Below are 56053 nucleotides of genomic sequence, written 5' to 3'. Positions count from 1 at the left end.
CCGCTCGCGTACAACCGCGACCTCCAGGAGGACAAGGAGCCGGTCTTCGACTCCATCGACCAGCTGGAGGTCCTGCTCCCGGCCTTCACCGGCATGATGGCGACGCTCACCGTGCACCGCGAGCGCATGGAGGAACTGGCCCCGGCCGGCTTCTCCCTCGCCACCGACATCGCCGAGTGGCTGGTCAAGCAGGGCGTGCCCTTCCGGGTGGCGCACGAGGTCGCCGGCGAGTGCGTGAAGGCCGCCGAGGCCGAGAACAAGGAGCTGGACGAGCTGACGGACGAACAGTTCGCCAAGATCTCGGCCCACCTGACGCCCGAGGTGCGGACGGTCCTGAACGTGCCGGGCGCCCTGGCCTCCCGCAACGGCCGCGGCGGCACGGCCCCGAGCGCGGTGGCGATCCAGCTGACAGAGGTGAAGGCGAACGTGAAGGCACAGCACGACTGGGCCACCGCCAAGCGCTGACATCCAAGCGGCGCCACGAGCCGAGCTCTCGGGCGAAGGTCATCACGGGATACGTTGGTCGGAAGCCGTACCGGACCCGACCGAACGGAGCCCGCGATGCCCTTCGCCCGACTGGCCACAGCGACAACCCCCACCTGCCACATCGGACTGGGCCTCGCCGCGGTCGGCCGCCCCGGCTACATCAACCTCGGCCGGGACGAAGACCTCGGAGAGAACCGCACCGTAGAAGCCCTCCGCACCCGCACCCACGAACTCCTCGACGCCGCCTACGCCCAAGGCGTCCGCTACTTCGACGCGGCCCGCTCCTACGGCCGCAGCGAGGAGTTCCTCGCCGACTGGCTGAAGGCGAGGCCCGACGTCGACGACATCGTCGTAGGCAGCAAATGGGGCTACACCTACACCGCCGACTGGACCACCGACGCGGAGAAACACGAGGTCAAGGACCACAGCGTCCAGACGTACGAGCGTCAGCGCGCCGAGACGGCCGAGCTGCTCGGCGACCGGCTCGACCTCTACCAGATCCACTCGGTGACCCCGGACAGCCCCGCGCTCACCGACAAGAAACTCCACGCGAAGCTCGCGGAGGCCGCGGCCCGGGGCGTCACCGTCGGCTTCTCCACCAGCGGCCCCGCCCAGGCCGACGCCATCCGCGCCGCCCTCGCCGTGACGGTCGACGGCGAACCCCTCTTCCGTACCGTCCAGTCGACGTACAACGCCCTGGAGACGTCGGCCGCCCCCGCCCTCGCCGAGGCCCATGACGCCGGTCTGACGGTGATCGTGAAGGAGGGCATGGCCAACGGCCGCCTCGCCGACCCGTACGCCCCGGAGCCCCTGAAGGCCGTGGCCGCCGAGGTCTCCCTGGGCTGCGACGCGGTGGCCCTGGCGCTCGTCCTCCGCCAACCGTGGGCCGGGGTCGTCCTCTCCGGCGCCGCGACCGCCACCCAGCTCGCCTCCAATCTGCACGCGGCGGTCGTGGACCTGGACGAGGAGCAGTTGACCCGGCTGGCCGCACTGGCCGAGGACCCGCAGGTCTACTGGGAGCACCGCGCCGCCCTGCCCTGGCACTGATCACGCTCCGTCCGAGCCCCATCCGTGAGTCACGCATGCCCGCTGTGAGACATAAATGTCTCACGTGGGCTATCCTTGTCTCATGGCCGTCGACCGTGACCACGTACTCCGCAGCGCCGCCGCCCTGCTGACCCGCAAGTCCACCGCGACGATGGACGAGGTCGCCAAGGCCGCCGGGATCAGCCGCGCCACCCTGCACCGGCACTTCGCCGGCCGTGACGCACTCGTGCGCGCCCTGGAGGCGCTCGGCATCGAGGAGTGCGAGACCGCCCTGGACACGGCCCGCCTGGACGAGGGGCCCGCGAGTGACGCCGTACGCCGGCTGGTGCGGGTGATCGAACCGTCCGCCGGACTCCTCGCCTTCCTCTACACCGAGAACCAGCTGTTCGAGGGCGAGGAGCAGAACCAGGGCTGGACCCGGATCGACGACCGCATCGCGGCCCTGTTCCGCCGCGGCCAGGCCGACGGCGAGTTCCGCATCGACCTCACCCCCGCCTGGCTCACCGAGGCGCTCTACGGCCTCCTGGCCTCCGGCGCCTGGGCCGTCTCGGAGGGCAGGGTCGCCCGCAACGACTTCACGCACATGATCGTCGAGCTGCTGCTCGGCGGCGCGCTGAGACAAGACACCGCACGGAGAGAGGAACCATGACCAGCACCCTGCAGCCGGCGACCACGACCGAGGCGGTGAAGCGCCCGGACCGTTGGCTCGCGCTCTCCGTCCTCGTGCTCGCCGTGCTGCTGGTGGCCGTCGACGCGACCGTCCTCGGTCTCGCGACCCCCTACATCAGCGAGGACCTCGAGCCCTCCGGCACCCAGCTCCTGTGGATCGGTGACGTCTACTCCTTCGTCATCGCCGGTCTGCTGGTCTCCATGGGCAGCCTCGGCGACCGCATCGGCCGCAAGCGGATCCTGCTCGGCGGAGCCACCGCGTTCGGGCTGATATCGGTGCTCAATGCCTACGCGACGACACCGGAGATGATGATCGCGGCCCGTGCCCTGCTGGGCGTGGCCGGCGCGACCCTCATGCCCGCCACCCTCGCCCTGATCCGCAACCTCTTCCACGACCCGCGCGAACGCAGCCTGGCGGTGGGCATCTGGGGCGCGACCGCCTCGGCGGGCACCGCGGTCGGCCCCGTCGTGGGCGGCTTCCTCCTCGAACACTTCTGGTGGGGCTCGGTCTTCCTCATCAACCTGCCCGTGATGGTGGTGCTCGTCCTGGTCGGCGTGAAGACGCTGCCGGAGTCGAGGAACCCCGAGCCCGGCCCCTGGGACCTGCCCAGCGTGCTCCTGTCCCTGGTCGGCATGATCGCCGTCGTGTACGCGGTGAAGGAGACCGCCGGCCACGGCCTCACCTGGGAGCCGCTCACCGCCGGCCTGCTCGGCGCGGCCGCGCTGTACGGCTTCGTACGCCGTCAGCTCACGCTCCCGGCCCCGCTGCTGGACATGCGGCTGTTCCGCCGACGCGGCTTCAGCGGTGCCGTCCTGGCCGATCTGCTGACCGTCCTCGGCATGTCCGGCCTGGTGTTCTTCCTCTCCCAGTACCTGCAGTTGGTGCAGGGCAGGGGACCGCTGGAGGCGGGCCTGGCCGAACTGCCCGCGGCGGTGGGCGCGGTGGCGGCCGGCCTGGTCGCGGGCCGCGCGGCCCGCCGCTACTCGGTGCGCGCCGTGGTCTCCGGCGGCCTGGCGGCGATCGGTCTGGCCCTGGCAGCGCTGACCGCGCTCACCGAGACCACCGGCTACCCGGTCCTCGGAGCCGCCCTGCTGGCGGTCGGCGTGGGCGCCGGCTTCTCCTTCACGGTGACCGCCGACGTCATCCTCTCCTCGGTCCCCAGGGAACAGGCGGGAGCGGCATCCGCGGTCTCCGAGACGGCGTACGAACTCGGCGCGGCCCTCGGCATCGCCGTGCTCGGCTCGATCGTGACGGGCGTGTACCGCGACTTCCCGTCCCCGACGGGGACCCCGGAGACCGCCCACGAGTCCCTGGGCGGCGCGGTGGAGGCGGCGACTCACCTGCCGGCAGCACAGGCCGAGCAGATGCTGACCTCGGCGCGAGAAGCCTTCGTCGACGGCCTGAGCGTGGCATCGGGGGTGGGCGCGGCGGTCCTGCTCACGACAGCTGCGGCAGCTTGGTACCTACTGAAGGGCCAACGCCTTTAAGGGGCGCGGGGCCCTGTCGATATGCGGCTCCGCCGCGTGGGCGCGACCAGCCCCCACATACCCGCACCCGAGAGACGGCCGACCGCCGGAGGCTTACGCCGCCTTGGCCTTCGTCGCATACATGTCCACATACTCCTGCCCCGACAACCGCATGACCTCCGCCATCACGGAGTCCGTCACGGCCCGCAGCACATACCGGTCCCGGTCCATCCCGTCGTACCGGGAGAACTCCATCGCCTCCCCGAACCGGACGGTGACCCGCCCGGGCCGGGGCATCCCCGCCCCGCCCGGCTGCAACTTGTCCGTGCCGATCATCGCGAAGGGGACAACGGGCGCCCCGGTCATCAGAGTCAGCCGTGCGATCCCGGTCCGCCCCCGGTAGAGCCGGCCGTCGGGGGAACGGGTCCCCTCGGGGTAGATCCCGAAGACCTTCCCCTCCTCCAGGACCCGCCGCCCGGTCATCAGCGCGGCCACGCCCCCGCGTCCGCCGTCCCGGTCCACCGGGATCATGCCGACGCCGGTGAAGAACCAGGCCATCAGCCGGCCCTTGAGGCTCTTGCCGGTGACGTACTCGTCCTTGCCGATGAAGAAGACCTGCCGGTCGCACACGAGCGGCAGGATCATCGAGTCGATGAACGTGAGGTGATTGCCGGCCAGGATCACGGGGCCGTCGCCCGGGATGTGCTCCGCGCCCTCGACCCGGGGGCGGAACATCAGGCGCATGACCGGTCCGAGCACTGCCTTGATGAGCGCGAAGCGGGACAACGAGCCCTCCGATGCCAAGGGAAAACGGTATGAGTCTGTGCAGGTGAGGACGATACTCGCGGCCCCCCGGGTGACGCACATCGGGTTCACCGAGGCCTTACGCACTGTTGACGCACGTTTACCTGGATGGCCGCATCGTTGCCCGCCCGTCATCTGCGCGGAACGATGGAAGCGACGCCGTGAAACCGGGGGAGCCATGGACATCGCCGCAGCTTTCGCCGTACTGACGCTCGTGCTCGCCGCCGCCGTCACGGTCCTGGTCCGCCGGGACCGCCGCCGCTTCCCCGCGGGCCCGGACTCGGCCCGCATCGAGGCGGACGCGACCCGAGGTCTGCGCGAGGGCCGCCGCAAGGCGCACCTGTCGGACCGGTTCGCCGTCGGTGGAGTGCTGGGCGCCCTGCGCGACCGCGACGACAACAGCCGGTACTGACCGCCTGCCCCCGCCCGCCAAGGCCATCCGACACCCCGTCATATCGCCGTACGACTGACGTATCACCGCGTACCGCACCTGTACGACACCCGTACGGCACACGCCATCGGCCGTCACCCGCGTGTTAGGACCAAGGTCTCCCGACGGTCATGTCCACGCCCCTACGATCGGCGCGCACGAACGAGCCGACGGGCAGGAGGGCCCCATGGGATCGCAGGACGCGCGGGAGTCGAACGAGCAGGTGAGTGTGGGCGGGACCGGACGCCGGGCACTCCTCGGCGCGGCGGTGCTCGGTGCCACCGGGGGAGTCCTCGGTCTGTCGGGCACCGCGAGAGCCGCCGACGCACGGCACGGCGGAGGCGGTCTGAAGAGCCTCCCCGTCCCGACGATCATCGGTCACCGCGGCGCCAGCGGCTACCGCCCCGAGCACACCTTCGGCTCCTACCAGCTCGCCCTCGACCTGGGCGCCGACATCGTCGAGGCCGGCGACCTCGTCCCGACCAAGGACGGCCACATCGTCTGCCGTCACGAGCCGGAGATCGGCGGCACGACGGACGTCGCCGACCATCCCGAGTTCGCCGGCCGCAGGACGACGAAGGTGCTGGACGGCGTCTCCACCACCGGCTGGTTCACCGAGGACTTCACGCTGGCCGAGCTCAAGACGCTCCGCGCGATCGAGCGCATCCCGGCCAACCGCCCGCACAACACCCTCTACAACGGCCGCTGGGAGATCCCCACCTTCGAGGAAGTCCTCAAGTGGCAGGACGAGCAGACCCGCAAGCGCGGCAAGCAGGTCTGGATCTACCCGGAGACCAAGCACCCCACCTACTTCCGCAAGCTGGGCCTCGGCCTGGAGGAGCGGGTCGCCAAGCTGCTGCACAAGTACGGCAAGGACAGGAAGAACTCGCCGGTCATCCTGCAGTCCTTCGAGCCGAGCAGCATCCAGCGCCTGAACAAGCTGGTCGACAACCCCCTGGTGGTGCTGCTGTCCGGTGCGACGACCCGCCCCTGGGACTTCGTCGAGGCGGGCGACCCGCGCACGGTCGCCGACCTGATCACCCGGGCCGGCCTCAGGGAGATCGCCGGCTACGCCCAGGGCATCGGTCCCACGCTCGACCTGGTCATCCCGAAGGACGCCAACGGCAACCTCACCACCCCGACCACCCTGGTGAAGGACGCCCACGCGGTCGGCCTGATCCTGCACCCCTACACCATGCGCAACGAGAACCCCTTCCTGCCCGCGAACTTCCGCAAGGGCACCGACGCGGACGCGTACGGCGATGTCTTCGGCGCCTTCCGCACCTACTTCGCGACCGGCATCGACGGCGTCTTCACCGACAACGCGGACACCGGCGTGCTGGCCCGCGCGGACTTCGTCAAGGGCTGATTCCCCGTTGGAGTGACAGTCGGCCGCCGGGGCAACCAACCGTCCCGGCGGCCGCATCGTGTGGCACATGACGCACGACCTGCTCACCCACCTGCGCCCCCTCCTTGCCGCGGAGTCCTCCGCCGAGGCACACGCCACCGGCACCGAGCCCGGTGACCTGGAACAGGCGGTCTGGCTCCGCCTCCTGGAGCACCTCGCCACCGACGGCCCGCCCCGCGACCCCCAGGGCTGGCTGCGCCGGGCCGTCCGCGCGGAGGCCCGCCGCAGTCGCCGCATCACCCGCCTCGAGCGACCGTACGAGACCGAGCCGGCCGACGACCGCGACCACGGGCCCGAGCAGCTCGCCCTCGCCGCCGCCCGCCGCCGCGCCCTGCGCGCGGCCGTGGGCCGCCTCCCCGGCCGCTGCTCCCGTCTCCTTCAGGCGTTCCTGTCGCCCGAGGACCTCACCTACCGCGAGATCGCGGGGGAGTTGGGTATCTCACAGGGAAGTCTCGGCCCGGAACGCTCCAGATGTCTGGGATGTCTCAGGCGTTTGCTCGCACCGGAGGTTGCGGCCCGCCAACTGCGGGGATAGGAGTGAAGGACCACAGGCGATCAGGTGAGCGGGAGGCGTGCGCACATGGGCATGAGCGTGACCATCTCGGTGGCGACCGAGCAGGATGCCGAGCAGATCTTCAGGCTGCAGTACCTGTGCTTCCAGAGCGAAGCCGCGCTGTACGGCAACTACCGCATCGCCCCGCTCGTCCAGACCCTCGACTCGGTCAAGGAGGAGCTCGCCTCCGACTGCGTCTTCGTGGCCCGGCTGGGCGACGAGGTGGTCGGCTCGGTCCGCGGCCACATCACCGACGACGGCGCCGCCTCGATCGGCAAGCTCTGCGTCCACCCCCGCCTCCAGGGGCACGGCATCGGCGCCCGCCTCCTGCGCGCCGCCGAGTCCGCCCTCGCCGAGGAGCGCGGCGCAAAGAAGTTCCGCCTCCACACCGGGCACCGCAGCGAGGGCAACCTCCGCCTCTACCGCCGGGTCGGCTACCAGACGGTGGGCACGTCCCAGGGCACGGACGGCGTACCGATGATCGTCCTGGAGAAGGCGGCGGGCGAGTACGCGGCTACGGCTTAGCCGTACGGGACTTCCGCAGCCAGTACAGGGCCGACAGCGGCAGCAGCACGGGGATGAACACGTACCCCATGCCGTAGTCGGACCAGACCGTCGCGTCCGGGAAGGCCGACGGCTCGATCAGGGTCCACGTGCCGACGACCAGTACACCCGCGAGCTCGGCGGCACAGCACACCTGCGCCGCCCTGCGGGCCGTCTCGCCGCCCCGGACCAGCGAGTACGTGATGAACCCGTACACGAGTCCCGCCACCGCCGACAGCGAGTACGCGAGCGGCGCCCGGTCGAACTCCGTCGCGATCTGGTACGCCGAGCGCGACACGGCTCCGACGACCATCACGCCGTAGAACCACACCAGCACCATGCCGGGCCCGCTGATCAGCCGGGCCGGCTTCTCCTGAACCGCCGTCATCTCAGCCTCCCCAGATGTCGTAGAGCCGTACTTCGAGGACGGCGAGCACGACCGCGCCGGCGGCGACCGTCACCGAACCCCAGCGGGTCCGCTCGGCCAGCGACATGAACCCGGCCGCGGGGACGCACGCGAACGCCCCCAGCAGATAGGCCACGAAGATCGTCGTGCCCTGCTCCGGCTTCTCGCCCCGCGCCAGCTGCACGATCCCGATCACCAGCTGGATCACGGCCAGCACCGAGACCACGGCCATCCCGATGAAGTGCCAGTCCTTCGTCGGCTGGTCACGGTAGGCCGCCCAGCCGCACCAGGCGGCGAGCAGCAACGCGGCGACGCCGGTCACCAGCGTCAGGGCATCAAGCATGCAGTGACCCTATTACGCCGTAATCGGCACTCCGCGGCGGGCCCCGTGCTGTCCACGCTCGTCCAGCATGTGGACAAGCGTTTCTTTGTCAGCACCATAGGTCTGGTTTACTGATGCACATGACCACGACGAGCAGCCGCACCCTTGCGACCGAGGCGATCCTGACGCCCGGCGTGCGCTGTATGTGTCGTATGTGTCGAATGTGCGCCTGCTAGCGGGCCCCCGCACCACCCTCCGAGCCTCCGCTCCGCGCATCTGTTCTCTCCTCGGCACCGCAGCGAGAGACGTGCCGCGTCCCTGAACGAACGCACCCGTGCGCCCGGGCACACCCACGCCCGCGCACTCGACAGTGACGGAAATCCCAGTGATCACGACAACAGGCCTCACCAAGGTCTACCGCTCGCGCGGTCGTGAGGTCACCGCCCTCGACGGCGTCGACCTGCACGTCCGCGAAGGCGAGGTGTACGGCGTCATCGGCCAGTCCGGCGCCGGCAAGTCCTCGCTGATCCGCTGCGTCAACCTCCTGGAACGCCCCACCTCCGGCACGGTCAGCGTCGCCGGGGAGGACCTCACCGCCCTCGCCGGCCGCGGACCCCGGGCCGGCCGGGAGCTGCGGCAGGCGCGCAGCCGGATCGGCATGGTCTTCCAGCACTTCAACCTGCTGTCCTCGCGGACCGTGCAGGACAACGTCGAACTGCCGCTGGAGATCCTCGGCGTCTCAGGGAAGGAACGTTCCCGCAAGGCCCTGGAACTGCTCGACCTGGTCGGGCTCGCCGACAAGGCGAAGTCCTTCCCGGCCCAGCTCTCCGGCGGTCAGAAGCAGCGCGTCGGCATCGCCCGCGCCCTCGCCGGCGACCCCAAGGTGCTGCTCTCCGACGAGGCGACCAGCGCCCTCGACCCGGAGACCACCCGCTCCATCCTCCAGCTGCTGCGCGACCTGAACCGGCAGTTGGGGCTGACCGTCCTGCTCATCACCCACGAAATGGACGTGGTGAAGTCGATCTGCGACTCCGCCGCGCTCATGGAGCGGGGCCGGATCGTGGAGTCCGGCACGGTCAGCGAGCTGCTCGCCACCCCCGGCTCCGAACTGGCCGCGGCCCTCTTCCCGGTCGACGGCGAGGCCACCGGCGACGACCGCACCGTCCTCGACGTCACGTTCCACGGCGAGGCCGCCACCCAGCCGGTCATCTCCCGGCTGTCGCGCACTTACAACATCGACATCTCGATCCTCGGCGCCGCCATCGACACCGTCGGCGGCCTCCAGGTCGGCCGGATGCGCATCGAACTGCCCGGCCGCTACGAGGAGAACGTGGTGCCCATCGGTTTCCTGCGCGAACAGGGCCTGCAGATCGACGTACTGCTCGCGGAGGGCGCCAAGTGACCTGGTCGGAAATGCAGCCCCTGCTGTCGCAGGCCTGTTGGGACACCCTCTACATGGTCGGCTGGTCCACCCTCATCGCGGTCGCCGGCGGCCTGCCGCTCGGCGTCCTGCTGGTCCTCACCGACCGGGGCGGCCTGCTCCAGAACATCGTCGCCAACAAAATCATCGGGCAGGTCGTGAACATCGCCCGCTCGATGCCGTTCATCATCCTGATGGTCGCGCTCATGGGCTTCACCCGCTCGATCACCGGCACCACCATCGGCCGCGAGGCCGCCATCGTGCCGCTCGCCGTCGGGGCCATCCCGTTCTTCGCGCGCCTCGTCGAGACGGCTGTCCGCGAAGTGGACGGCGGGCTCGTCGAGGCCGTGCAGGCGATGGGCGGCAACACCTGGACCGTCGTACGCAAGGTCCTCGTCCCCGAGTCGCTGCCCTCGCTGATCTCCTCCACGACCACCACGATCGTCGCGCTCATCGGCTACTCCGCCATGGCCGGCACGGTCGGTGCCGGCGGCCTCGGCGACATCGCCGTCCGCTACGGCTACCAGCGCTTCGAGACCGACCTGATGTGGATCACCGTCGCGGTCCTCGCCGTCGTGATCTCGCTCATCCAGTTCGCCGGCGACTACGCGGCCCGCGCCCTGCACCGCCGGGGCGGCCGCTCCGGCCCCGCGCCGAAGCTGCGCCTGCTGAAGGCCAAGGAGCCGGCGGCCGCCGAGGTGAGCAAGGTCGCCTGAGAGCCCTTCCGGCCCCACCCGCGCACCCCTGAACTCCCCGCGCACCCCTGAACTCCCCGCACACCCACCGCGGGGTCGCACCACCCATAGGAAAGGCACTTTTCGTGCGTAACACCGCCAAGATCACCACCGCCGTCCTCGCCGCCGGAGCCCTCACCCTCGGACTCACCGCCTGCGGCTCGGACAAGGACTCCGGCAGCACCGACGCGAACGCCACGCTGACCGTCGCCGCCACGCCCACTCCGCAGGGCGAGATCCTCGCCTACATCAAGGACAACCTCGCGGAGAAGGCCGGCCTCGACCTGGAGGTCAAGGAGTTCACGGACTACGTGACCCCCAACACGGCAGTCCAGCAGGGCGAGGTCGACGCCAACTACTTCCAGCACCAGCCGTACCTGGACGACTTCAACAAGAAGAACGGCACCGACATCGTCGCCGTGCCGGGCGCCACCGTGCACCTGGAGCCGCTCGGCCTGTACTCCCAGGGCGTCAAGAAGCTCGACGACCTGAAGAAGGGCGCCACCATCGCCCTGCCGAACGACACCACCAACGAGGCCCGCGCCCTGAAGCTCCTGGAGGCCAACGGGCTGATCGAGCTGAAGTCGGGTGTCGGCTTCGCGGCGACCCCCAAGGACGTGACGTCCAACCCCGAGAACCTCGAGTTCAAGGAGCTGGAGGCGGCCCAGCTGCCGCGCTCCCTCGCCGACGTCGACGCCGCGGTGATCAACGGCAACTACGCGCTGGAGGCCGACCTCAGCCCCGCGAAGAACGCCCTCGTCGCCGAGTCCGCGAAGGACAACCCGTACGCGAACTTCCTCGCCGTGAAGAAGGGCAACGAGGACGACCCCCGGGTCCAGAAGCTCGCGAAGCTGCTCACCTCGGCCGAGGTGAAGAAGTTCATCGAGGACAAGTACGACGGCGCCGTGGTCGCCGCGTTCTGAGCCGCCCGACGCTGGTGGCGTCCGCGCCCACGGGGTCCTCTCCTGGTCAGGGGAGGACCCCGTGGTGCGGTTCAGTGCTTTCATGCTGCATGCTGGGCAGTTCAGCGGGTCCTGACGGTTCGGTAGGTCGGATCCCGAGGTTTCGAAGGTTACGGAGCGGCGCATGACGAGCACCTTCCCCACCATCTCCATCAGCACGGAGCGGTTGGTGCTGCGTCCCCTCGACGAGGACGACGTGCCGGCCCTGGCCGAGATGATGAACGACGAGCAGATAGCGGCCTGGACGTCCGTGCCCCAGCCGTTCAGCGAGGCCGGCGCGCGTCACTGGATCAGCGAGTACGCGCCCTCCGAACGCACCGCCGGACGCGGCCTCGACCTCGCCGTCACCGAGTTCCTCACCCAGCGGCTCGTCGGCGTCATCCAGCTCGGCAAGACCAACTGGCACGTCCGTTCCACCGAACTGTCGTACATCGTCGCCTCCTGGGCCCGCGGCGAGGGCTATGCCTCCGAGGCCGCCCTGGCCACCGCCCAATGGCTGTTCACCGACCAGAAGTTCGAGCGCATCGAGCTGCGCACGGCCGCCGACAACACCGCCTCCCAGCAGGTCGCGCAGAAGATCGGCTGTATCAGCGAGGGCGTCCTGCGCAACGCCTGCATAGCCCGTGCCCGTGCCGAGGACGGCACCTGGGCCGAGGTGCGCACCGACTTCATCGTGTGGAGCCTGCTGCCCGAGGACCTGGAGGGCGCCGGCGAGCAGCTCGCCGAGAGCGGCGGCTTCACGTCGTACACCGACTGGAACTGAGCCCCACGGCGACGGGAACCGACCGGAAGCCGCCGTCGCCCGGCCCCGCCGACCAGGTACCCTCACGGAGCCCGCTACCTGCGTGAACCCCGGGAGACTGACGACCATGGCCGACCGCGTCACGGTGATCGGCTGGGACGGCTCGCCGCTGACCGCCGCGGCCCGCTCGGCGCTGGGTGCCGCCACGCTGGTGGCCGGGGCCGCCCACCACCTGACGCTGCCCGAGGTACCGCCGGGCGCGGAACGCATCCGCCTGGGCAGCGTCTCCCTCGCCGCCCGCCGTATCGCGGGCCACCGGGGCACGGCGGTCGTCCTCGCCGACGGCGACCCGGGCTTCTTCGGCGTCGTACGGACCCTGCGCGCACCCGAGTTCGGCCTGGAGGTCGAGGTCGTCCCGGCCGTCTCCTCCGTCGCCGCCGCCTTCGCCCGCGCCGGGATGCCCTGGGACGACGCCCAGGTCGTCGTCGCCCACCGGCGCACCCTGCGCCGCGCGGTCAACGTCTGCCGTGCTCACACCAAGGTCGCCGTCCTCACCTCGCCGGGTGCCGGGCCCGCCGAGCTGGGCCTGCTCCTGGAGGGTGTGCACCGCACCTTCGTCGTCTGCGAGGAACTCGGCACCGACCGCGAACGGGTCAGCGTCCTGACCTCGGACAAGGCCGTCGACCACACCTGGCGCGACCCCAACGTCGTCATCGTCATCGGCGGGGCGAGCGCCGGGGGCGACGGCGGCTGGATCACCGGGAGCGACCCGGCCGCCGGCCCGCGCGGCTGGACGCTGCCCGCCGAGGCGTACCGCGGCGGACCCGGGCTCGGCGAGGGGGAGGCCGAGTTCCTGCGCGCGGCCCAACTCGCCCGGCTCGGACCGCGCGTGGGCGACCTCGTCTGGGACATCGGCTGCGGCAGCGGGGCGTTCGCGACCGAGGCCGCGCGGGCGGGCGCCGCCGTCCTCGCCGTCGACCGCGACCTGGAGGCGTGCGCCCGCACGGACGCCGCCGCCCGCCGCCACGGCGTCCAGCTCCAGATCGTCCGCGGCACCGCCCCGCACGTCCTGGAGAACCTGCCCGAACCGGACGTCGTCCGGGTCGGTGGCGGGGGAGCGCCCGTCGTCTCCGCCGTCGCCGACCGCCGCCCGCAGCGCATCGTCACCCACGCCGCGACCCGCGACGCCGCCGAACGCGTCGGCCGCGACCTGACCGAGCACGGCTACCGCGTCGAGTGCGCCCTCCTGCAGTCCGTCCAACTCGACACGCGGGTCTGGACGGAGACCGAACGGAGTGTCGCGTTCCTGCTCAGCGGGGTTCTGCCGGACCGCCGGACGTGACCCGGTTCGCCCTCCCCGTGATCCTGTTGTCGTACCGCTCGCGGTAGGCTGGCCGATCGTCGTACCGCTTCCGTTCGCCCGGCACTTCGTCGGTCAATGTCCGGAAAACACATCCCTTTTGGGGTGGGACGTGGTACGGCAGAACCGGAGGGCGCGCAACGTGGCGCAGTCCACAGCGGCGCGACGGAGATCAACCTGTCGCGACGCGACGACGGCCGGGACAATGCCACTGAATGGCTTTGTCGCTTTTTCGGGCGGGTCGTTCGTGCCGCTGGGCACGGACGCTCGTTCTTCACTACGGGGCGGTCGGTGCGCCGCTCCGGGTGAGCTGGTCGTAGGAGCACTAAACCGATGGGCGAGGGGTACGCATGACCGACACCGGCCAGGTCCCGGGCGAGGGGCTGCCGGAGAGCGCAGGCATGGTGGAGCAGCCGGGCGCCCCCGCGCACGGTGCGTACACCTTCCTCTCCGAGACCACCGCCGAGGACGAAGACCTGCTGCTGCCTGGCGCCCAGGGCGCATGGGGCAACGAGGTGGCGCCGCCCGCGCCCGAGCCGGTCGTCGAGACGCTGCACGAGCCCGGCCCGCACGAGATCTCCGGCCGCGACAGCGGCTCGGTCGACCTCAGCGCCGTACGTCTGCCCGGCCCCGCGACGCCGCCCCAGCCGGCCCCGCGCCGCCCCCTCCACCTCGGCCCGCCGATCCCCGACACCTCCTCCAGCCCGGTCCGCTCCCTCGCCGACCGCGGCCCCGCCGGCGCTCCGGTACGCCACCCCGGCGCGCCCGCCTCCGGCCCCGAGTACCTCGACGTCCCGCCGCTGCGGGAGACGCCCCTGCAGGGCGCGACCCCCTGGGGCGCTCCGGCCGGGGCCCAGGCCACTGCTCCCGCCGCCGCTCCGGCCGCCGTTCCGGCCCAGGGGCCGGTCGCCTCCGGGGTGACGGCTGCGGAAACGGTTGTTCCGGTTCCGGCGGCGGTTCCCGCCACTCCGGAGCCCGAGCCGGTGAGCGCCGCCGAGGCCGTCGTGGCCCGCGTGGCGACCGAGGCGATCGCCGCGACCGCCCAGCACGGGGCGGAGAGCGCCGAGGCGGCGTACGGCGGTGGCGGTGTCGGTGGTGATGCCGTGGTGCCTACGACCCCGGCGGCGCAGGTTCCCGGAATCGTGACCGGGGAGCCCGCCCACGTCCCCGGACCGGCGGCGACCGTCGAGCCGGCCCGGTTCGCTCCCTCTTTCTCCGGGATCGTCGACACCGGCCAGCTGCTCGGAGCGGCGCTGATCGCCGAGGGTGAGCAGGATGTCGCCGACGAGGTGGGGGACGAGTCCGCTGCTTCTGTCGGTGCGGTTGGTGCGGTTGGTGCGGTTGGTGCAGTTGGGCCTGTTGAGCCTGTGGCCGTACCGGATGTGGACGTGGTGGCTGCTGACGTGCCGGATGTCGACGTGGCGGCGGCTGATGTGGCAGCGGTCGATGTGGCGGCTGTCGAAGTCGCGGCTGTTGAAGCGGCGCCCGCGCCGGAGGCTCCGCAGGCCTCCGCCGCTGCGGACGGCGTGCAGTCCGGCGAGCCGACGGCCGTGGCAGAGGTGGTTCCCGAGGCGGACTCCGTGGCCGTGGTCCAGGCCGCGGAGGAGGGCGCTGCCGAGGCGGAGCCCGCTGACATCGCGCAGGCCGCTGAGGTGAATCCGGCCGAGGTGGCACAGGAGGCTGTGGCGATCCCGGTCGAGGCGGCGCAGGCGTCGGAGGAGAGCGCCGTCGAGGCGGCCCCGGTTCCCGACGTGAAGGTCGGCGAGGCGGTTCAGGGCGCCGAGGCGTCGGCTGCGGCGCAGGTAGCCGAGGTGCCCGCGGCCGAGGTGGCGCAGGTCGCCGAGGTGCCCGCGCCGGAGGCGGTCCAGGTTTCCGAGGTGCCTGCAACCGACGTGCACGCGCTCGGGACTCCCGCGGCTGAAGCTGCTCAGGCGGCCGAGGTGAGCCCTGCCGAGGTGGCACCGATCTCCGAGCCGGCTCAGGTCTCCCAGACGCCGGCGCCCGAGACCGTGGCCGAGTCCGCGGTTCCGGACGCAACTCCGGTCCAGGAGACGGCCCAGGACGCGGCGGAGGTCATCGACCCCGCCCCCACGGTCGTACCCGACACCACCGCCGAGACCTCCGAGCCCGCGGACACCGTGACCGCTGAGGCACCGGAACAGGCTGCGCCCGCGCAGGAAGTGTTCACAACCGCGCTCGAAGCGGCCGTCGCCGCACAGGAGAGCCACGCTGCCGAGCCTCCGGTTCCCGCTGCCGAGCCTCCTGTTGTCGCCGCTGATGCCCCGCAGGTCGTAGAGGCGTCTGTCACACCGGCTGAGGCCGACGCGGTCGAGACCGCCTCGGCTGAGGCCGACGCCGTCCAGCCCGCCGTGGTCGAAGCCGTCCCGTCCGCCGAGGCCGTCGCCGTCCCCGCCGAGGCCGAAGCCGAGCAGATCGCCGACGAGGCAACGGTCGTGCCCGCCGAACCGATCGCCGCGCAGTCGCAGTCGCAGTCGCAGCCGCAGCCGCAGCCGCAGCCCACCCCCCAGGCCCTACCCACACCGGAGCAGTCTGCCGAGCAGGCCACGGACGCCCAGCCGGAGCCGGAGGCCCAGCCCGCGACCGAGCACCGGGCCCCCGCCGCCGCCCACCAGGCGGACCCGGCGTCTCAGACCCCGGACAACCCCGTCTCCACCCCCACCCCGCTGGCTGCGACCCCGCAGACGCAGACGCAGACGCAGACGGAGGAGGAAGAGGAGACGTCGGCCGAGGCTCCGGCCGAAGTCCCCGCCGAGCCTCCGACGGACCTCGCCCCCACCCCCCAGCCGGCCACGCTCCTCACCGACCCGCAGCCGGCCCCCTCCGCTCCCCGGCCGGACCAGCCCGTGGGCGAGTTCGTGCCGGTCGAAGGCACTGTGCCGACCACCCCGCACCTCGCCCCGACCGCGCCGCAGGCCGTGGTGGTCCCCACGGAGGCCCAGCAGCCCGTAGGGACGCCGACGGACCAGCCGGAGGCTCTCGCGCAGGCCGCCGTCCCCACCGTCCCCGCCCCCCGCGCGGCCGACGCCGCTCCCGCCCCGGCGACCCCGGACACGGAGCCCGACGCCGACGTCCAGGCCGACCCCGACCCCGAGGTCGCGCAGAGCCCGGAGGACCTGGAAACCAGGGCCGCCGACCAGGAAGAGAGCACGGCCCCCGTGGAAGAAGCCAGAGAGTCCACCGGCCCCGCCGCGCCCGCGTACGACGAGGCCGAGCGCGAGGCCGTCCTGAAGGTGATGCGCGAGCGCCGCGACATCCGCAACGGCTTCCGCGGCGACCCGATCCCGCACGAGGTGCTGCTGCGGGTCCTGGAGGCCGCCCACACCGCGCCCTCCGTCGGCCACTCGCAGCCCTGGGACTTCGTCGTCATCCGTTCCGCCGACACGCGCCGCGCGATGCACGAACTGGCGATGCGTCAGCGCGACGCGTACGCCAAGTCCCTCCCCAAGGGCCGGGCGAAGCAGTTCAAGGAACTGAAGATCGAGGCCATCCTCGAGACTCCGGTGAACATCGTGGTCACCGCCGACCCGACCCGCGGCGGCCGCCACACGCTGGGCCGTCACACGCAGCCGCAGATGGCGCCGTACTCCTCCGCGCTCGCGGTCGAGAACCTCTGGCTCGCCGCCCGCGCCGAGGGCCTCGGCGTCGGCTGGGTCAGCTTCTTCGACGAGCGCGAGATGGTCCGCGCGCTCGGCCTGCCCGAGCACCTCGAGGTGGTCGCCTACCTCTGCGTCGGCTACGTCGACGAGTTCCCGGACGAGCCCGAGCTGATGCAGGCCGGCTGGGCCAAGCGGCGCCCGCTGTCCTGGGTCGTCCACGAGGAGACGTACGGCCGTCGCGCGCTGCCCGGCGAGGACCCGCACGACCTGCTCGCCGAGACGGTGGCCAGCGTCCGCCCGCTGGACGCCAAGGCGCTCGGCGAGGCCTGGGAGCGCCAGAAGCGCATGACCAAGCCGGCCGGCGCGCTCGGCATGCTGGAGATCATCTCCGCGCAGCTGTCCGGCCTGTCCCGGCAGTGCCCGCCGCCGATCCCGGAGCCCGCGGCCGTCGCGATCTTCGCGGGCGACCACGGCGTGCACGCCCAGGGCGTCACCCCCTGGCCGCAGGAGGTGACGGCCCAGATGGTCGCCAACTTCCTCGGTGGGGGGGCCGTCTGCAACGCCTTCGCGTCGCAGGTGGGCGCCGAGGTCTGCGTCGTGGACGTGGGCGTGGCCGCCGACCTTCCGGCGACCCCCGGCCTGCTGCCCCGCAAGGTCCGCGCGGGTACCTCCGACATGACCACCGGCCCCGCGATGACCCGCGAGGAGGCCAAGCAGGCCATCGAGGTCGGCATCGAGACGGCCCGCGACCTGGTGGCAGCCGGTAACAAGGCCCTGCTGACGGGCGAGATGGGCATCGCGAACACGACCGCGTCCGCCGCCCTGATCTCTGTCTTCACCGGCGCGGACCCGTCCGAGGTCACCGGCCGCGGCACCGGCATCAACGACGAGACCCTGGCCCGCAAGACCGAGGTCGTGCGCCGCGCCCTGGACCTCCACCAGCCGGACCCGGCCGACCCGATCGGCGTCCTGGCCGCGATCGGCGGCTTCGAACACGCGGCGATGGTCGGCCTGCTCCTGGGGGGCGCGTCCCTGCGCACCCCCGTGATCCTGGACGGCGTCAGCGCCGGCGCCGCCGCCCTGGTCGCCCGCGCCATCGCCCCCGAGGTCCTCGCGGCCTGCATCGCGGGCCACCGCAGCGCGGAACCGGGCCACGTGGCCGCCCTCAACAAGCTCGGCCTCCGCCCCCTGGTCGACCTCGACCTCCGCCTCGGCGAAGGCACCGGCGCCCTCCTGGCCCTCCCCCTGGTCCAGAGCACAGCAAGGGCCATGCACGAGGTGGCGACGTTCGACTCGGCGGGGGTCACTGAGAAGTAGGCGTGAGGGGCACCCGGGACGCGAGTGCCGGGGTGTCGTGGTGTCCCTGGGCGCGGTGACCGGCACGCACTGGGCATCCGGCCGTGGTTGTGGGCAGTCGTTCCTCCCCCAGTGCCTTGAGAGCCTGGGGGTACCCCCAGCGGAACGGGTGGGCACAACCACCCACAGCCCGGCACCTGGCGCACAACGCCCACCCACCGGACACCCGATCCGCCAAATCCGCCCGCCGCTTAAAATCTGCACGTCAGGGCCACCGCCAAGCCCCGGAGGAGCCGCCCCTCATGGCCGAACACCCCCCCTACCCCGTAGGCCTCCGCCTCACCGGCCGCAGGGTCGTAGTCCTCGGCGGCGGCCAGGTCGCCCAACGCCGCCTCCCCGCACTGATCGCGGCAGGCGCCGACATCCACCTCGTATCCCCCGAAGCGACCCCCTCGGTCGAGGCGATGGCCGACGCGGGCGAGATCACCTGGACCCGCCGCCCCTACGCCGAAGGCGACCTCGCGGACGCCTGGTACGCCCTGATCGCCACCCGCGACCCGGCCGCGAACGAACAGGCCTCGGCCGAGGCGGAAGCACACCGCGTCTGGTGCGTCCGCTCCGACGACGCCGACCAGGCGACCGCCTGGACCCCGGCCACCGGCACCAGCGAGGGCGTCACCGTCGCCGTACTCACCACGGACGCCAAGGGCCGCGACCCCCGCCACACCGCCGCCATCCGTGACGCGGTGGTCGAGGGCCTGCGCGACGGCACGCTCGTCGCCCCCCACCACCGCACCCGCGCCCCCGGCGTCGCCCTCGTCGGCGGCGGCCCCGGCGACCCCGACCTGATCACGGTCCGCGGCCGCCGCCTCCTCGCCGAGGCCGACGTCGTCATCGCCGACCGGCTCGGCCCGCGCGACCTCCTCGCCGAACTCCCGCCGCACGTCGAGGTGATCGACGCGGCGAAGATCCCGTACGGCCGTTACATGGCCCAGGAGGCCATCAACAACGCGCTGATCGAGCACGCCAAGCAGGGCAAGTCGGTCGTCCGCCTCAAGGGTGGCGACCCGTACGTCTTCGGCCGGGGCATGGAGGAGCTGCACGCTCTCGCCGAGGCCGGCATCCCCTGCACCGTCGTCCCGGGCATCTCCAGTTCCATCTCGGTCCCGGGCGCCGCCGGCATCCCGGTCACCCACCGGGGCGTCGCCCATGAGTTCACCGTGGTCAGCGGCCATGTGGCCCCGGACGACGAGCGCTCCCTGGTCGACTGGCCGTCCCTGGCGAAGCTCACCGGCACCCTGGTGATCCTCATGGGCGTCGACAAGATCGGGAAGATCGCCGAGACGCTCGTCGCTCACGGCAAGTCGCCCGAGACTCCCGTCGCCCTGGTCCAGGAGGGCACGACGGCCGCCCAGCGCCGAGTGGACGCGACCCTCGCGACGGTCGCGGAGACCGTGCAGGCCCAGGAGGTCAAACCTCCCGCGGTCATCGTCATCGGTGAGGTCGTCACCGTGGGCCCGCAGCCGTCCGCCTGACCGGGGCTGGAGTAACCCCGGGTAACACAACCCGTTCCGAGCCGTTGGCACCGCACCCAGGACAAGGCAGTATCACCCTGTGGCCGATCTCATCACCGTTGACGACCCCGACGACCCGCGCCTGCGCGACTACACCGGCCTGACCGACGTCGAGCTGCGCCGCAAGCGCGAGCCCGCCGAGGGCCTGTTCATCGCGGAGGGCGAGAAGGTCATCCGACGGGCCAAGGACGCCGGGTACGAGATGCGCTCGATGCTGCTCTCCGCCAAGTGGGTCGACGTCATGCGCGACGTGATCGACGAGCTACCGGCCCCGGTGTACGCCGTCAGCCCGGAGCTCGCCGAACGCGTCACCGGCTATCACGTGCACCGGGGCGCGCTGGCCTCCATGCAGCGCAAGCCGCTCCCGACGGCCGCCGAACTCCTCCAGACCGCCCGCCGGGTCGTGATCATGGAGTCGGTCAACGACCACACCAACATCGGCGCGATCTTCCGTTCCGCCGCGGCACTCGGCATGGACGCCGTACTCCTCTCCCCGGACTGCGCCGACCCCCTCTACCGTCGCAGCGTCAAGGTCTCGATGGGCGCCGTCTTCTCGGTGCCGTACGCCCGACTGGACACCTGGCCCAAGGGCCTGGATTCGGTCCGCGAGGCCGGCTTCACCCTCCTCGCCCTCACCCCGGACGAGAAGGCCCGCTCCCTGGACGAGGCGGCCCCGCACAAGATGGACCGGGTCGCCCTGATGCTGGGCGCCGAGGGCGACGGCCTCTCCACCCAGGCCCTCGTCGCCGCCGACGAATGGGTCCGCATCCCCATGTCCCACGGCGTCGACTCCCTCAACGTGGGCGCGGCGGCAGCGGTCGCCTTCTACGCGGTGGCGACGGGCCGCCCTCGGAACTAGCGGGCCCCGCCCTACTCCCCGCCGGCCGGCACGTGCCCCTGCGACTGTTCCCGCTGCTGCGACTGCTGTTGCTGTACGACGCCGTCCCCGCGGCCGAGTCCACGGGCCGGCCCCTGGCAGCCTTGGACGATGGCGATGCCCACCGCCACGAGCAGCGTCACGACGACGAAGACGAACAGCCGCTGGCGCAGCAGACGCGGGTTGGCGGGGCGCCGCCCGGTCCCCGTGTTCCTCGGCGCCGGACGGCCGGCACCGCTGCGGGGCGCCGGCCTGCTGCCGCTCCCGCCGGGACGGCTGTTGCGCGAGGCGGGAGCGGGACGGCTCCCGGACCGCGACGACGAGACGCTGCCGCCACCACCCCGTGAGGCACTTCCGCCACGCGACGGAACCCCACCTCGAGAGGGACCCGCCCCTCGCGAGGACGGCACTCCACCCCGGGGCGGAGGCGTACCCGGCCCCGGCCCCGACCCTGACGTCGGCCCCGACCCCGAACCCGCTCCTGCTCCCGTTCTCGACCCGCCCGGCTGGCGCGGCGTGCGCTCCGGGTAGCTGGACTGGGCGAGCCGTCCGGTGGGCCGGTCGGCCTCCGCGGCCCTGGGCACGGGCGGCCGTGCGTCGCCCATCCCCTGGGCCTCACGGGCCGCGATCTCCTTCAGCCGCAGCGAGAGATCGAGGGTGCTGGGCCGTTCGTCGGGGTCCTTCGCCAGGCAGGCCCGGATCAGCGGGGCCAGGGCGTCGGGTACGCCGTGCAGCTGGGGCTCCTCGTGCACCACGCGGTACAGCATCACCTCGGAACTGCCGTGCCCGAAGGGCGAGTCGGCGGTGGAGGCGTAGGCGAGCGTGGCACCGAGCGAGAACACGTCCGTGGCCGGTGTGACCGCGGCCCCCCGCACCTGCTCGGGCGCGAGGAAGCCGGGGGAGCCGACGGCCGTCCCCACATGCGTGAGCGTGGAGGCCCCGGTCGCCCAGGCGATGCCGAAGTCGATGATCCGCGGGCCCTTGGGGGACAGCAGGATGTTGGACGGCTTCAGGTCCCGGTGGACGACCCCGGCCTCGTGGACGGCGACGAGCCCCTCCGACAGCGCGGCCCCGATCGCCGCGAGCTCGGCCGCCCCGACCGGCCCGTCCTCGTTGACCTTGTCATGGAGGGAGGGCCCGGGCACGTACTGTGTGGCGAACCAGGGACGGTCGGCGTCGAGATCCGCCGCGACCAGCCGCGCCGTGCATCCGCCCCGGATCCGCCGGGCGGCGGACACCTCACGGGCGAACCGTGACCGGAACTCCTGGTCCTCCGCCAGATCGGGCCGGATCACCTTCAGCGCGACCCGCTGCCCCTTCTTGTCGGAGCCCAGATAGACGACGCCCATTCCGCCCGCGCCGAGCCGTCGGTGAAGCCTGAACGAGCCGACGACGCGCGGGTCCTCGCGCCTCAGGCGCATCATCGCCATGTTCATCCCCGCTGCCCGGTCCGTGTGACGTGGCACAGCTTACGTTTCCACGGCCGTTCGCGCGCAGAGGCCGCGCCCTCTGGTCCCGATCGATTGTCAGTGCCGGGTGGGAGACTTGAAGAGTGGTCAGAGGGCCTGAGAACAGGCGCACTTTGACGACGCTGTGACCTCAACCACCTGTCACAGAAGGGGGATTGAATCGGTGAAGGGCGACCGAGTGGAGATAGTCGTGGACGCCGGTGACACGACACGGACCTATGAGGTGGTGGCCGGCAGGGCCGGCCGCAGGGTGGAGACGGCGGTCCGGCGAGGGGTGGTGGAAGTGAGCGAAGTCACTCGCAGCGGCACCGTCGTACGCACCGCCCGCTTCATGGCGAACAGGGTCCTCGCCCTGGTCGAGCACCCCGTCCCCCGAGAGGACGGCTCGGAAAAACCGTCCCGCACCGGACACCCCGTCCGGGAAGACCCCGAGACCTAGGACCTCGTCTCCACCCAGGGGAGTACTCCGCAGGTCATGGCTCATCCTCCGGGAGGCCCGGCAATCGGTACGAGGGCATGACGTGCGCAGAGCGCCGCGCCCCTAGATTTGAGGTCAAGCGGCGGGTGCAGCACTCGTCCCCCGAGGTCAGACACCCGCCGCTGCCAAGGACAACCGACACGGTCAGGAGAGGGACCATGGCCCACACGGCACCGCGGACGCACCTGCGCACCCGACCCCGCCGCACGGGCCGCCGCCACCCCCTGGTGGCGACACTCATGGCCCTTCCCCTGGCGGCCCTGCTCCTCCTCGTCTTCGACGGCTGGGAGACAGTGGCCACACAAGCGTCGTCCGTGGGCGTGATGCTGGGGCGCTGAGCGGCGACCCCAGGCCCGGAAGAGCGGTCCGGGCGGGGACATCCACCCATGAAACCCCGTGGGGACGGGGGTGCGGCGGACGGCAAAAATGCCGGCGCAGCTGGGGAGCTGCGCCGGCATTGCTTTTTCCCGGTCCCCAGGCAACCCCCGCCCCGACCCCCACCCTCAGGGGGCTTGCCTCCCAGCCCCGGCCAGGGTGTATTTCAGCCCGTCCGGCGTTTGAGGACGAGGCCCGTCCAGGGCCGAAGCGGGGGTCTGGGGGCGCAGCCCCCAGGGGGTGCAGGGGCGAAGCCCCGCCGGGGTCCAGGGGGCGCAGCCCCCAGCGGGGTCGAAGGGGCGGAGCCCCTGGGGATGGGAACGGGTAAGGGCGGCGGGGGCGAGACACCCCGAGGCCCCGGCCCGCAGCGACACCGGACGCCCGATTCAACCGCGGCGGTCACCCCCGTACCCTCACGACCAGACCCCGCACCACCCCAGGGAGCCCCGTGACAGCCACCCCCTTGCTCTCCGACCTCACGGCCCGAGCCAAGGCCAAGGCCCACACACACCGGCTCTCACCCGAACCCTCGCCCTGCCCCTGCCCCACCCACACCCTCGCCGACCGCCCCGACGCCACCGTCGTACGCCACGCGGACACCGTCGCCAAGGCCCACGCCCCGACCACCACCCCCACCGACCTCACCCCCCGCCTCGCCACAGCCACTCACCTCCCCGACCTCCTCCTCTCCCCCCTCACCCCCACCCCCGCACTCCTCCACGACCGCCTCGTCACGTTCTGGCCGTACGGCACCCCCGTGGACCCCGACGACCCCGACGCCGCCCCCTGGGAAGAGGCTGCCACCCTCCTCGCCCGCCTCCACCGCACCCCCGCCCCCACCCCCGACCTGCCCCCGATGCGAGGCCCCGCCAAGGCCGCCCAGGCGGTCGCACGCCTCCGGGCAGCAGCCCCGCACCCCGCCACCTCCCCCGTCCTGCGCGCCTGGACCACCCTCCCCGCCTGGGCCCGCGCCGCAGCCCCCATGCCCGACACCACCACCCTCTGCCACGGCGACCTCCACCTCGGCCAACTCGTCCGCCACCCCGCCCCCGACGGCCCCTGGCGCCTGATCGACGTGGACGACCTCGGCGTCGGCGTCCCCGCCTGGGACCTCGCCCGCCCCGCCGCCTGGTACGCCTGCGGCCTGCTCCACCCCGACGAGTGGACCCGCTTCCTGAACGCCTACCGCACCGCCGCCGGCCCGGCCGTTCCCGCGGACGGCGACCCCTGGCCCGCCCTCGACGTCCCCGCCCGCGCCCTCACCGTCCAGACCGCGGCCCGCGCGGTGACCAAGGCGGTCGACCAGGACCGGCCGCTGGACGAAGTCGAACAGTCCCTCGTCGACGCCTGTGTGCGCATGGGTTCCCTCCCTCCGCAGTTGGCGTCAAGCTCCGCGAAGTAGGGTGCAACCGACCGCAGCCGGACAGAGTCTGTCCTGGCGGTACGCGAAACAGGACCGACCGGCGAGGAGTTGAGCCGAATCATGCAGTGCCCGAAGTGTCACGGCCAGATGCACACGTACAACCGCAACGGCGTCCAGATCGAACAGTGCACCAACTGCCGGGGGATCTTCCTCGACTACGGCGAGCTGGAGGCGCTGACCCGCCTGGAGTCCCAGTGGTCCCAGCCGGCCCCGCCCCCGCCCGCTCCGCAGGCCTACCCGGCCGCTCCCGCCGCCCCGGCCTGGGGCGCCCCGCACGGCGGTCACGGCGGCGGCCACTACGGCGGTCACGGCGGCCACCACCGCCACAAGAGCTTCGGCCACATGCTGTTCTCCAGCTGACCGCCCCCGCCACGCAGAAGCCCCCGGCCGTACGAGACGGTCGGGGGCTTCTGGGATGTGTGGACGATACTGGGATTGAACCAGTGACCTCTTCCGTGTCAGGGAAGCGCTCTCCCGCTGAGCTAATCGTCCTCGGGACCGTGATCCGAGGACCACGAACACTGCGTGCGCGATACTGGGATTGAACCAGTGACCTCTTCCGTGTCAGGGAAGCGCTCTCCCGCTGAGCTAATCGCGCGGGTGCGGATCTTGCCGTACGTGCTGGAAGATCCAGTGGACGATACTGGGATTGAACCAGTGACCTCTTCCGTGTCAGGGAAGCGCTCTCCCGCTGAGCTAATCGTCCTTGGAGGTGGAGACGGGATTTGAACCCGTGTAGACGGCTTTGCAGGCCGTTGCCTCGCCTCTCGGCCACTCCACCAGGAGTGTAGGGGATCGGGATGACCCCTCTTCCTTCGAGCGGACGACGAGGCTCGAACTCGCGACCTCAACCTTGGCAAGGTTGCGCTCTACCAACTGAGCTACGTCCGCCTGTCGTTTCGGTCCGCTCTCGCGTCCCGGCGACGTGTTGAACTCTAGCGGATTCCTGGGCCAGTACAAAAACGCGTTTGTGCAGCGTGCGCCCCTGCGGCCCCGCCCGGACCTGCGGCGGACGCGTCCCGGTCGGCTCGGTGTCGTACTGCGGACCTGCTCAGGGCCCCCGCCGGGGACGTCCCCGGCCAGCCCTGCGACAGCCGCCCTAGACTCGACACCGTGCTCGACCTGCCTCCTCTCGCCCGCTTCGGCGGCCGTGTCGCCACCGGTCTCCTCGACGTCACCAGCGACCCGACCGCCCTCGACTCCGCCGGTTTCTGGGCCGTGTGCGCGGACTTCGAGGGCCGCCTGGTCTGCGCCCGCTTCGCCGACGTACGGGACGAGCCGGTGCCCGAGCCGGTGCCGGGGGAGTGGCGGGGGCCCGCCGCCGGTGACTGGACGTCCTCGCTCGACCGCGCCGGGTACACGGCGGGGGTGCGCCGGATACGGGAGCACATCGCGGCAGGCGAGGTGTACCAGGCGAACCTCTGCCGCGTCCTGACCGCGCCCGTCGAGCCCGGTGCCGACGTCGACGCCCTGACCGCCCTGCTGGCCCGCGGCAACCCGGCACCCTATGCAGGAACGATCCGCCTGCCCGGGCACGGCGTCGAGATCGCCACCGCGTCCCCCGAGCTCTTCCTCCGCCGCGACGGACGGACCGTCGAGTCCGGCCCGATCAAGGGAACCGGCCGCACCGAGGCGGACCTCCTCGACAAGGACTACGCCGAGAACGTGATGATCGTGGACCTGGTCCGCAACGACATCGGGCGGGTCTGCGCCACCGGCAGCGTGACCGTCCCCGACCTGTGCGCGGTCGAGAAGCACCCGGGACTGGTCCACCTCGTGTCGACGGTCCGCGGTGAACTCCGCCAGGACGCGGGCTGGCCCGAGCTGCTCGACGCCGCCTTCCCGCCCGGCTCGGTCACCGGCGCCCCCAAGTCCAGCGCCCTGCGGATCATCGACGCGCTGGAGACGGCACCCCGCGGCCCGTACTGCGGCGGCATCGGCTGGGTGGACGCCGACCGGCGCACGGGCGAGCTGGCCGTAGGCATCCGCACCTTCTGGATCGACCGAGGCTCCGACGGCACGGCCCTGCTGCGCTTCGGCACCGGCGCCGGCATCACCTGGGGCTCCGACCCCGAGGCGGAGTGGCGGGAGACCGAGCTGAAGGCGGCGCGACTGCTCGCGGTAGCGTCGGGGACGTACGAGGTGAGTGAAGGGACCCTGACGTGAAGATCTGGCTCGACGGCGGGCTGCAGGACACCGAGTCCGCCCGCGTCTCCGTCTTCGACCACGGCCTGACCGTGGGCGACGGCATCTTCGAGACGGTGAAGGCGACGGACGGGAAGACGTTCGCGCTCACCCGCCACCTCGACCGGCTGACCCGCTCCGCACGCGGCCTGGGCCTGCCGGACCCCGACCACGACGAGGTCCGCCGCGCCTGCGCCGCCGTCCTCGAGGCGAACCCGATGCCGCTCGGCCGGCTGCGCATCACCTACACCGGCGGCCACGGCCCCCTCGGCTCCGACCGCGGCGACCGCGGCCCCACCCTGGTCGTCGCCCTCGGCGAGACCAGCCGCCGCCCCGACTCCACCGCCGTGATCACGGTCCCCTGGACCCGCAACGAGCGCGGCGCGCTGACCGGCCTCAAGACGACCTCGTACGCCGAGAACGTCGTCGCCCTGGCCCGCGCCCACCAGGACGGCGCCTCGGAGGCGTTGTTCCCGAACACCGTCGGACAGCTCTGCGAGGGCACCGGGTCGAACGTCTTCGTCGTCCTGGACGGCGAGATCCACACCCCGCCGCTCGCCTCCGGCTGCCTCGCGGGCATCACACGCCAACTGACCGTGGAGTGGACGGGCGCCAAGGAGACCGACCTCCCGCTCGACGTCCTGGAGAGCGCCGACGAGGTCTTCCTCACCTCCACCCTGCGCGACGTCCAGGCCGTCCACCGCGTCGACACCCGCGAACTGCCCGGCGCCCCGGGCCCGGTGACCGCCAAGGCGATGCGGGTCTTCGACGAACGCGCCGGGGACGACCTCGACCCCTAGGGGTGTCCGGCGGGCCGGGGTCGCTGCGGAAAACGAGCTGACTTCGGCCCGTACGGCGGGTAGAAACCCCCTGATGACCACCACTCTGCGGCCGACCGAGCCGCTTCAGCGTGCCGACGACGGGGCCCTGTCCCGCCACTACCAGGTGTGCGTGAACAGCCGCCCCGTCGGAGCGGTCCGGGTGTCGACCGATCCCCGCTTCGGGCCCACCGTCGCCAAGATCGAGGACCTGCACATCGAGGAGCCGGACCGCGGCCGGGGCCGGGGCGCGGTGGCCGCGCTCGCCGCCGAGGAAGTGGCCCGGGGCTGGGGGTGCCGACAGGTCGAGATCAGGGTGCCGGCCGGCGCCGCGGCCGCACTGCGGCTCGCCACGGCGCTCGGCTACGTCCACCGCAACCGCGGCATGGAGAAGCAGCTCGGCGCCGTGACGCCCGCGCTGCCCGAGGGCAGCGGCGCCCGGCCCATGACGGAGGCCGAGTACGGCCCGTGGCAGGAGCGCGGCATCACGGAGTACGCGCAGGACTGGATCGACCGGGACGTGCCCGAGGACCTGGCACGGGCCAAGTCCCTGCAGGACTACGCGCGGTCGCTGCCCCAGGGCCTGGCCACGGAGAACGCCCGGATCAGCGTCCTGGAGCACGAGGGCACCCCGGTCGGCGACCTCTGGCTCGCCTTCACCGACGACAAGGCGTTCGTCTTCAACGTCGAGACCTACGAGGAGCATCGCGGCCGGGGCCACGGCCGCTCCCTGATGCTGCTGGCCGAGGCCCAGACACTGGCCGCCGGCCGACGGGTGCTCGGCCTCAACGTCTTCGCGGGCAACACCCCCGCGGAACGGCTCTACGAGTCGCTGGGGTACGTGACCGAGGGCTACTCGATGTACAAGAACCTGCTCTGAGGCTCCCGGCTCACTTGGCCCCGGCCAGCAGCCGGTCCGCGATCTCCTCGATGCGCTCCCGCAGTCCCTCCTGGCTCTTGCCGCCGTCGAGACGCTCGCCGCCGATGACGTACGTCGGGGTGCCGGTGACGCCGATCGCCTTGCCCTCGGCCTGGTCGGCGTCCACGATCAGGATGTGCCGGCCGTCGATCAGCGCCGTGTCGAACTCCTCCGCGTCAAGACCGAGTTCACCGGCGATCTCGACCAGGAAGGGTTCTCCCTCACGGCTCAGCTCCTCGACCCGGCCCAGCACGGCCTCGACGTACGGCCAGCCCTTGCCCTGCTCCAGGGCCTCCTCGGCGGCCTGCGCGGCGGCGAAGGCGTGCTTGTGCTTCTCCAGCGGGAAGTGCCGCAGCCGCAGCTCCAGCCGGTCGCCGTAGCGCTCGCGCAGCGCGCGCAGGTCGTCGAGGGCGCTGCGGCAGTCCGGGCACTGCAGCTCGCACCAGACGTCCAGGACGACGGCGGGAGAGGCGGACACCGGGGTGGAGGCGGGGGCGGAGGCCGGGGAGGAGTCACTCATGACACCAGTCTCCCAGCCCCCGCCCGACCACCCCAATCCGGACCGCTGTCCTCGGCCGGGTCCGCTGCACGTGCGTGAGACCGCCGTCCCGGCCGGGTCCGCTGCACCTGCGTGAGACCGCCGTCCCGGCCGGGTCCGCTGCACCTGCGTGAGACCGCCGTCCCGGCCCTGACCGTCTGCGCCTCCCGTAGGACTCGTCGCCCGCACCGACCGGGACCTCTGGAGGAGCCGACCCGGAGATGTCCCTGATGTCCGCTCGGAGCATGGCCCGGGAGTGGTCGGGAGGTGCACGATGGAAGGGACGAAGCGCCCGCCTGCCGAGGCGCGGAGTCAGTGTGTCCCTGCCCGAGAGCGCCCTGTCTGGAGGACCGGATGATTGCCGAGACCGTCTGTTCCGCCGTCGCCGCGGCCGGCCTGGGCATCGCGGCGGTCACGGCCTACCGCAAGCGCTTCCTCAAAGCCGCCCGCATCGCCGCCTACTCGCTCGTGCCTCTCGGGCTCGTGATGACCGGCGTCGTGGAGTGGCTCGCCGACACCGCCTTCAGCCCGACCGCCTGGGCCGGCTTCGGCGTGCTCGGCCTCGCCTGGGCCCTGTTCGCGACGACACGTGCCGTGGAGCGCCGCCGGGGCGACACCCGCGGCACCCGCAAGGAGCGCAAGGCGGCAGCCCGCTCCGCCCGCACCGACGCCGTGGCCCCCGCCGCCTCGGCCCCTTCCCTGAGCCAGGCACCACCCCGTTCGGCATCCGCCCCCCGCGCGAAGGGCGACGCGGACGACTTCAGCGACATCGAGGCCATCCTGAAGAAGCACGGCATATGAAGCCGCCGCGCCTCCGGCACCGCACCCAGGCCGGCCGCGCGGTTGAAACGACACAGACGACCCGTCGGCGCGCGGAAACGATCACGGCCTGAAACCGACGTCACGGAATACGGCGAACACCCGCTCAATCCGGGCGCGGTGATCGCGCGGGACGCCAGGCCTGCGTCATCATCGCCCCGAGATGCTGGACACGAAACAAGGCGACACCGCGCCGCCTCAGGACGAGCCGCGCGGCTGCCTCTTCGCCCTCTCCCAGCCACCGCTGATGATCTTCCTTGCGGTGATCGGGTGTCTGCTGCTCATTGCGTCGCTGCATGATCTGCTGCTGCTCTGAGCCGTACCCGCGGTCCCCGGCGCCACCCGCCGGGGCCGCGTCGGCATCGGGAAACCCCGGGCACCCACGGGGTGCCCGCCGTCCTCAGCCCGCCGCTTCCTTGCGCCGCGCGCGGTACGCGGCCACATGGAGGCGGTTGCCGCAGGTGCGGCTGTCGCAGTAGCGGCGGGAGCGGTTGCGGGAGAGGTCCACAAAGGCGCGCCGGCAGTCGGGGGCCTCGCAGCGCCGCAGCCGCTCCTGCTCCCCGGCCACCACGAAGAAGGCCAGCGCCATGCCGCAGTCGGCCGCCAGATGGTCCGCGACCGAGGCGCCGGGCGCGAAGTAGTGCACATGCCAGTCGTAGCCGTCGTGATCCGTGAGCCGGGGCGTGGTGCCCGCGGCGGCGACCAGCTCGTTGATCAGCCCGGCGGCGGTCCGGGCGTCCCGGGCCGCGAAGATCCCGGCGAACCGCCCGCGGATCTTGCGCACCGCGGACAGGTCGAACTCGGAGAGCACTCCGACGTCACTGATGTTGTGCCTGTGCACGAACTCCGCGAGGGCGGCGACATCCGGCAGCGCGTCCGGAGTGGTCTCGTCCTCCGGTGCGGTGTTCACCAGATCCACCACGGCATCAAGCGCACACCGGGTGTCGTGGGTGATCAGCACGTTTCGCTCCCTGGCCTGGGGGGGTCGGGCGGGCGCCCGCCGATGCTGGCCGATGGTAGCCGCCCCGGGCCCGGAAGCCACGGGGCTCCCGGCCCGGGGGCCCCCGCGGGCGCGGGTGGAGGAGCCCCGTAGGCACGCCGACGCCGCCCCACGGCAGGCCGTGGGGCGGCGTCGGCGCGTTCCCTGTGCGATTGTCCTGGCCCGAGCCGTCTCCCCGAGTGGACGGCGCCGGGCAGCTCGGTGTGAGCCTCGCCCTAGCTTTCCGCCAGGATGTGCGAGAGCTCCTGGTCGAGATCGAAATGCCGGTGTTCCGTGCCGGGAGGCACGGCCGCGTCCGTCCGCTTCAGGAAGGACTCCAGGGCCCGCGCCGGGGCCTCGAGCAGGGCCTCGCCCTCGGGAGAGCTCAGGGCGATGCAGACGACTCCCTGACCGTGACTGCGCGACGGCCAGACGCGGACGTCGCCGGTTCCCGTCGGCCGGTGCAGGCCTTCGGCGAGGAGGTCGCGGGCGAACACCCACTCGACGGTCTCCTCGGCTCCGGTGTGGAAGGTGGCGTGCACGGCGTAGGGGTCGGCCGTGTCGTACCGCAGGCCTGCGGGGACAGGCAGGGAGGACTCGCTCGACACAACGAGGCGCAGGTGCAGCTCGCAGCTGACCGTGGTGTTCATAAGCGCCAGGGCCTTTCGCTCAGTGTGCGCTCGGGGATTCGCACGTCGGCGAAATCGACATGCCACCTACGGTGCCGTTGTAAACCCCTCTGAGTGTTTTGCGTGTCTTTACGTAACTCTTCCGGCCGAGAGCCTGTTCGCGAAGTACCACCATTCCGGTGACTGGAATCTCTCGGGTAGGGTCTGGCTGTATGAATACGGGGAGTAACGAGCCTGGCGAGGTAGCCGTGGCAGCGGACGGGACGAAGGCCGGCGGGGCGGAGGAGCCGCAGGAGCAGGGGCTCGGCTCCAGGGCCCCCGAGTTCGTCAAGGCGCGCCGGGCGCTGCACCTGAGCTGGCAGGTCGGCGTCTTCGTCATCGGCCTGGCCGTGGTGGTCGCCGGCATCATCATGCTGCCGCTGCCCGGACCCGGCTGGGTGGTGATCTTCGGCGGCATGGCGATCTGGGCGACCGAGTTCGTCTGGGCCCAGTTGGTGCTGCGCTGGACCAAGCGCAAGGTCACCGAGGCCGCCGCGCGCGCCCTCGACCCCAAGGTGCGTCGCCGCAACATCATCCTGACCTCGATCGGTCTGGTGGTCATCGGCGTTCTCATGGGTGTCTACCTGTGGAAGTTCGGCTTCGAGATGCCCTGGAACATCAAGGACCAGTGATCTCCGGCGGACTGCCGGCAGACCTCCGGCTGATCTCCGGCGGGGGCGCGGGCACCGGCCGATCGTGGTCACAGGCACCCCCTGACATGGGGTAATGTTCTTCCTGCGCCGGGGCGATTAGCTCAGTGGGAGAGCGCTTCGTTCACACCGAAGAGGTCACTGGTTCGAACCCAGTATCGCCCACCCCGGAACGGTGGCCCGTCCGCGACAGTGCGGACGGGCCACCGTCGTTTGTGTCCCCCAGCTGTCCCCAGGCCCTCGCGGGTGTCTCACGGGCGCCACGCCGCCGCCCTCGCGGCAGGCCCGTCGTGATCCTCGTCCCGCCCTGTGTGACGGTACGCAGTCACCGTGCCGCCCTCCCGCGCCGCCGAATACGGCCCCGCGTCACCTCGCCCACCGCGCCGGAATCGCCACCCCACCCTGCCGATCCGCCGCACCGTCAACTCCCTCCCCGCGCATCACGATTCCTCCCACCCGCCCGACAACCCCCGTCCCCGCAGGCGGATTTCAGTCGCTCCGCCTCGCGATCCGCACCTCGACCGGCAGTTCGAAGAGTCGAACGCGCGCCCCTCACCTGGGGCTTCGCCTCATTCGCCCCGCCAGGCCGCCCCCGCGCGCTCCTTCCGCCCCCGAGTCGTCTCACAAGAAATTCCTGTCCGAATCATTGACGCTCCCTCAACCCCCTCGTACCTTGTGCCAGCAAGCGCTTTCTTGAAACGATTCATGCAGCGGCGACGATGCCGCGGGGAGGGCCCGACTGTGGGAACCAGCAGGAATGTTGAGAGGCGAACGATCCTGAAGGCGGCCGGGGCGGCGGCGGCCACGCTCGGGCTGGCCGCGACGACCGGGTGCGGTGGGGACAGTGGTTCCGCGGACGGGGCGGTGACGCTCCGTTATGCGTGGTGGGGTGGAGAGCCGCGGACCCTCGCCATCAAGAAGACGATCGCGCTCTTCGAGAAGAAGTACCCGAAGATCAAGATCAAGCCCGAATTCACCGACTACGAGGCGTTCTGGGAGAAGTTCCAGACCCAGGCCTCCGGTGGAAATCCGCCGGACGTTTTCCAGAATGCCGTCGGTTTCTTGCGCAAGTACGACAAGCGCGGTGTTCTGATGGATCTCAAGACCCAGGCGGACGCGGGGAATCTGAGCCTGGAGAACTTCCGCAACGGCGTTCTGGCGAACGGTCAGGTCGACGGCAAGCAGATCGGCATACCGGTCGGCGCCAACACCATGGCGCTCGTCATCGACCTCAAGGCCTTCAAGAAGGCGGGCGTGGAGGCGAAGTTCGGCTGGACCTGGGACGAGTACTTCGACGCGCTGCAGACGATCCAGGACAAGCTGAAGATCGCCGGTGACACCGGCTACTTCAGCATCATGTACCTCTACGACCTGTACCTGCGGCAGAACGGCAAGGCGTTCTTCACCGACTCCGATCTCGGCTTCACCGAGGACGATCTGACGCAGTGGTGGGAGGACGGCTACAAGCGAGTGAAGTCCGGGCTCGTCGCCGACCCGAAGAAGATCGAACAGGTCAAGCCCAAGTCGGGCCTGTCGGCGGGGCTCGCCGCGTCCGAGTTCACCTGGGACAACTTCTCCATCCGCTACGAGGGCGAGGGCGAGTCGGACTACGGGCTCGCGCCGATCCCCACCACGGACGGCAAGGACACCGGCCAGTACCTCGGTTCGCTGATGCTCAGCGCCTTCTCCGGGACCAAGCACCCCAAGGAGGCCGCTCAGTTCATCGACTTCATGGTCCATGACCCCGAGGTCGGCAAGATCATGGGCTACGACCGCGGTCTTCTCGCCACGACCGAGCAGTACGACGCGTTCACCCCCACCGATGCCAACAACAAGGGTGTCGCGGCGTACGAGGAGGAGGTCGCCAAGGCCGGAGTCCTCGGGAAGATCACGCCGCATCCCTCCGGAACCGACGTCATCGAGGCTGCGTTCCTGCGCATCGGCGGTGAGGTCGCCCAGGGCAAGAGCAAGCCGGCCGATGCCGCGAAGGCGCTGTTCAGCGAGGCCAAGGCCGCGTTCGCGGGCTGAGGGGACGTACCACCATGACGCTCGTCAAGGAAGCGCCCGCGCGCCCGGCCGGGAAGCGGTCCTCCGCTCCCGCCGCCGGGCGGCGCGGGCGGCGCCGCGAGAATCTCGCCGGCTATCTCTTCATGTCGCCGTGGATCGCGGGCTTCCTGCTGCTCACGGCGGGGCCGATGATCGCGTCGCTGTACTACGCGTTCACCAGCTACAACCTGTTCACGCCGCCCCAGTGGGTGGGGCTCGACAACTTCACGACGATGTTCCAGGACCCGCGCTGGCAGAAGTCGGTCGAGGTCACGCTGAAGTACGTCGTCGTGGCCACACCGCTGAAGCTGCTGCTCGCGTTGGGCGTCGCCCTGCTGCTCGCGCAGAGTCGGCGTGGACAGGGTCTGTACCGGGCCGCGTTCTACATGCCGTCACTCATCGGAGCCAGCGTCTCCGTGGGCTTCGTATGGCGGGCGCTGTTCTCAGACGACGCGATCGTGGACCGTACGCAGAAGATATTCGGTCTCGACGTGGGCGGCTGGATCGGCAACCCGGACTATGTCATCTACGCCCTGGTGGCTCTGAGCATCTGGCAGTTCGGCGCACCGATGGTCATCTTCCTGGCAGGCCTCAAGCAGGTCCCGCGGGAGCTGTACGAGGCCGCCGAGGTGGACGGGGCCGGCCCCTTGCGCCGGTTCTGGAACATCACGCTGCCGATGATCTCCCCGGTGCTGTTCTTCAACGTGCTGCTGGAGTCGATCCACGCGTTCCAGGTGTTCGGCTCCGCCTACGTGGTCTCCGACACCCGGTGCGGGCCCGCCGACGCCACGCTCGTCTACACCTGCTACCTCTACCAGAAGGGCTTCAAGGAGGCCCAGATGGGCTTCGCCTCCGCGATGGCCTGGACGCTGGTGGTCGCGGTGGCGCTCGTCACGGCGGTCCTGTTCTGGTCGCAGAAGAAGTGGGTGCACTACGAGGAGGCCGCCAAGTGACCAGTGCCACCACCCCTGTCGTGCGCACCACGAACGAGCGGCGGCGCGGCGGATCGATCGCCTGGCACGTGGGCGCGCTCGTCGTCCTCGCGGTCGTCCTGTATCCCGTGATCTGGGTCGTGGGTGCCGCGTTCAAGCCGAGCAAGGACATCATCGCCAGCCTCGACCTGCTGCCCACCAAGCCGGTCTGGGCGAACTTCTCCGGGCTCGCCGACGGCATCTCCGGCATCTCCATCAGCACCTTCTTCGTGAACTCGCTGATGTACGCGGTCCTCGCCGTGGTGGGGGTCGTGCTGTCCAGCTCGCTGACCGCGTACGCCTTCGCCAAGATCGGGTTCGCCGGGCGGAACCTGCTGTTCACGCTGATGATCGGCACGCTGCTGCTGCCGTATCACGTGCTGCTCATCCCGCAGTACGTGATGTTCCGCAAGCTCGAGCTCGTCGACACGCTGGTGCCGCTCGTCGCGGGCAAGTTCCTGGCCACGGAGGCGTTCTTCGTCTTCCTGATGGTGCAGTTCATGCGCGGGCTGCCGCGCGAGCTGGACGAGGCCGCCAAGCTCGACGGCTGCGGGCACCTGAGGACCTACTGGTCCATCGTGCTGCCGCTGAGCCGTCCCGCCCTCATCACCAGCGCCATCTTCACCTTCATCAACGCGTGGAACGACTTCATGGGACCGTTGATCTACCTCAACACCCCGGACAAGTACACCGTCTCGCTCGGCCTGATGATGTTCCGCGACCAGGAGGGCATCGCCAACTACGGCGGCATGATCGCGATGTCGCTGGTGGCGCTGGTGCCGGTCATCGCCTTCTTCATGGCCTTCCAGCGCTATCTCATCGACGGTATGGCGACCTCCGGACTGAAGGGCTGAGGCGCACCCATGGCGCAAGCACGCGTGAAGCCCCGCAAGGAGTCCGTGTTCGGCGAGCGCTTCGCGGTCTTCGCCGAGTGTCTCCTCACCGGCGTGTGGATCGCCGTGGGCTGTCTCGGGGTCGTCACCTACCCCGCCGCGTTCGCCGCGGGCGCACGGCATCTGCGGCGGCGTACGGCCCATGAGGCCGGTGGCCTGCGGGAGTTCGTCGCGGACTTCCGTACGGCCGTGCGCGGCGGGTGGGCCGTGGGGCTCGCCGGGTGGGCGGCGGCCGGCGCGGTCTGGGTGGACGTGCTGGCCGCGCGGGCCGGGATTCCCGGGGGGCGGTTCGTCGGGGCCGTCGGCATCTTCGCGCTGATCGGGCTCCTCGTGACCCTGTTGCGGGCGGCGGCCGTGTGGACTCCGGGTGACACCTGGCGGGCGCTGCTGGCGGGTGCCGCGCGACGGACCGTGCTCGATCCCGCCGGGTCCTTCCTGGTCGTCTGCGGCCCGGCGGTCGTGGCCCTGTCCGCCTGGTTCGTGCCGCCGCTCGCGGTCCCCGTGCTGGGGGCCGTCGCGGCGGCGGCCGTGGCCGTCGAGGAGCGGTACCGGCACCGCTGAGGCGCGGTGCCCTCGCACCAGGTCGGCGCCCCGGGCGCCGCACCTCTCTCTGTCATGCCCCTGACCAGATGCACGGAAAAGACTTCCCGCACGGAAAGGAAAGGCCATGTCCCCCATTCCCCGCAGGTCCCTCCTCAAGGCGGCCGCCGTCGCCGGCGCCGCCGCCCAGTTCTCCTGGGCGCTGGGGGCGAAGGACGCCGAGGCCGCGCCCGGAGCCGAGGCGGCGGACGCGGATCCGGTGGCCCTGGACTGGCTGGAGGACGGCGGTCTCGGCGCCGCCCCCGGCTCCACCCTCGGTGTGCCCTGGCCGATGGGCGTCCACCAGGAGGACCAGACCTTCGCGCTGACGGACGCCGACGGCAAGGCCGTGCCCGTGCAGTCCTGGCCGATCGCGTACTGGCCGGACGGCTCGCTGAAGTGGACGGCGCACGCGGTCGGTTCGGGCTCCGGCAAGCTCACCCTCACGGCCGGCGACACCCCGGCCGCTCCCGACAAGAAGGTCACCGTCGACAAGAGCGGCGGCACGGTCGACGTCTCCACCGGCGTGATCACGGTGCGGATCGGCAAGGACGGCACCACGCTCATCAAGTCCGTCAGACGCGGCTCCACCGAGATCGCCAAGAACGGGCGCCTCGTCCTGATCCGTCAGCCCGAGATCGAGGACGAGGACCAGGGCACGGTCAGGACCGAACGCTTCGAGGGGGCCATCGGCGAGGTCACCGTCGAGCAGGAGGGCCCGGTCCGCGCGGTCGTCCGCATCGACGGCAAGCACCGCAAGGGCAGCCGCAGCTGGCTCCCCTTCTCCATCCGCCTCTACTTCTACGCGGGCGCCGACTCCTTCCGCATGGTCCACACGATCACCTACGACGGGAATCAAGAGCCTGGCAAAGCAAGCGGCGATTTCGTCCGCGGCATCGGCGTCCGCTTCACCGTCCCGATGCGCGACGAGTCCTACGACCGCCACATCCGCATCGGCGGCGAGGGCACCGGTCTGCTGCGCGAGGCCGTCAAGGGCATCACCGGACTGCGCCGCGACCCGGGCGCGGCGGTCCAGGCCGCCCAGTACGCGGGCGAGAAGCTGCCCGACCCGTCCACCTGGGACCAGCGGGTGACGACGAGGCTGCAGTACATCCCCGAGTGGGGCGACTACACCCTCTCCCAGCTCTCCGCCGACGGCTTCACCCTGCGCAAGCGCACCAAGAAGGGCTACGGCTGGATCGGCGCCGGCGGCGGCAAGCGGGCCTCCGGATTCGGGTACGTCGGCGGTGTGAGCGGCGGATTCTCCTTCGGCCTGCGGGACTTCTGGGAGAAGCACCCCGCCCAGCTCGACATCCGCGACGCCCACACCGACGCGGCGACCGTCACCCTCTGGCTCTGGTCGCCCGAGGCACAGCCCATGGACCTGCGCTTCTACCACGACGGCATGGGCCAGGACACCTACCCCGAGCAGCTCGAAGGCCTCAACATCACCTACGAGGACTACGAGCCCGGCTTCGGCACCCCCTACGGGATCGCCCGTACCTCCGAACTCCTCTTCTGGGCCAACGAGTCGACGCCGGCACCCGCGAAGCTCGCCGAACAGGTCGAGGCCGTCCGGGTGCTCCCGCAGCTCGCCGCCCCGCCCAAGCAGCTCATCAAGGCGAAGGTCTTCGGCCCGGGCCTGTACTCCGAGCCGGACCGCTCCACCCCCGCCAAGGCGAAGATCGAGGACCACCTCGACTTCCTCTTCACCTACTACAAGGACCAGGTGGAGCAGCGCCGTTGGTACGGCTTCTGGGACTACGGCGACATCATGCACACCTACGACACCGTCCGGCACCAGTGGCGGTACGACATCGGCGGCTACGCCTGGGACAACTCCGAGCTGTCGCCGGACCTCTGGCTCTGGTTCGCCTACCTGCGCTCCGGCCGGGCGGACATCTTCCGCTTCGCCGAGGCGATGACCCGGCACACCGGCGAGGTCGACGTCTACCACATCGGCCAGTGGGCGGGCCTGGGCACCCGGCACGGCGTCCAGCACTACGCCGACAGCGCCAAGCAGCAGCGCATCGCCAACACCACCTACCGCCGCTACTACTACTTCCTCACGGCGGACGAACGCGTCGGCGACCTCATGCACGCCAACGTCGACTCCGACGAGACGTTCCTCGCCCTGGACCCGCTGCGCAAGATCCGCACCGAGCCGTACACCCCCGACCGGCACGCCCTGTCGATCGGCTTCGGCACCGACTGGAGCGGTCTGGTGTCGGCGTGGCTGACCGAGTGGGAGCGCAAGGGCCCCAAGTGGGAGAAGGCCAAGGCGCGCGTCCTGTCGACGATGGAGACGATCGCCGCCCAGCCCAACGGCTTCGTACAGGGCAGCGGCCTGTACGACCTCGACACGGGCCGGTTCGCCGTCGCCGCCACCCCGGTCGTCGGCGTCTCCCACCTCTCCGCCGTCTTCGGCCTCAACGAACTCTGCGCCGAACTCATCCACCTCGTCGACATGCCGGCCTTCAACAAGGCCTACTTCGACTACTGCCGCTACTTCAACGCCACCAAGGCCGAGCAGGCGGCACGCTACGGCTCCAACTTCGGCACCCTGCTGCTGTTCCAGGGCCACTCCCGCCTCGACGCCTACGCCGCCGTACAGACCGGCGACGAGGTGCTCGCCAAGCGGGCGTGGACGAAGTTCTACAGCTCCGACGGCTACACCGAGTCCTCGCCGTGGAAGACGGAGAAGCTGAGCGGCCCCGCAGCCCTGGTCGAGGGCAGCGAGGCCGCCTGGGTGTCCACCAACGACACCGCTCTCTACGGCCTCGCCGCCATCGAGAACCTGGCCCTCCTCGGCGACAAGATGCCGTAACGGGCGCTCAGTTCATCCTCCCCAGGACCTCCCGCACCTTCCGGACGTCCCGCAGCCGCTGCTCGTACGTCGCCCCGAGTGCGAGCAGCAGCAGCCCGGCGAGCGCGGGAGGCACCCAGCGGGGAAGCGCGTCGGCCACCTGGACGAGATACGGGGCGAGTTCGTGCAGCGCGTCCAGGACCAGTACCGAGCCGCCCAGCACCAGGGGCGCCCGGAGCCGGTGGCGGGCACCCAGCAGCGTCAGCAGCAGCGCGGCCGCACCCAGCAGCAGGGGGCGGGTCCACTCCGGATCGCCCCAGGCCGCGGCGAGGCTCGGCAGCAGCGTCGCGGCGAGCCCGGGGCCGTACGCCGTCCAGGACGAGGCCCCCGGGTCACGGCGCCGGCGCAGGGCTCCGACGAGCAGCGCCGGGACGGTGACCGGCAGGGTGTACGCCTCGGGCAGACCCACGCGCCAGGCCGCCAGCCGCACCCAGGCGGCCAGCACGAAGAGGACGGCCGCCGCGATGCCGACGCGGCGGCGGTCCGGTCGTACCGCCGTACCCGCGGCGATCACCCCGCACAGGGACAGCACCAGGGCGAGCACCGGCAGGTCGAGAACGGCCAGTCCGACGGCGGCGAGGCCCGCGACGGCGCCCGCCGACTCCACCGCGAGCGTGGTCGTGGAGTCGCCGACGCGCGGGGCGACCAGGGCGGCGGCCGCCGGGACCACCAGCACCAGCAGCGCGATGTGCTCCGGCCGCCAGCCGGCGGAGGCACCCACGGCACACGCCAGAGCCGTGGCGTACCCGACGGCCGCGGCCGCGCACACCGGAGCCAGCCGACCGCGCCGGGCGGCCACCACGCACACGGCGGTCAGCGCCGCGAGGACGGTCAGGGTCGCCGGCTCGGCGGCCAGGGACAGGAAGGCGAGGCTGAGGGAGGTCCCCAGGGCGAGCGCCGTGGCCGTCCGCGCGGCGAACCCCAGCAGCGCCAGCACCGCGAGGCCGTGCACCAGCAGGCCGACGGTGTACGGCAGTTCCAGCGCGGCGGGCAGGACGACGACCGCAGCCCAGGCCAGGGGCAGCGCATGCGGGCGCCACTTGCCGAAGCGGACCGCCAGGACCGCGGCCACCGTCGCGAGGACCAGGGGCGCGGTGACCGCGTGCGGCGGCCAGAACGCGTCCAGCGTCGCCGCCGTACGGGCATCCGCGGGCGCCCCCGACCAGGCGCGGCCCGCCCAGGCCGTCGGTCCCAGCAGCGTGACGCCCACGGCGGGCACCGTCCACAGCACCGCGCACGCCTGCACGGCGGCGGAGGCCGAGACCAGCCCCCGACGGACCGGCTCCGGGCCCCGCACGACGGCCAACAACGCGATCCCGCAGGCCAGACAGGCCGGTACGATCCAGTCGGCGGGCAGCGACACCCGCAGGACACCACCGGCACCGGCAACGACGCACAGGCCGCCCGCCACCGCCGTCCCCGTCGCGAGACCCGGCCGTGGGGTGAACCACGCGGCCCCCAGGGCGACCGCCGCCGCGAGGGAGAACAGCGCGGCCGCACGGGCGGCGGCGCCCGGACCGGTTGCGTCCAGGGAGAGCAGCCCGGACGTCAGGGCGCCCCAGCCGCCCGTCCCGAACGCGCACACCACGGCGACGAGCCGGACCGGGCGTACGGACACCCGCAGCGCGACCACCGTGTCGAAGGCCGCCGTCAGCAGCACCCCGGTCGTCACCGCGTACAGCCCGCCGCCGGCGGCGACCGCCCAGAGGGGGAGCGGGAGTTGGGCGACCAGCAGGGCGGCGGGGCGGGGGAGGCGCAGAGCCGGCAGCGCGGTGCCGTACGCGGCCCAGAGCGCCGCCAGCGCCGTCGACGCGGCCGCCGTGTACGTCACGCCGTCCGCCGAAGCGAACGCGGCCTCGTGCAGCGCGTACGCGTCGAGCACGGTCAGCGCCAGGCCGAGCCCGGCGACCGACTCGGCGGTCGAACGCAGCCCGCGCCGCAGCAGCGCCACGGGCGCGCCGAGCACGGCCAGCGTGACCGCGCCCAGCACCAGGGAACGGCCCGTCACACCCAGGTGACCCCAGCTGACCAGCGTGAACACCATCGCCGCCACGGTGAGCAGGATGCCGCCGAGCAGCAGCAGGACGTTCTGCACACTCGGTGCGGAGGTCTCCGGCCGGGGCGCCGCCGGCGGCGCCCCGGGCAGGGGCCGTACCGGCTGGAGCGTGGTGACCAGCCAGGCGCGGCGGGCCAGCAACTGGGACCTGCGGGCGTCCAGTTGGCGCAGCTCGGCGTCGAGGAGCCGCAACTCCTCGGCCGGGGGCGGAAAGTGCGTCATGCCTGGAGTGTGGTCCGCGTCACGTCGTACGCCATGAGTGCGGATACTCAGGACGTACTCAAATGCCGTGCGCAGGCCCCCGGCCCGGGCACACTCTGCACATGGACTGGAACCGTTACCGCTTCCTCAGCCTCTGGTCCCTGCCCGCGCCGCCCGCCGCCGTGTACGCCGCCCTGGAGCGGGCCGAGGACTATCCGCGCTGGTGGCGGCAGGTGCGCGAGGTGAACCGCCTCGACGACGTCAGCGGAGTCGTCCGGATCCGGTCCCTGCTGCCGTACGACATCACGTTCACCGCGCGCGAGGTGCGGCGCGATCCGGTGGCAGGGGTCCTGCAGATCGCCCTGTCCGGGGACATCGAGGGCTGGGCCCGCTGGACGGTCACCGCCGACGGTCCCGGCACCCTCGCGCGCTACGAGCAGGTGGTCGACGTGAACAAGCCGCTGCTCAGGCGGTTCGCCGTACCCGGGCGCCCGCTGTTCCGCGCCAATCACCGCCTGATGATGCGGGCCGGGCGGCGCGGGCTGGCCGCGTACCTGCAAGCGGTTTGAAGGAAGCGTGCGGGGACCTGTATTGTTCAGTGCGTTCCCGGGCGATTAGCTCAGTGGGAGAGCGCTTCGTTCACACCGAAGAGGTCACTGGTTCGAACCCAGTATCGCCCACCGGGAAAGAACCGGTCCGCATCACGCGGACCGGTTTTTTTTGTTCGAGGGGGAATCCTCGGGCACGGCAAAGGGCAGGGGCAGGGGTCGTTGAGTCGCTCGTCCGGCGAGGCAGGAGGCGCGGTCTCGGCGCGTTGATCGCTCTCTTCCGGGTGACCGGGAACGACGAGCGGGTCACTGGGACGCGGTCGGCACCGGCTGGCGGGTCGACCGCTCGGACGTGCAGATCCACGGCGTCGCCCCGTACGCCCTCACCGGCAGCCGCTGTGCGCACGGCACCGACGGCTCCCGGGACGCCTGCACGGTCGACGGGACGGAGCCCGGCAGCCTCGACGTCACCCTCGACCGGCTCAGCCACGGCTGTGCCGTGGTCTCCGGCCAGGGGCGCTGCGGTTTCCGACCAGGGGCCCTGCGGCCTCCGGCCACGAGCGCTGCGGCTTCCGGTCACGGGCCCTGCGGCCTCCGGCCACGTGTGTCCTGGGCCCCTGACCGTGACTGTGGCGTAGCTTCCGGCCACATGCGCCCTGCGGTCTCCGGCTGCAACTGTCCGCGGCCCCGGCCGGGGGCGACTGGCGGGTGGTGCGGGTTCCTATGCCGCCGCCGGCAGTTCCGGGCGTAGTGGCCACGAGGTGTCCACCGTCTCCGGGGAGCCGCTGCGGGCGAACCACGCCTGGAGACCCCGGGCCTGGGCCGCGTGCCAGGCCGTCTGCAGGGCGTGGAGGTCGGCGGGGGAGAGGCGCTCCAGGCGGGTCGTGAAGCGGCGGGCCAGTGCGCGGACGACCTCCAGCGCGGCCAGCGCGTCCGCCGCCGCGTCGTGCGCGTCGGACAGTGTCACGCCGTAGTGCGCGCACAGGTCGGTGAGCGTGCGGCGGCCCTTGCGGTAGCGGTCCAGGTGCTTGTCCAGGACCCGGGGGTCCAGCACCCGCAGCGGTGCCGGCTCCAGCCAGTGCCCCAGCGACGAGGCCCGGTGCCGACGCAGCTCGCGGTCCAGCAGCGTCAGGTCGAACGGCGCGTTCATCACCACCAACGGCCGCCCCGCAGCCGCCTGTTCGGCCAGCAGCTCGGCTATCTCGAACATCACCGGCGCCGGCCAGCGGCCGTTGCGCTGCAGATGGTCCTCCGTCAGCCCGTGCACCGCCGTCGCCTCGGCGGGCACCGGCACGCCCGGGTTCACCAGCCAACGGCTCACCCGCGGCCGTACCCCCGGAGCGTCCTGGACGACGAGGGCGGCCGACACTATCCGGTCGGCCTCCACGTCGACGCCCGTCGTCTCCGTGTCGAAAGCGGCCAGCGGGCCCTCGTACCAGTACGTCATACCAACACAACCCCTCGTTCACCCACGGCAGCTGACGCACCGTCTTCTGCCTGTTTGGTGATACCCGGGCTGTTTGCGCCGTACGCCGGAAGGACACAACAGGAGTACGGGTCTTTGCAGTTCAGCGGCCCGAAGCGGGATTCACTCGGCGTTTTCTTCGGTTCCACTCGGCCCGGTTCTCGGGCATCTCACTTGTCTTGGAAGGCTGTTGGTCATGGCGATAGCGCAGCCCGAGCGGGGCGGGCTGCTGCCCGAACAGACGGGCCCCCATCGCGGCACACTCGCCACCACCGCCTGCATGGAGACCCTGCAGGTGGGCTATCTGCACGCGGTCGCGGCGGCGGCCGGCTGCTCGCTGTCCCAGCCGTTCCCGGACAACGGCATCGACTGGCACGTCAGTCACAGCGCGCCCGGGCACACCGTCGACGACGAGGTCACCATCAAGGTGCAGCTCAAGGCCACCTACCAGGTCCCGCCCAACCCACCGGGCCGGTCCTTCTCCTTCACGCTCGACAACGACCACCTGCGCAAGCTCGCCCGCACCCCGGTGTCCGTGCACAAGATCCTGGTCGTGATGATCGTCCCCCGGTCGCAGGACCAGTGGCTGCGCGCCGGCCACGACCGTCTCGACCTGCGGCACTGCTGCTACTGGGTCAATCTCGCCGGCCACCCGATCACCGGGCGGACCCGGACCACCGTACGGATACCGACCTCACGCATCTTCGACGACCGGGCGCTGTGCGAGATCATGACGCGGGTCGGGACGGGAGGCAGACCATGACCCACCGCCCCCTCGACGAGCCCCTCAGGGCGGTACGCCCGCATCCCGAGCCCTGCTGGGACCGGGCCCCAGAACCCGGCGAGGTCGACCCGGTCGTCCTCGGCGCCCTGCTGCGCCGGCACGGCTGGCAGCGGCGCGGCGGCGCCGTCGGACGCTACGGCCGCTGGACCCCACCCGGGCCCGGCGGCGCCGGCACGAGCCTGCTGGTGCCCGAGAGCCGGGCCTTCCCCGACAGCGACGACCTGCTCGGCGAGGCGCTGCAGGCCCTGGCCCGCAGCGGCACGCCCTCCGCACGCGAGGTGCTGGTCGGGCTCGCCGTCCCGAGCGACGAGATCCGCTGGTGGCGGGACACCCCCGAGGGACCCGCCGGAGCCGCGCCCTGGACGGTCGAGGAACAGCTGCGCGGCGCCGCCCGCCAGATGCTCCTCGCCGGCGCGCTCGCCACCCGCGCAAGGGCCGGCTATTACGGCGCCCGGCACCGGCGGGCCGCCGCCGCCCTGCTCGACCAGGTGCTGGTCGGGTCCGGGGCCGGTGGCCGCCGGCTGACCGCCTTCGTGCCGGCCGACGGGGCCCGCCCCCTCGCCGTCCGCCTCCACCAGGCCCTCTACGCGGTCCGTGAGGCCATCGACTACCAACGGGCCACCGGCGGCATGGACGCCTTCGACGGGGCTGTGGAGGCCGGCGCCAGCCGTGAGCTCACCGACGCGCTGATCTCCCTGGTCCGGGGTACCGAGGGCGCCCGCATCGCGGTGGAGTGGGCCCCGGCCGCCGGGGTGCCCGAGGACTGCGCCGCCACCGTCGAGCCCGTCGAGTTCTCCCCGGGCGACCTGCCCGTGCTGCGCGAGGCCGGTGCCCGGTACCTGCGCGAGGAGCCCGCCGTGTCCGTGCGGATCACCGGCACCGTGGTCCGGCTGCGCAGGTCGGGGCCGCGCGGCGAGGGCAGCGTACGGCTGCGGGTGCTCGCCGGCGCCGAGATACCGAACGTCCGGGTCACGCTCGACGAGGAGGACTACCGCATCGCCGGGCAGGCCCATCTGGTCGGACTCCCGGTGCGGGTGCAGGGGCGGCTGGAGAGCCGGGGCGGCTTCCGCAGGCTCACCGGCGCCTGCGGGGTCGTACCGGTGCAGGTGGACGACGCCGAGCGGGACCGGCTGATGAAGTCCCTGCAGGAACATCTCGACTTCTTCGAGGAGGCCTGCGGCGGGGAGTACGACGGGGACTGAGACCGCGGTGGGGGAGGCGGGGACGGGGACTGATTTCGCGGTCGGCGGGTGCGGGTCGGTACGATCCCACTCATGCGCGCGCTCCCGGTATGGCGCCGCACCCCACCTGCAGTCAGGAGAGACCGGTGTCAGACGTCCGTGTGATCATCCAACGCGATTCCGAGCGGGAAGAGCGCACGGTGACGACGGGCACCACGGCCGCGGACCTCTTCGCCGGCGAGCGCTCGATCATCGCCGCGCGCGTGGCCGGTGAGCTCAGGGACCTGTCGTACGTGCTCTCCGACGGCGAGGAGGTCGAGGGCGTCGAGATCTCCTCCGAGGACGGTCTCAACATCCTGCGCCACTCCACCGCGCACGTGATGGCCCAGGCCGTGCAGGAGATCTTCCCCGAGGCCAAGCTGGGCATCGGCCCGCCGGTCAAGGACGGCTTCTACTACGACTTCGACGTCGAGAAGCCGTTCACGCCCGAGGATCTCAAGGCCATCGAGAAGAAGATGCAGGAGATCCAGCGGCGCGGGCAGCGCTTCGCCCGTCGTGTCGTCACCGACGAGGCCGCCCGCGAGGAGCTCGCGGACGAGCCCTACAAGCTGGAGCTGATCGGCCTCAAGGGCGCCGCGTCCTCCGACGACGGCGCGAACGTCGAGGTCGGCGCCGGCGAGCTGACGATCTACGACAACCTGGACGCGAAGACCGGCGAGCTGTGCTGGAAGGACCTCTGCCGCGGTCCCCACCTGCCCTCCACCCGCCTCATCCCGGCGTTCAAGCTGATGCGCAACGCGGCCGCCTACTGGCGCGGCAGCGAGAAGAACCCCATGCTCCAGCGCATCTACGGCACCGCCTGGCCGTCCAAGGACGAGCTGAAGGGCTACCTCGACTTCCTCGCCGAGGCCGAGAAGCGCGACCACCGCAAGCTGGGCACCGAACTCGACCTGTTCTCCATCCCCGAGCAGATCGGCTCCGGCCTCGCCGTCTTCCACCCCAAGGGCGGCATCGTCCGCCGCGTGATGGAGGACTACTCGCGCCGCCGCCACGAGGAGGAGGGCTACGAGTTCGTCTACACCCCGCACGCGACGAAGGGGAAGCTCTTCGAGACCTCGGGCCACCTGGACTGGTACGCCGAAGGCATGTACCCGCCCATGCAGCTCGACGAGGGCGTGGACTACTACCTCAAGCCCATGAACTGCCCGATGCACAACCTGATCTTCGACGCGCGCGGCCGCTCCTACCGCGAACTGCCGCTGCGCCTCTTCGAGTTCGGGACCGTGTACCGGTACGAGAAGTCGGGCGTCGTGCACGGCCTCACGCGTGCGCGCGGCTTCACGCAGGACGACGCGCACATCTACTGCACCCGTGAGCAGATGTCGGAGGAGCTCGACAAGACGCTCACCTTCGTCCTCGGCCTGCTGCGCGACTACGGCCTGGAGGACTTCTACCTGGAGCTCTCCACCAAGGACCCGGAGAAGTTCGTCGGCTCCGACGAGGTCTGGGAGGAGGCGACGGAAACCCTTCGCCAGGTCGCCGAGAAGCAGGGCCTCCCGCTCGTCCCCGACCCGGGCGGCGCCGCCTTCTACGGCCCGAAGATCTCCGTCCAGACCAAGGACGCCATCGGCCGCACCTGGCAGATGTCGACCATCCAGCTCGACTTCAACCTGCCCGAGCGCTTCGACCTGGAGTACACGGGCCCCGACGGCGCGAAGCAGCGCCCGGTGATGATCCACCGCGCCCTGTTCGGCTCCATCGAGCGGTTCTTCGCGGTGCTCCTGGAGCACTACGCGGGCGCGTTCCCGGCGTGGCTGGCGCCGGTGCAGGCGCTGGGCATCCCGATCGGCGACGGGCACGTGGAGTACCTGGAGAAGTTCGCCGCGGCCGCCAAGAAGCAGGGGCTGCGCGTCGAGGTCGACTCCTCCTCCGACCGCATGCAGAAGAAGATCCGCAACGCCCAGAAGCAGAAGGTGCCCTTCATGGTCATCGCGGGCGACGAGGACATGTCGAACGGCTCGGTGTCCTTCCGCTACCGCGACGGCTCCCAGGAGAACGGCATCCCGTTCGACGAGGCCATCGCGAAGATCGCGAAGGTCGTCGAGGAGCGCACGCAGGTCTGATCCGGCCGTGCGCGGGCCCCCGGGAAGCTCAGCTCCCCGGGGGCCCGTCGCCGTCGCCGCGGTCGCTCTCCAGCGAGAACACCTGGACCAGCCACGACGAGAACGAACCCGTCACCGCGCCCAGCAGCGCCAGCCCGCACGCCATCAGGCCCACCGCGATCGTCCGGCCGCCGGTCGTGACCGGGACGACATCGCCGTAGCCGACCGTGGTCAGCGTCGCGCACGCCCACCACAGCGCGTCCCCGAAGCTGTGCATCTCGCTGCCCGGCGCGCCCCGTTCCCGGTCGTAGACGGCGAGTGAGCAGGCGAAGCCGAGCAGGACCGTCGTCAGCCCGGCATATGCGATCACGCGCGCGTACAGCGACAGCCGGGGTTCACCATGCCGGCGCTGGATGGCCTCGTACAGCTTGACCACCCGCAGCGGGCGCAGCAGGGGCAGCACGACCACCGCGGTGTCCACCTTGTGCGTGGGGACGAACCGCAGCCCCTGTCCGCTCAGCCACCAGCGCACCCCGTAGTCGACCGCGAACATCAACCAGGCGAGGGACATCAGCGCCGTGCACAGGTCCCGCCACGCGCCCGACAGGTCCTGGGCGAGGACCAGGACCGCGTACAAGGCGAGGAACACCAGTGAGGCGAAGGCTAGGGGGATCTCCGTCCGCTGCTCCCAGCGGGCCTGACGACTGACTTCGTCCATCCCCCCAGCTTGGCCTGAGCCGCTTTTCGCGGAACCCCGGCGACACGCCGCGAACGGGCGAAGCCATATGCTGCCTTGCATGACGAGTGAGCCGGAGCAGCAGATCGGAGTGGGGACGCAGGACGCGTTCCAGCGCCTGTGGACGCCCCACCGGATGGCCTACATCCAGGGCGAGAACAAGCCGACCGGCCCGGGAGCCGAAGACGGCTGCCCCTTCTGCTCGATCCCGGCGAAGTCCGACGAGGACGGGCTGATCGTCAAGCGGGGCGAGCACGTGTACGCGGTGCTCAACCTCTACCCCTACAACGGCGGCCACCTCATGACCGTGCCCTACCGGCACGTCGCCGACTACACCGATCTGACCGTCCCCGAGACCGCCGAGCTGGCCGAGCTGACCAAGCAGGCGATGACCGCCCTGCGCACCGCGTCCGGCGCGCACGGCTTCAACATCGGCATGAACCAGGGGACCGTGGCCGGCGCGGGCATCGCCGCCCACCTCCACCAGCACATCGTGCCCCGCTGGGGCGGGGACACGAACTTCATGCCGGTGGTCGGCCACACGCGGGTGCTGCCGCAGCTGCTGGCGGACACGAGGAAGATGCTGGCCGAAGCCTGGCCGCACGTCTGACGGTCAGGCCCTCCGGGGGCGGCAGAGGGGGTACCCCCAGCCGCGTTGTCGTCGGTTGCCGACTCCCCCACTCTCGACTTCGCTCGAGCGGGGGGACCCCCATCGCGTCGACGCCCTCCTCCGCCTTGCAGCTGCACGCACCAGACCCCGCTCGGGTCGGGCCGGAAGGCACCGCCGCTCGGAGCCGACCTGATCCGAAAGAGAGGCCCTAGGCGTCATACGTGTCGGCCTTCCGCGGCGACACCTCCTGGACGCCCCCGCTGAGCACCGACGCGCGTGCGGTGAACTTCTCGACGTCCACGTCGTGCTCCTTGAGCACCCTGAGCGCCGCCCGGTGCACCGCCCGCAGCACCGGCGTGGCCGCGCGCAGCGCGTCGTCGGCCATGAAGCGGTGCCGCCACGGCTGGTCGGCCCAGGCGTGCCGCAGGCCGAAGGGCTCGGGCAGGCCTATGGAGCCGCCGAGCCACTTCAGCAGCGGCGGATACCAGCTGATCGTGGCGCGCGCGGCCAGCCGGACCACCTCGTCGGGGGTGACCAGCGGCAGCTTGATCGTCCGGGTCTCCCAGAAGCGGACGGTTTTGGCGACCTCCTTGGTGGGGGCCTCCGGCTTGCCGCCGAACAGGCCGTTGACCGGGCCCAGGGCGTGTCCGGTGACCTCGATGCGCAGCGTCTCCTTCAGCACCGTCACGGTGATCATCAGGGTGAGGATCAGGCTGCCGTTCCACAGGTGCGGCCACTGCACGCCCAGGTAGTGCCGGTTGCCGCTGTCGAACTGCTGGTTGTTGCAGATGTCCTCGATGGCCCTGGGCTTGAACTGGTACGCCTCGACGTCGGTCCCCTCGGGCCTGGACACCTCCTTGGCGCCCTCGCCGACATGCGTGACGACCCAGTGCCGTACCTGCGGCTCCGGGAAACCGCCGGTCTTCAGCCGCTGCCGGTGCAGCACGCTCAGTTCCTCGTGGATCGCCCGGACGACCGTCCAGCTGCGGAACTCGTGGACGCCCTTGACCGGGTCGATGGGCAACAGCTCCTCCGCGAGGTGCCAGGCGCCCCAGCGCGTCCCCATGCCGAGTATGCCCTTGGGGCCGGCGTAGAAGACCGAGTTGGACTGCTGTTCGGCGCTGAGCCGGGCCAGGGACTGGCGCAGCTGCTCGGCCGCGGCCTGGTCGGGGCTGGTCGGGACCGCCTCGGGGACCTTCGCGCCGATGCTGCCGCCGGACAGCAGACCGTCCCAGCGCTCGCGCAGGTCCTTCGCGGTGCTCTCGCACACCCGCTTGGCCAGGAACCAGCCGGCCACCGGGGCCACGACGCACCCGCGCGCGTACCACCCCCACAGGCCGGTGAACGGCATCCGGACCAGGAAGATCACGGCCAGGGCGGCGACGGCGACGAGCAGGCCGGTGGCGAGTCCGGAGACCCGCTTGTTCTCCTGCTTGCCCATCGTGGCCCGCAGCTGGAACACCAGCAGCCACACCACCAGGCCCGGCAGGAACACCACGCCGCACAGCAGCATGAGGCCGGTCAGCTTCTTGTCGCGCTCCCGGCGGATACGGGTGGCCGCGAGGCAGTGCTCGACGACCACCTGCGGCTCGCTGCCGAAGGACTGGATGAGCGGCTTGCGGCCGACGCCCAGCATGCGGTCGATCACCGCCTGGGAGTACGCCTCACCGAAGTTGGGCCGGAAGATCTTCGCCCACGGTCGGCCCTCGTTGACCGCCGACTGGTGCCACTCGTTGTCGGCCTTCTTGATCTCCTCCATCGGGGTGTCCCGATAGGCCGCGGAGGCCAGCGCGTACGTCGGGCCCTGCCCCGCACCGCCCGTCCGGGGCACCTGTGGCCCGAAGAAGTCCTCAACGGTCATTCCCGCCCCCACTCGCCGCCACTCTCGCTCCTGCGGCCTTCCCGACTTCCGTACTCCGCACACCTGTTGATCAGGTCATCAGCGTATCCCCAGCCACCGACATCCGTCGGCGGACGGCCGAAGCCGCCCGCCGAACCGGAGGATCACCTTCCTCCCGGGTCACTTGAGTGTGACGTCGCCTCAATCCCTAACCGGCCTCGGCCTGTTGACGGACCTTCTCGGCCACCTGCGGCGGCATCGGCTCGTGCCGCGCGTACGCTCGGTGGAAGCGGGCCGTGCCGTGCGAGAGCGAGCGCAGATCGACCGCGTACCGGCCGATCTCGATCTCGGGCACCTCGGCCTTGACGAGGGTGCGTCCGCCGGCCGTCTGCTCGGTGCCCAGCACCCGGCCGCGCCGCCCCGACAGGTCGCTCATCACGGCCCCCACGTAGTCGTCCCCGACCAGCACGCTCACCTCGGCCACCGGCTCCAGCAGATGGATCTTCACGTCGGCCGCCGCCTCACGCAGCGCCAGCGCGCCGGCCGTCTGGAACGCGGCGTCGGAGGAGTCCACCGAGTGCGCCTTGCCGTCCAGCAGCGTGATCCGCACGTCGACCAGCGGATGCCCGCCCACGATGCCCTTGGCCGCCTGCGCCCGTACGCCCTTCTCGACGGACGGGATGAACTGCCGCGGCACCGCGCCGCCGACGACCTTGTCCACGAACTCGATGCCCGAGCCGCCCGGCAGCGGCTCCACCTCGATCTCGCAGATGGCGTACTGCCCGTGCCCGCCGGACTGCTTCACATGCCGCCCGCGCCCGGCCGACCGGTCGGCGAACGTCTCGCGCAGGGAGACCCGGTGCGGTACGACGTCGACCTGGACGCCGTAGCGGGAGCGCAGCCGCTCCAGGGCCACGTCCGCGTGCGCCTCGCCCAGGCACCACAGCACGACCTGGTGGGTGTCCTGGTTCTGCTCCAGGCGCATCGTCGGGTCCTCGGCCACCAGCCGGGCGAGGCCCTGCGACAGCTTGTCCTCGTCGGGCTTGCTGTGCGCCTGGATGGCCAGCGGCAGCAGCGGGTCGGGCATCTGCCAGGGCTCCATGAGGAGCGGGTCGTCCTTCGCGGAGAGCGTGTCGCCGGTCTCCGCACGGCTCAGCTTCGCCACGCACGCGAGGTCGCCCGCGATGGCGTGCGTCAGGCTCCGCTGCTGTTTGCCGAAGGGCGCGGACAGGGCGCCGATCTTCTCGTCGACGTCGTGGTCCTCGTGACCGCGGTCGGCCAGACCGTGCCCGGAGACATGGACGGTGGCGTCGGGCCGCAGCGTGCCGGAGAACACGCGCACCAGCGAGACCCGGCCGACGTACGGGTCGGACGAGGTCTTCACGACCTCCGCGACCAGCGGACCGCCCGGGTCGCAGAGCTTCAGCTCACGCGGCTTGCCGTCGACCGTCGTCACCTGCGGCGCCTCGCGCTCCAGGGGCGTCGGGAAGCCCCGGGCGATCAGCTCCAGCAGCTCGACCGTGCCGATGCCCTGCCGGGCGCCGTCGGCGGCGGGGGCGGCCGCCAGGACGGGGAAGAACGTGCCGCGCGCGACGGCCCGCTCCAGGTCCTCGATCAGGGTCCTGACGTCGACCTCCTCGCCGCCGAGATAGCGGTCCATGAGGGTCTCGTCCTCGCTCTCCGCGATGATCCCCTCGATCAGCCGGTTGCGGGCCTCCTCGATGCCCGGCAGCAGGTCCTCGCCCGGTTCGGACTCCTTGCGCTCGCCGGAGGAGTAGTCGAACAGCTTCTGCGACAGCAGCCCGGTCAGACCCGTCACGGGCGCGTGCCCGTCCGGTGCCTGCGGGCCGTGCAACGGCAGGTACAGCGGGAGGACGGCGTCCGGATCGTCACCGCCGAACGCCTCCGCGCAGACCCGCGTCATCTCCTCGAAGTCCGCGCGGGAGGCCTCCAGGTGCGTGACCACGATCGCCCGCGGCATGCCGACGGCCGCGCACTCCTCCCACACCATGCGGGTCGAGCCGTCCACGCCGTCCGAGGCCGAGACGACGAAGAGGGCCGCGTCCGCGGCGCGCAGACCGGCCCTGAGTTCCCCGACGAAGTCGGCGTATCCGGGGGTGTCGAGAAGGTTGACCTTGATGCCGTCCCAGTCGACCGGCACCAGGGACAGCTGTACGGAGCGCTGCTGCCGGTGCTCGATCTCGTCGTAGTCCGAGACGGTGCCGCCGTCCTCCACACGGCCCGCCCGGTTCACCGCTCCCGCCGTCAGCGCGAGAGCCTCCACCAATGTCGTCTTGCCCGAACCGGAGTGGCCGACCAGCACCACATTCCGTACGGACGCGGGATGGTCGGCCGCCGTAGCCCTGCCGGCGGCTCCGGGGTGTGCATTCGCCTTGTCGCCCATTTCCTTGCCTCCCGTGCACGGTGAGGTCATTGGGGGCGCGGGCACGACGGCCCCGCGTGCGATGGCGGCTCCGGCGACGCCCGCGGTCCTTCGAGCTTTCCACTCCCGTCACTGCGCGTCCATACGACGGACGCCACGGCACCTCCCGGCCGCGCCGGAAGCCCCGCCGCCACGGCGCTTCCCGGCCGTCCCGGGACCGGGTGCCGCAGCGCCTCCAGGTCGTCCCCGAAGCCGGACGCCACAACGCCCGCCCGCCGCCCCGGGAGCCGGTCGCGACCGGGCCGAGACCGGGATGCCGCGTGGCCGTGACACGGGCTGCGGGTGCCCGCCCGTCGCACACACGCGCGCGTGGCTACGATGGGCCAGCCGGTGGCCAGCAGGGGCCGCGCGGCGACACCGACCCTCGGGAAGGCCATGCTGAACAAGTACGCGCGTGCATTCTTCACGCGTGTCCTCACGCCGTTCGCCGCATTTCTGATCAGGCGGGGGGTCAGCCCCGACACGGTCACGCTCATCGGCACGGCCGGTGTGGTCGCGGGCGCGCTGGTCTTCTACCCCAGGGGCGAGTTCTTCTGGGGCACGGTCGTGATCACGCTCTTCGTGTTCTCCGACCTCGTCGACGGCAACATGGCCCGCCAGCTCGGCCGCTCCAGCCGCTGGGGCGCCTTCCTGGACTCCACGCTCGACCGGGTCGCCGACGGCGCGATCTTCGGCGGCTTCGCCCTCTGGTACGCGGGCAACGGGAACGACAACGTCCTGTGCGCCGTCTCGATCTTCTGCCTGGCCAGCGGCCAGGTAGTGTCGTACACGAAGGCCCGTGGCGAATCGATCGGCCTGCCGGTCGCCGTGAACGGGCTCGTCGAGCGCGCCGAACGCCTGGTGGTCTCGCTGGTCGCGGCCGGCCTCGCGGGGCTGCACACGTTCGGCGTGCCGGGCATCCAGTACCTGCTGCCGGTCGCCCTGTGGATCGTCGCCGTCGGCAGCCTCGTCACCCTGATCCAGCGCGTCGTCACGGTCCGGCGGGAGTCGGCCGAGGCGGAGGCCGCCGCGGCCCAGGAGACCCCGGACGGGAACCGGGGCGAGACCCAGGGGCACGAGGCGCAGGGGAGCGAGGCCGCGAAGTGAGCCCCCAGGAGCGCCTGACCGACGCGCTGTACGGTCTCGGCTGGAGCACGGTGAAGAAGCTCCCCGAGCCGGCCGCCGTGCGCCTGGGCCGGACCGTCGCCGACCTCGCCTGGAAGCGGCGCGGCAAGGGGGTGCTGCGGCTGGAGAGCAACTACGCGCGCGTGGTGCCCGACGCGAGCCCCGAGCGCCTCGCCGAGCTCTCACGCGCGGGCATGCGCTCCTACCTGCGCTACTGGATGGAGTCCTTCCGGCTGCCCGCGTGGAGCGAGGAGCGGATCAGGACCGGCTTCGAGCCGAAGGACGTCCACCACCTCACCGACGGCATCGCCTCCGACCGGGGCGTCATCCTCGCGCTGCCGCACATGGCCAACTGGGACCTCGCCGGCGCCTGGGTCACCACCGCGCTGCGCACGCCGTTCACGACGGTCGCCGAGCGCCTCAAGCCCGAGAGCCTCTACGACCGCTTCGTCGCCTACCGCGAGGGCCTCGGCATGGAGGTCCTGCCGCACAGCGGTGGCACCGCCTTCGGCACCCTCGCCCGGCGGCTGCGCGACGGCGGCCTGGTCTGCCTGGTCGCCGAGCGCGACCTGTCCGCCTCGGGCGTGGAGGTGTCGTTCTTCGGCGACACGGCCACGATGCCCGCGGGCCCGGCCCTGCTCGCCCAGCAGACCGGCGCGCTGCTGCTCCCCGTCACGCTCTGGTACGACGACTCGCCCGTCATGAAGGGCCGCGTCCATCCACCGGTCGAGGTACCCCAGTCAGGTACGCGGCCCGAGAAGACGTCTGTCATGACACAGGCGCTGGCAGACGCCTTCGCCTCGGGCATCGCCGACCATCCGGAGGACTGGCACATGCTGCAGCGGTTGTGGCGCGCGGATCTCGACCCCGCGCGCCCGGGTCCCGGGGGGACCGCGTGAGGATCGGCATCGTCTGCCCGTACTCCTGGGACGTGCCGGGCGGCGTCCAGTTCCACATCCGCGACCTCGCCGAGTACTTCATCCGGCTCGGCCACGAGGTGTCCGTCCTCGCCCCCGCGGACGACGACACCCCGCTGCCGCCGTACGTCGTCTCGGCCGGCCGCGCGGTCCCGGTGCCGTACAACGGCTCGGTGGCCCGGCTGAACTTCGGCTTCCTGAGCGCCGCGCGCGTGCGCCGCTGGCTGCACGACGGCGCGTTCGACGTGATCCACATCCATGAGCCGACCTCGCCGTCGCTCGGCCTGCTGACCTGCTGGGCGGCGCAGGGGCCCATCGTGGCGACCTTCCACACGTCCAATCCGCGCTCGCGCGCGATGATCGCCGCGTACGCGATCCTGCAGGCCGCCCTGGAGAAGATCAGCGCGCGGATCGCGGTCAGCGAGTACGCCCGGCGCACGCTCGTCGAGCACCTCGGCGGGGACGCGGTCGTCATCCCCAACGGTGTCGACGTCGACTTCTTCGCCAAGGCCGAGCCCAAGCCGCAGTGGCAGGGCGACACGATCGGTTTCGTCGGCCGCATCGACGAGCCCCGCAAGGGCCTGCCGGTGCTCATGAAGGCCCTGCCGAGGATCTTCGCCGAGCGTCCGAACGCCCGGCTGCTGGTCGCGGGGCGCGGTGACGCGGAGGAGGCG

51 protein-coding genes and 7 tRNA genes (2 of these 58 only partly in view) are annotated in these 56053 nt (G+C 71.6%); 41 read left to right on the top strand and 17 right to left on the bottom strand.

What is annotated here, in order from left to right; all coding sequences use genetic code 11:
• The 4 genes from argH to ACIRF9_RS22970 all read left to right on the top strand — a co-directional run.
• On the top strand, positions 1-465 hold the end of the coding sequence (gene argH, locus ACIRF9_RS22985) for an argininosuccinate lyase (RefSeq protein ID WP_403825154.1). 963 nt of this gene lie to the left of the window's left edge; 465 of the gene's 1428 nt are visible here — the last part of the coding sequence; its start codon lies off the left edge, out of view; its stop codon occupies positions 463-465.
• 96 nt (positions 466-561) lie between these two features.
• Positions 562-1533: an aldo/keto reductase gene (locus ACIRF9_RS22980; RefSeq protein ID WP_403825151.1), complete on the top strand. Its 972-nt coding sequence runs from the start codon at positions 562-564 to the stop codon at positions 1531-1533.
• 82 nt (positions 1534-1615) lie between these two features.
• Positions 1616-2182 carry a TetR/AcrR family transcriptional regulator gene (locus ACIRF9_RS22975; protein ID WP_403825149.1) on the top strand — a complete coding sequence of 189 codons (567 nt, stop codon included), beginning with the start codon at positions 1616-1618 and terminating at the stop codon, positions 2180-2182.
• A complete protein-coding gene (locus ACIRF9_RS22970; RefSeq protein ID WP_403825146.1) occupies positions 2179-3690 on the top strand; it encodes an MFS transporter in 1512 nt (503 codons plus the stop codon). The genes ACIRF9_RS22975 and ACIRF9_RS22970 overlap by 4 nt, the downstream gene beginning before the upstream one ends.
• Positions 3691-3783: 93 nt before the next feature.
• Here ACIRF9_RS22970 and ACIRF9_RS22965 read toward each other — a convergent pair whose 3' ends face one another.
• The gene (locus ACIRF9_RS22965) at positions 3784-4455 is read right to left on the bottom strand and encodes a lysophospholipid acyltransferase family protein (protein ID WP_403825511.1); all 672 of its coding nucleotides are present in this window, start codon (positions 4453-4455) and stop codon (positions 3784-3786) included.
• A 196-nt stretch (positions 4456-4651) separates the two neighbouring features.
• Between ACIRF9_RS22965 and ACIRF9_RS22960 the strand changes: the two genes are divergently transcribed.
• The 4 genes from ACIRF9_RS22960 (at position 4652) to ACIRF9_RS22945 (ending at position 7389) form a co-directional block, all read left to right on the top strand.
• Positions 4652-4885, top strand: a complete 234-nt coding sequence (locus tag ACIRF9_RS22960; protein WP_403825144.1) for a hypothetical protein — start codon at positions 4652-4654, stop codon at positions 4883-4885.
• A gap of 205 nt (positions 4886-5090) precedes the next feature.
• The gene (locus tag ACIRF9_RS22955) at positions 5091-6272 is read left to right on the top strand and encodes a glycerophosphodiester phosphodiesterase (RefSeq protein WP_403825141.1); all 1182 of its coding nucleotides are present in this window, start codon (positions 5091-5093) and stop codon (positions 6270-6272) included.
• 67 nt (positions 6273-6339) lie between these two features.
• Complete coding sequence (locus ACIRF9_RS22950) at positions 6340-6846, top strand: RNA polymerase sigma factor (protein ID WP_403825138.1); 507 nt, start codon at positions 6340-6342, stop codon at positions 6844-6846.
• Positions 6847-6891: 45 nt separating this feature from the next.
• Positions 6892-7389: a GNAT family N-acetyltransferase gene (locus ACIRF9_RS22945; protein ID WP_403825135.1), complete on the top strand. Its 498-nt coding sequence runs from the start codon at positions 6892-6894 to the stop codon at positions 7387-7389.
• Here ACIRF9_RS22945 and ACIRF9_RS22940 read toward each other — a convergent pair.
• Positions 7379-7795: a hypothetical protein gene (locus tag ACIRF9_RS22940; RefSeq protein ID WP_403825132.1), complete on the bottom strand. Its 417-nt coding sequence runs from the start codon at positions 7793-7795 to the stop codon at positions 7379-7381. The two genes, ACIRF9_RS22945 and ACIRF9_RS22940, sit on opposite strands and share 11 nt — an antisense overlap.
• A gap of 1 nt (position 7796) precedes the next feature.
• On the bottom strand, positions 7797-8156 hold the full coding sequence (locus ACIRF9_RS22935) for a hypothetical protein (RefSeq protein ID WP_403825129.1): 360 nt from the start codon (positions 8154-8156) through the stop codon (positions 7797-7799).
• 364 nt (positions 8157-8520) lie between these two features.
• Between ACIRF9_RS22935 and ACIRF9_RS22930 the strand changes: the two genes are divergently transcribed.
• From ACIRF9_RS22930 to ACIRF9_RS22895, 8 genes are all read left to right on the top strand, one after another.
• Positions 8521-9537 (top strand): methionine ABC transporter ATP-binding protein, encoded by a 1017-nt coding sequence (locus ACIRF9_RS22930; RefSeq protein WP_403825126.1) that lies wholly within the window; start codon positions 8521-8523, stop codon positions 9535-9537.
• Positions 9534-10271, top strand: a complete 738-nt coding sequence (locus tag ACIRF9_RS22925) for a methionine ABC transporter permease (protein WP_403825123.1) — start codon at positions 9534-9536, stop codon at positions 10269-10271. Before ACIRF9_RS22930 ends, ACIRF9_RS22925 begins: the two co-directional genes overlap by 4 nt.
• Positions 10272-10375: 104 nt before the next feature.
• Positions 10376-11212, top strand: coding sequence for a MetQ/NlpA family ABC transporter substrate-binding protein (locus ACIRF9_RS22920; RefSeq protein WP_403825120.1), 837 nt, complete (start codon positions 10376-10378; stop codon positions 11210-11212).
• A 163-nt stretch (positions 11213-11375) separates the two neighbouring features.
• Positions 11376-12014, top strand: coding sequence for a GNAT family N-acetyltransferase (locus tag ACIRF9_RS22915; RefSeq protein ID WP_403825117.1), 639 nt, complete (start codon positions 11376-11378; stop codon positions 12012-12014).
• A 106-nt stretch (positions 12015-12120) separates the two neighbouring features.
• Entirely contained in the window at positions 12121-13335 is a 1215-nt protein-coding gene (gene cbiE / locus ACIRF9_RS22910; RefSeq protein ID WP_403825113.1) for a precorrin-6y C5,15-methyltransferase (decarboxylating) subunit CbiE, read from the top strand.
• Positions 13336-13703: 368 nt separating this feature from the next.
• On the top strand, positions 13704-18287 hold the full coding sequence (gene cobT, locus ACIRF9_RS22905) for a nicotinate-nucleotide--dimethylbenzimidazole phosphoribosyltransferase (protein WP_403825110.1): 4584 nt from the start codon (positions 13704-13706) through the stop codon (positions 18285-18287).
• Between the two features lie 281 nt (positions 18288-18568).
• The gene (gene cobA, locus ACIRF9_RS22900) at positions 18569-19801 is read left to right on the top strand and encodes a uroporphyrinogen-III C-methyltransferase (protein ID WP_403825107.1); all 1233 of its coding nucleotides are present in this window, start codon (positions 18569-18571) and stop codon (positions 19799-19801) included.
• Between the two features lie 79 nt (positions 19802-19880).
• The gene (locus tag ACIRF9_RS22895; protein WP_403825103.1) at positions 19881-20699 is read left to right on the top strand and encodes a TrmH family RNA methyltransferase; all 819 of its coding nucleotides are present in this window, start codon (positions 19881-19883) and stop codon (positions 20697-20699) included.
• 11 nt (positions 20700-20710) lie between these two features.
• On the opposite strand, the gene ACIRF9_RS22890 is transcribed toward ACIRF9_RS22895, so the two are convergent.
• Complete coding sequence (locus ACIRF9_RS22890; protein WP_403825509.1) at positions 20711-22153, bottom strand: serine/threonine-protein kinase; 1443 nt, start codon at positions 22151-22153, stop codon at positions 20711-20713.
• Positions 22154-22349: 196 nt separating this feature from the next.
• Here ACIRF9_RS22890 and ACIRF9_RS22885 point away from each other — a divergent pair, with 196 nt between their 5' ends.
• The 4 genes from ACIRF9_RS22885 to ACIRF9_RS22870 all read left to right on the top strand — a co-directional run bounded on the left by ACIRF9_RS22885 (position 22350) and on the right by ACIRF9_RS22870 (position 24822).
• Positions 22350-22625 carry a hypothetical protein gene (locus ACIRF9_RS22885; RefSeq protein ID WP_403825100.1) on the top strand — a complete coding sequence of 92 codons (276 nt, stop codon included), beginning with the start codon at positions 22350-22352 and terminating at the stop codon, positions 22623-22625.
• Between the two features lie 197 nt (positions 22626-22822).
• Positions 22823-23002: a hypothetical protein gene (locus ACIRF9_RS22880; protein ID WP_403825097.1), complete on the top strand. Its 180-nt coding sequence runs from the start codon at positions 22823-22825 to the stop codon at positions 23000-23002.
• Positions 23003-23487: 485 nt separating this feature from the next.
• On the top strand, positions 23488-24441 hold the full coding sequence (locus ACIRF9_RS22875) for a phosphotransferase family protein (protein ID WP_403825094.1): 954 nt from the start codon (positions 23488-23490) through the stop codon (positions 24439-24441).
• An 81-nt stretch (positions 24442-24522) separates the two neighbouring features.
• Entirely contained in the window at positions 24523-24822 is a 300-nt protein-coding gene (locus ACIRF9_RS22870; protein ID WP_403825091.1) for a zf-TFIIB domain-containing protein, read from the top strand.
• Positions 24823-24882: 60 nt separating this feature from the next.
• On the opposite strand, the gene ACIRF9_RS22865 is transcribed toward ACIRF9_RS22870, so the two are convergent.
• From ACIRF9_RS22865 to ACIRF9_RS22845, 5 genes are all read right to left on the bottom strand, one after another.
• Positions 24883-24954: transfer RNA gene (locus tag ACIRF9_RS22865), tRNA-Val, on the bottom strand.
• Positions 24955-24988: 34 nt separating this feature from the next.
• Positions 24989-25060 (bottom strand) — tRNA-Val (locus ACIRF9_RS22860).
• Positions 25061-25096: 36 nt separating this feature from the next.
• Positions 25097-25168: transfer RNA gene (locus tag ACIRF9_RS22855), tRNA-Val, on the bottom strand.
• A gap of 1 nt (position 25169) precedes the next feature.
• Positions 25170-25243 (bottom strand) — tRNA-Cys (locus ACIRF9_RS22850).
• A gap of 37 nt (positions 25244-25280) precedes the next feature.
• Positions 25281-25353, bottom strand: a tRNA-Gly gene (locus ACIRF9_RS22845).
• A gap of 222 nt (positions 25354-25575) precedes the next feature.
• Between ACIRF9_RS22845 and ACIRF9_RS22840 the strand changes: the two genes are divergently transcribed.
• From ACIRF9_RS22840 to ACIRF9_RS22830, 3 genes are all read left to right on the top strand, one after another.
• Positions 25576-26628, top strand: coding sequence for a chorismate-binding protein (locus ACIRF9_RS22840; RefSeq protein ID WP_403825088.1), 1053 nt, complete (start codon positions 25576-25578; stop codon positions 26626-26628).
• Positions 26625-27446 carry an aminotransferase class IV gene (locus ACIRF9_RS22835; RefSeq protein WP_403825085.1) on the top strand — a complete coding sequence of 274 codons (822 nt, stop codon included), beginning with the start codon at positions 26625-26627 and terminating at the stop codon, positions 27444-27446. The genes ACIRF9_RS22840 and ACIRF9_RS22835 overlap by 4 nt, the downstream gene beginning before the upstream one ends.
• A 73-nt stretch (positions 27447-27519) precedes the next feature.
• The gene (locus tag ACIRF9_RS22830; RefSeq protein WP_403825082.1) at positions 27520-28344 is read left to right on the top strand and encodes a GNAT family N-acetyltransferase; all 825 of its coding nucleotides are present in this window, start codon (positions 27520-27522) and stop codon (positions 28342-28344) included.
• 10 nt (positions 28345-28354) lie between these two features.
• Here the strand turns inward: ACIRF9_RS22830 and ACIRF9_RS22825 are convergent, their stop codons facing one another.
• Positions 28355-28903, bottom strand: coding sequence for a DsbA family protein (locus ACIRF9_RS22825; RefSeq protein ID WP_403825079.1), 549 nt, complete (start codon positions 28901-28903; stop codon positions 28355-28357).
• Positions 28904-29275: 372 nt separating this feature from the next.
• Here ACIRF9_RS22825 and ACIRF9_RS22820 point away from each other — a divergent pair, with 372 nt between their 5' ends.
• Positions 29276-29722, top strand: a complete 447-nt coding sequence (locus tag ACIRF9_RS22820; protein WP_403825076.1) for a hypothetical protein — start codon at positions 29276-29278, stop codon at positions 29720-29722.
• Positions 29723-29903: 181 nt separating this feature from the next.
• Positions 29904-30056 carry a hypothetical protein gene (locus tag ACIRF9_RS22815; protein WP_166663568.1) on the top strand — a complete coding sequence of 51 codons (153 nt, stop codon included), beginning with the start codon at positions 29904-29906 and terminating at the stop codon, positions 30054-30056.
• Between the two features lie 84 nt (positions 30057-30140).
• Here ACIRF9_RS22815 and ACIRF9_RS22810 read toward each other — a convergent pair whose 3' ends face one another.
• On the bottom strand, positions 30141-30701 hold the full coding sequence (locus ACIRF9_RS22810; protein ID WP_403825073.1) for a CGNR zinc finger domain-containing protein: 561 nt from the start codon (positions 30699-30701) through the stop codon (positions 30141-30143).
• 254 nt (positions 30702-30955) lie between these two features.
• A complete protein-coding gene (locus ACIRF9_RS22805; protein WP_004002642.1) occupies positions 30956-31369 on the bottom strand; it encodes an SsgA family sporulation/cell division regulator in 414 nt (137 codons plus the stop codon).
• 191 nt (positions 31370-31560) lie between these two features.
• On the opposite strand from ACIRF9_RS22805, the gene ACIRF9_RS22800 reads away from it, so the two are divergent.
• The 7 genes from ACIRF9_RS22800 to ACIRF9_RS22770 all read left to right on the top strand — a co-directional run bounded on the left by ACIRF9_RS22800 (position 31561) and on the right by ACIRF9_RS22770 (position 39353).
• Positions 31561-32019 carry a TIGR02611 family protein gene (locus ACIRF9_RS22800; RefSeq protein ID WP_403825070.1) on the top strand — a complete coding sequence of 153 codons (459 nt, stop codon included), beginning with the start codon at positions 31561-31563 and terminating at the stop codon, positions 32017-32019.
• 111 nt (positions 32020-32130) lie between these two features.
• Positions 32131-32202 (top strand) — tRNA-Val (locus tag ACIRF9_RS22795).
• A gap of 576 nt (positions 32203-32778) precedes the next feature.
• Positions 32779-34065 carry an ABC transporter substrate-binding protein gene (locus ACIRF9_RS22790; RefSeq protein ID WP_403825068.1) on the top strand — a complete coding sequence of 429 codons (1287 nt, stop codon included), beginning with the start codon at positions 32779-32781 and terminating at the stop codon, positions 34063-34065.
• A 14-nt stretch (positions 34066-34079) separates the two neighbouring features.
• Positions 34080-35036, top strand: coding sequence for a carbohydrate ABC transporter permease (locus ACIRF9_RS22785; protein WP_403825065.1), 957 nt, complete (start codon positions 34080-34082; stop codon positions 35034-35036).
• A complete protein-coding gene (locus ACIRF9_RS22780; protein WP_403825062.1) occupies positions 35033-35908 on the top strand; it encodes a carbohydrate ABC transporter permease in 876 nt (291 codons plus the stop codon). The genes ACIRF9_RS22785 and ACIRF9_RS22780 overlap by 4 nt, the downstream gene beginning before the upstream one ends.
• A gap of 9 nt (positions 35909-35917) precedes the next feature.
• A complete protein-coding gene (locus tag ACIRF9_RS22775) occupies positions 35918-36508 on the top strand; it encodes a hypothetical protein (protein WP_403825059.1) in 591 nt (196 codons plus the stop codon).
• Positions 36509-36614: 106 nt separating this feature from the next.
• Positions 36615-39353, top strand: a complete 2739-nt coding sequence (locus tag ACIRF9_RS22770) for a Tat pathway signal sequence domain protein (RefSeq protein ID WP_403825056.1) — start codon at positions 36615-36617, stop codon at positions 39351-39353.
• 7 nt (positions 39354-39360) lie between these two features.
• On the opposite strand, the gene ACIRF9_RS22765 is transcribed toward ACIRF9_RS22770, so the two are convergent.
• Positions 39361-41670 (bottom strand): SCO7613 C-terminal domain-containing membrane protein, encoded by a 2310-nt coding sequence (locus ACIRF9_RS22765; protein ID WP_403825053.1) that lies wholly within the window; start codon positions 41668-41670, stop codon positions 39361-39363.
• A gap of 101 nt (positions 41671-41771) precedes the next feature.
• Between ACIRF9_RS22765 and ACIRF9_RS22760 the strand changes: the two genes are divergently transcribed.
• Positions 41772-42218 (top strand): SRPBCC family protein, encoded by a 447-nt coding sequence (locus ACIRF9_RS22760; protein WP_403825050.1) that lies wholly within the window; start codon positions 41772-41774, stop codon positions 42216-42218.
• Positions 42219-42257: 39 nt separating this feature from the next.
• Positions 42258-42329, top strand: a tRNA-Val gene (locus ACIRF9_RS22755).
• A 589-nt stretch (positions 42330-42918) separates the two neighbouring features.
• Here ACIRF9_RS22755 and ACIRF9_RS22750 read toward each other — a convergent pair.
• On the bottom strand, positions 42919-43644 hold the full coding sequence (locus tag ACIRF9_RS22750) for a 3'-5' exonuclease (RefSeq protein WP_403825047.1): 726 nt from the start codon (positions 43642-43644) through the stop codon (positions 42919-42921).
• A gap of 214 nt (positions 43645-43858) precedes the next feature.
• Between ACIRF9_RS22750 and ACIRF9_RS22745 the strand changes: the two genes are divergently transcribed.
• The 3 genes from ACIRF9_RS22745 to thrS all read left to right on the top strand — a co-directional run bounded on the left by ACIRF9_RS22745 (position 43859) and on the right by thrS (position 47750).
• Entirely contained in the window at positions 43859-44425 is a 567-nt protein-coding gene (locus tag ACIRF9_RS22745; protein ID WP_403825044.1) for a DUF4365 domain-containing protein, read from the top strand.
• On the top strand, positions 44422-45648 hold the full coding sequence (locus ACIRF9_RS22740) for a hypothetical protein (RefSeq protein ID WP_403825041.1): 1227 nt from the start codon (positions 44422-44424) through the stop codon (positions 45646-45648). The genes ACIRF9_RS22745 and ACIRF9_RS22740 overlap by 4 nt, the downstream gene beginning before the upstream one ends.
• A gap of 125 nt (positions 45649-45773) precedes the next feature.
• Positions 45774-47750, top strand: coding sequence for a threonine--tRNA ligase (gene thrS, locus ACIRF9_RS22735; RefSeq protein WP_403825038.1), 1977 nt, complete (start codon positions 45774-45776; stop codon positions 47748-47750).
• 28 nt (positions 47751-47778) lie between these two features.
• On the opposite strand, the gene ACIRF9_RS22730 is transcribed toward thrS, so the two are convergent.
• Entirely contained in the window at positions 47779-48447 is a 669-nt protein-coding gene (locus ACIRF9_RS22730; RefSeq protein WP_403825035.1) for a potassium channel family protein, read from the bottom strand.
• A gap of 67 nt (positions 48448-48514) precedes the next feature.
• Here ACIRF9_RS22730 and ACIRF9_RS22725 point away from each other — a divergent pair, with 67 nt between their 5' ends.
• Entirely contained in the window at positions 48515-49075 is a 561-nt protein-coding gene (locus tag ACIRF9_RS22725; RefSeq protein ID WP_403825032.1) for an HIT family protein, read from the top strand.
• Between the two features lie 208 nt (positions 49076-49283).
• On the opposite strand, the gene ACIRF9_RS22720 is transcribed toward ACIRF9_RS22725, so the two are convergent.
• Positions 49284-50936 (bottom strand): hypothetical protein, encoded by a 1653-nt coding sequence (locus ACIRF9_RS22720; protein WP_403825029.1) that lies wholly within the window; start codon positions 50934-50936, stop codon positions 49284-49286.
• A gap of 187 nt (positions 50937-51123) precedes the next feature.
• Positions 51124-53319 carry an elongation factor G-like protein EF-G2 gene (locus ACIRF9_RS22715; RefSeq protein ID WP_403825027.1) on the bottom strand — a complete coding sequence of 732 codons (2196 nt, stop codon included), beginning with the start codon at positions 53317-53319 and terminating at the stop codon, positions 51124-51126.
• Between the two features lie 357 nt (positions 53320-53676).
• Between ACIRF9_RS22715 and pgsA the strand changes: the two genes are divergently transcribed.
• The 3 genes in view from pgsA to ACIRF9_RS22700 are tightly spaced (each overlapping or abutting the next) and all read left to right on the top strand, a layout consistent with a single transcriptional unit that may run on beyond the window.
• Positions 53677-54444 carry a phosphatidylinositol phosphate synthase gene (gene pgsA, locus ACIRF9_RS22710; protein ID WP_403825506.1) on the top strand — a complete coding sequence of 256 codons (768 nt, stop codon included), beginning with the start codon at positions 53677-53679 and terminating at the stop codon, positions 54442-54444.
• A complete protein-coding gene (locus ACIRF9_RS22705; protein WP_403825024.1) occupies positions 54441-55361 on the top strand; it encodes a phosphatidylinositol mannoside acyltransferase in 921 nt (306 codons plus the stop codon). Before pgsA ends, ACIRF9_RS22705 begins: the two co-directional genes overlap by 4 nt.
• On the top strand, positions 55358-56053 hold the 5' portion of the coding sequence (locus tag ACIRF9_RS22700) for a glycosyltransferase family 4 protein (RefSeq protein WP_403825021.1). Its footprint extends 477 nt past the window's final position; 696 of the gene's 1173 nt are visible here — the first part of the coding sequence; its start codon is at positions 55358-55360; its stop codon lies beyond the right edge, outside the window. The genes ACIRF9_RS22705 and ACIRF9_RS22700 overlap by 4 nt, the downstream gene beginning before the upstream one ends.

The organism is Streptomyces sp. NPDC096132 (assembly GCF_044763345.1).
GTDB lineage: Bacteria > Actinomycetota > Actinomycetes > Streptomycetales > Streptomycetaceae > Streptomyces.
This window is presented reverse-complemented; position numbering and strand designations above follow the sequence as displayed.

Bases quoted from the DNA above. Each gene is read 5' to 3' on its own strand.
- ACIRF9_RS22980 (WP_403825151.1), top strand. From the start codon at position 562: ATGCCCTTCGCCCGACTGGCCACAGCGACAACCCCCACCTGCCACATC.
- ACIRF9_RS22975 (WP_403825149.1), top strand. From the start codon at position 1,616: ATGGCCGTCGACCGTGACCACGTACTCCGCAGCGCCGCCGCCCTGCTG.
- ACIRF9_RS22970 (WP_403825146.1), top strand. From the start codon at position 2,179: ATGACCAGCACCCTGCAGCCGGCGACCACGACCGAGGCGGTGAAGCGC.
- ACIRF9_RS22960 (WP_403825144.1), top strand. From the start codon at position 4,652: ATGGACATCGCCGCAGCTTTCGCCGTACTGACGCTCGTGCTCGCCGCC.
- ACIRF9_RS22955 (WP_403825141.1), top strand. From the start codon at position 5,091: ATGGGATCGCAGGACGCGCGGGAGTCGAACGAGCAGGTGAGTGTGGGC.
- ACIRF9_RS22950 (WP_403825138.1), top strand. From the start codon at position 6,340: ATGACGCACGACCTGCTCACCCACCTGCGCCCCCTCCTTGCCGCGGAG.
- ACIRF9_RS22945 (WP_403825135.1), top strand. From the start codon at position 6,892: ATGGGCATGAGCGTGACCATCTCGGTGGCGACCGAGCAGGATGCCGAG.
- ACIRF9_RS22940 (WP_403825132.1), bottom strand. From the start codon at position 7,795: ATGACGGCGGTTCAGGAGAAGCCGGCCCGGCTGATCAGCGGGCCCGGC.
- ACIRF9_RS22935 (WP_403825129.1), bottom strand. From the start codon at position 8,156: ATGCTTGATGCCCTGACGCTGGTGACCGGCGTCGCCGCGTTGCTGCTC.
- ACIRF9_RS22915 (WP_403825117.1), top strand. From the start codon at position 11,376: ATGACGAGCACCTTCCCCACCATCTCCATCAGCACGGAGCGGTTGGTG.
- cbiE (WP_403825113.1), top strand. From the start codon at position 12,121: ATGGCCGACCGCGTCACGGTGATCGGCTGGGACGGCTCGCCGCTGACC.
- cobT (WP_403825110.1), top strand. From the start codon at position 13,704: ATGACCGACACCGGCCAGGTCCCGGGCGAGGGGCTGCCGGAGAGCGCA.
- cobA (WP_403825107.1), top strand. From the start codon at position 18,569: ATGGCCGAACACCCCCCCTACCCCGTAGGCCTCCGCCTCACCGGCCGC.
- ACIRF9_RS22890 (WP_403825509.1), bottom strand. From the start codon at position 22,153: ATGAACATGGCGATGATGCGCCTGAGGCGCGAGGACCCGCGCGTCGTC.
- ACIRF9_RS22880 (WP_403825097.1), top strand. From the start codon at position 22,823: ATGGCCCACACGGCACCGCGGACGCACCTGCGCACCCGACCCCGCCGC.
- ACIRF9_RS22870 (WP_403825091.1), top strand. From the start codon at position 24,523: ATGCAGTGCCCGAAGTGTCACGGCCAGATGCACACGTACAACCGCAAC.
- ACIRF9_RS22830 (WP_403825082.1), top strand. From the start codon at position 27,520: ATGACCACCACTCTGCGGCCGACCGAGCCGCTTCAGCGTGCCGACGAC.
- ACIRF9_RS22825 (WP_403825079.1), bottom strand. From the start codon at position 28,903: ATGAGTGACTCCTCCCCGGCCTCCGCCCCCGCCTCCACCCCGGTGTCC.
- ACIRF9_RS22820 (WP_403825076.1), top strand. From the start codon at position 29,276: ATGATTGCCGAGACCGTCTGTTCCGCCGTCGCCGCGGCCGGCCTGGGC.
- ACIRF9_RS22815 (WP_166663568.1), top strand. From the start codon at position 29,904: ATGCTGGACACGAAACAAGGCGACACCGCGCCGCCTCAGGACGAGCCG.
- ACIRF9_RS22805 (WP_004002642.1), bottom strand. From the start codon at position 31,369: ATGAACACCACGGTCAGCTGCGAGCTGCACCTGCGCCTCGTTGTGTCG.
- ACIRF9_RS22800 (WP_403825070.1), top strand. From the start codon at position 31,561: ATGAATACGGGGAGTAACGAGCCTGGCGAGGTAGCCGTGGCAGCGGAC.
- ACIRF9_RS22785 (WP_403825065.1), top strand. From the start codon at position 34,080: ATGACGCTCGTCAAGGAAGCGCCCGCGCGCCCGGCCGGGAAGCGGTCC.
- ACIRF9_RS22775 (WP_403825059.1), top strand. From the start codon at position 35,918: ATGGCGCAAGCACGCGTGAAGCCCCGCAAGGAGTCCGTGTTCGGCGAG.
- ACIRF9_RS22770 (WP_403825056.1), top strand. From the start codon at position 36,615: ATGTCCCCCATTCCCCGCAGGTCCCTCCTCAAGGCGGCCGCCGTCGCC.
- ACIRF9_RS22765 (WP_403825053.1), bottom strand. From the start codon at position 41,670: ATGACGCACTTTCCGCCCCCGGCCGAGGAGTTGCGGCTCCTCGACGCC.
- ACIRF9_RS22760 (WP_403825050.1), top strand. From the start codon at position 41,772: ATGGACTGGAACCGTTACCGCTTCCTCAGCCTCTGGTCCCTGCCCGCG.
- ACIRF9_RS22750 (WP_403825047.1), bottom strand. From the start codon at position 43,644: ATGACGTACTGGTACGAGGGCCCGCTGGCCGCTTTCGACACGGAGACG.
- ACIRF9_RS22745 (WP_403825044.1), top strand. From the start codon at position 43,859: ATGGCGATAGCGCAGCCCGAGCGGGGCGGGCTGCTGCCCGAACAGACG.
- ACIRF9_RS22740 (WP_403825041.1), top strand. From the start codon at position 44,422: ATGACCCACCGCCCCCTCGACGAGCCCCTCAGGGCGGTACGCCCGCAT.
- ACIRF9_RS22730 (WP_403825035.1), bottom strand. From the start codon at position 48,447: ATGGACGAAGTCAGTCGTCAGGCCCGCTGGGAGCAGCGGACGGAGATC.
- ACIRF9_RS22725 (WP_403825032.1), top strand. From the start codon at position 48,515: ATGCTGCCTTGCATGACGAGTGAGCCGGAGCAGCAGATCGGAGTGGGG.
- ACIRF9_RS22720 (WP_403825029.1), bottom strand. From the start codon at position 50,936: ATGACCGTTGAGGACTTCTTCGGGCCACAGGTGCCCCGGACGGGCGGT.
- ACIRF9_RS22715 (WP_403825027.1), bottom strand. From the start codon at position 53,319: ATGGGCGACAAGGCGAATGCACACCCCGGAGCCGCCGGCAGGGCTACG.
- pgsA (WP_403825506.1), top strand. From the start codon at position 53,677: ATGGGCCAGCCGGTGGCCAGCAGGGGCCGCGCGGCGACACCGACCCTC.